This window comes from Wenyingzhuangia gracilariae (assembly GCF_056387575.1).
Map to the genome: position 1 here is coordinate 1,557,129 of NZ_CM150748.1, position 57,671 is coordinate 1,614,799.

At 32.2% G+C, this 57,671-nt stretch carries 59 protein-coding genes (2 of these 59 cut by a window edge); 31 read left to right on the forward strand and 28 right to left on the reverse strand.

Annotated elements, in window-relative coordinates:
* The 3 genes in view from ACY2IJ_RS06770 to cysM are tightly spaced (at most 8 nt apart) and all read left to right on the forward strand, a layout consistent with a single transcriptional unit that may run on beyond the window.
* Positions 1-672, forward strand: the 3' portion of a protein-coding gene (locus ACY2IJ_RS06770; RefSeq protein WP_476726391.1) for a phosphatase PAP2 family protein. The gene continues 171 nt to the left of window position 1, outside the view; the window shows 672 of its 843 coding nt (coding positions 172-843); its start codon lies off the left edge, out of view; it ends in the stop codon at positions 670-672.
* Positions 673-674: 2 nt separating this feature from the next.
* Entirely contained in the window at positions 675-1,496 is an 822-nt protein-coding gene (locus tag ACY2IJ_RS06775) for a phosphatase PAP2 family protein (protein WP_476726392.1), read from the forward strand.
* 8 nt (positions 1,497-1,504) lie between these two features.
* On the forward strand, positions 1,505-2,389 hold the full coding sequence (gene cysM / locus ACY2IJ_RS06780; protein WP_476726393.1) for a cysteine synthase CysM: 885 nt from the start codon (positions 1,505-1,507) through the stop codon (positions 2,387-2,389).
* 58 nt (positions 2,390-2,447) lie between these two features.
* Here cysM and ACY2IJ_RS06785 read toward each other — a convergent pair whose 3' ends face one another.
* Positions 2,448-4,811 carry a penicillin acylase family protein gene (locus ACY2IJ_RS06785; protein WP_476726394.1) on the reverse strand — a complete coding sequence of 788 codons (2,364 nt, stop codon included), beginning with the start codon at positions 4,809-4,811 and terminating at the stop codon, positions 2,448-2,450.
* A 103-nt stretch (positions 4,812-4,914) separates the two neighbouring features.
* Between ACY2IJ_RS06785 and ACY2IJ_RS06790 the strand changes: the two genes are divergently transcribed.
* The 5 genes from ACY2IJ_RS06790 (at position 4,915) to ACY2IJ_RS06810 (ending at position 8,530) form a co-directional block, all read left to right on the forward strand.
* A complete protein-coding gene (locus ACY2IJ_RS06790; RefSeq protein WP_476726395.1) occupies positions 4,915-6,051 on the forward strand; it encodes a DegT/DnrJ/EryC1/StrS family aminotransferase in 1,137 nt (378 codons plus the stop codon).
* Position 6,052: 1 nt separating this feature from the next.
* Entirely contained in the window at positions 6,053-7,069 is a 1,017-nt protein-coding gene (galE, locus tag ACY2IJ_RS06795; RefSeq protein ID WP_476726396.1) for a UDP-glucose 4-epimerase GalE, read from the forward strand.
* A gap of 80 nt (positions 7,070-7,149) precedes the next feature.
* Complete coding sequence (locus ACY2IJ_RS06800; protein WP_476726397.1) at positions 7,150-7,563, forward strand: MFS transporter; 414 nt, start codon at positions 7,150-7,152, stop codon at positions 7,561-7,563.
* A 6-nt stretch (positions 7,564-7,569) separates the two neighbouring features.
* A complete protein-coding gene (locus ACY2IJ_RS06805) occupies positions 7,570-8,034 on the forward strand; it encodes an AraC family transcriptional regulator (protein WP_476726398.1) in 465 nt (154 codons plus the stop codon).
* Positions 8,027-8,530: a cupin domain-containing protein gene (locus ACY2IJ_RS06810; RefSeq protein WP_476726399.1), complete on the forward strand. Its 504-nt coding sequence runs from the start codon at positions 8,027-8,029 to the stop codon at positions 8,528-8,530. The genes ACY2IJ_RS06805 and ACY2IJ_RS06810 overlap by 8 nt, the downstream gene beginning before the upstream one ends.
* Before the next feature lie 58 nt (positions 8,531-8,588).
* On the opposite strand, the gene fabD is transcribed toward ACY2IJ_RS06810, so the two are convergent.
* Positions 8,589-9,470 carry an ACP S-malonyltransferase gene (fabD, locus tag ACY2IJ_RS06815; protein WP_476726400.1) on the reverse strand — a complete coding sequence of 294 codons (882 nt, stop codon included), beginning with the start codon at positions 9,468-9,470 and terminating at the stop codon, positions 8,589-8,591.
* A gap of 108 nt (positions 9,471-9,578) precedes the next feature.
* Here fabD and ACY2IJ_RS06820 point away from each other — a divergent pair, with 108 nt between their 5' ends.
* The 12 genes from ACY2IJ_RS06820 (at position 9,579) to arsM (ending at position 22,524) form a co-directional block, all read left to right on the forward strand.
* Positions 9,579-10,271, forward strand: coding sequence for a queuosine precursor transporter (locus ACY2IJ_RS06820; RefSeq protein ID WP_476726401.1), 693 nt, complete (start codon positions 9,579-9,581; stop codon positions 10,269-10,271).
* Positions 10,272-10,322: 51 nt separating this feature from the next.
* A complete protein-coding gene (locus ACY2IJ_RS06825; protein WP_476726402.1) occupies positions 10,323-11,030 on the forward strand; it encodes a DUF547 domain-containing protein in 708 nt (235 codons plus the stop codon).
* 15 nt (positions 11,031-11,045) lie between these two features.
* A complete protein-coding gene (locus tag ACY2IJ_RS06830; RefSeq protein ID WP_476726403.1) occupies positions 11,046-11,381 on the forward strand; it encodes an arsenosugar biosynthesis-associated peroxidase-like protein in 336 nt (111 codons plus the stop codon).
* 80 nt (positions 11,382-11,461) lie between these two features.
* Positions 11,462-12,517 (forward strand): arsenosugar biosynthesis radical SAM (seleno)protein ArsS, encoded by a 1,056-nt coding sequence (gene arsS, locus ACY2IJ_RS06835; protein ID WP_476726543.1) that lies wholly within the window; start codon positions 11,462-11,464, stop codon positions 12,515-12,517.
* A 2-nt stretch (positions 12,518-12,519) separates the two neighbouring features.
* Complete coding sequence (locus tag ACY2IJ_RS06840; protein ID WP_476726404.1) at positions 12,520-13,200, forward strand: TIGR04282 family arsenosugar biosynthesis glycosyltransferase; 681 nt, start codon at positions 12,520-12,522, stop codon at positions 13,198-13,200.
* A 71-nt stretch (positions 13,201-13,271) separates the two neighbouring features.
* Positions 13,272-16,478, forward strand: a complete 3,207-nt coding sequence (locus tag ACY2IJ_RS06845) for a SusC/RagA family TonB-linked outer membrane protein (protein WP_476726405.1) — start codon at positions 13,272-13,274, stop codon at positions 16,476-16,478.
* Between the two features lie 9 nt (positions 16,479-16,487).
* Positions 16,488-17,927: a SusD/RagB family nutrient-binding outer membrane lipoprotein gene (locus ACY2IJ_RS06850; protein WP_476726406.1), complete on the forward strand. Its 1,440-nt coding sequence runs from the start codon at positions 16,488-16,490 to the stop codon at positions 17,925-17,927.
* Positions 17,928-17,934: 7 nt separating this feature from the next.
* Positions 17,935-19,272, forward strand: a complete 1,338-nt coding sequence (locus tag ACY2IJ_RS06855) for a sodium:solute symporter family transporter (RefSeq protein ID WP_476726407.1) — start codon at positions 17,935-17,937, stop codon at positions 19,270-19,272.
* A complete protein-coding gene (locus ACY2IJ_RS06860; protein ID WP_476726408.1) occupies positions 19,254-20,117 on the forward strand; it encodes a metallophosphoesterase family protein in 864 nt (287 codons plus the stop codon). The genes ACY2IJ_RS06855 and ACY2IJ_RS06860 overlap by 19 nt, the downstream gene beginning before the upstream one ends.
* Before the next feature lie 9 nt (positions 20,118-20,126).
* Entirely contained in the window at positions 20,127-20,735 is a 609-nt protein-coding gene (locus ACY2IJ_RS06865; RefSeq protein WP_476726409.1) for a TIGR04282 family arsenosugar biosynthesis glycosyltransferase, read from the forward strand.
* Position 20,736: 1 nt separating this feature from the next.
* Positions 20,737-21,552, forward strand: a complete 816-nt coding sequence (locus ACY2IJ_RS06870; RefSeq protein WP_476726410.1) for a purine-nucleoside phosphorylase — start codon at positions 20,737-20,739, stop codon at positions 21,550-21,552.
* Between the two features lie 3 nt (positions 21,553-21,555).
* Complete coding sequence (gene arsM / locus ACY2IJ_RS06875) at positions 21,556-22,524, forward strand: arsenosugar biosynthesis arsenite methyltransferase ArsM (RefSeq protein WP_476726411.1); 969 nt, start codon at positions 21,556-21,558, stop codon at positions 22,522-22,524.
* A gap of 87 nt (positions 22,525-22,611) precedes the next feature.
* Here the strand turns inward: arsM and ACY2IJ_RS06880 are convergent, their stop codons facing one another.
* Together ACY2IJ_RS06880 and ACY2IJ_RS06885 are read right to left on the reverse strand one after the other, a co-directional pair.
* Entirely contained in the window at positions 22,612-23,868 is a 1,257-nt protein-coding gene (locus ACY2IJ_RS06880; protein WP_476726412.1) for a POTRA domain-containing protein, read from the reverse strand.
* Between the two features lie 28 nt (positions 23,869-23,896).
* Positions 23,897-25,462, reverse strand: coding sequence for a DUF547 domain-containing protein (locus ACY2IJ_RS06885; RefSeq protein WP_476726413.1), 1,566 nt, complete (start codon positions 25,460-25,462; stop codon positions 23,897-23,899).
* A gap of 164 nt (positions 25,463-25,626) precedes the next feature.
* Here ACY2IJ_RS06885 and ACY2IJ_RS06890 point away from each other — a divergent pair, with 164 nt between their 5' ends.
* From ACY2IJ_RS06890 to ACY2IJ_RS06930, 9 genes are all read left to right on the forward strand, one after another.
* Positions 25,627-26,952: an NAD(P)/FAD-dependent oxidoreductase gene (locus tag ACY2IJ_RS06890; RefSeq protein WP_476726414.1), complete on the forward strand. Its 1,326-nt coding sequence runs from the start codon at positions 25,627-25,629 to the stop codon at positions 26,950-26,952.
* A 90-nt stretch (positions 26,953-27,042) separates the two neighbouring features.
* Entirely contained in the window at positions 27,043-28,659 is a 1,617-nt protein-coding gene (locus tag ACY2IJ_RS06895; protein WP_476726415.1) for a 4Fe-4S binding protein, read from the forward strand.
* Positions 28,652-29,518, forward strand: coding sequence for a toxin-antitoxin system YwqK family antitoxin (locus tag ACY2IJ_RS06900; protein WP_476726416.1), 867 nt, complete (start codon positions 28,652-28,654; stop codon positions 29,516-29,518). The genes ACY2IJ_RS06895 and ACY2IJ_RS06900 overlap by 8 nt, the downstream gene beginning before the upstream one ends.
* Entirely contained in the window at positions 29,511-30,206 is a 696-nt protein-coding gene (locus ACY2IJ_RS06905) for a glycosyltransferase family 2 protein (protein WP_476726417.1), read from the forward strand. The genes ACY2IJ_RS06900 and ACY2IJ_RS06905 overlap by 8 nt, the downstream gene beginning before the upstream one ends.
* The gene (locus ACY2IJ_RS06910) at positions 30,203-31,819 is read left to right on the forward strand and encodes a cellulose synthase family protein (protein ID WP_476726418.1); all 1,617 of its coding nucleotides are present in this window, start codon (positions 30,203-30,205) and stop codon (positions 31,817-31,819) included. The genes ACY2IJ_RS06905 and ACY2IJ_RS06910 overlap by 4 nt, the downstream gene beginning before the upstream one ends.
* Positions 31,820-31,868: 49 nt before the next feature.
* Positions 31,869-33,206 carry an MptA/MptB family glycosyltransferase gene (locus ACY2IJ_RS06915; protein WP_476726419.1) on the forward strand — a complete coding sequence of 446 codons (1,338 nt, stop codon included), beginning with the start codon at positions 31,869-31,871 and terminating at the stop codon, positions 33,204-33,206.
* Complete coding sequence (locus tag ACY2IJ_RS06920; RefSeq protein ID WP_476726420.1) at positions 33,203-33,622, forward strand: 2-thiouracil desulfurase family protein; 420 nt, start codon at positions 33,203-33,205, stop codon at positions 33,620-33,622. Before ACY2IJ_RS06915 ends, ACY2IJ_RS06920 begins: the two co-directional genes overlap by 4 nt.
* Positions 33,623-33,702: 80 nt before the next feature.
* Entirely contained in the window at positions 33,703-34,311 is a 609-nt protein-coding gene (locus ACY2IJ_RS06925; protein WP_476726421.1) for a superoxide dismutase, read from the forward strand.
* A gap of 154 nt (positions 34,312-34,465) precedes the next feature.
* A complete protein-coding gene (locus ACY2IJ_RS06930; protein ID WP_476726422.1) occupies positions 34,466-35,092 on the forward strand; it encodes a 2OG-Fe(II) oxygenase in 627 nt (208 codons plus the stop codon).
* A 64-nt stretch (positions 35,093-35,156) separates the two neighbouring features.
* On the opposite strand, the gene eno is transcribed toward ACY2IJ_RS06930, so the two are convergent.
* From eno to pdxA, 12 genes are all read right to left on the reverse strand, one after another.
* Positions 35,157-36,449, reverse strand: a complete 1,293-nt coding sequence (gene eno, locus ACY2IJ_RS06935) for a phosphopyruvate hydratase (protein ID WP_476726423.1) — start codon at positions 36,447-36,449, stop codon at positions 35,157-35,159.
* Between the two features lie 155 nt (positions 36,450-36,604).
* Positions 36,605-37,078 carry an ExbD/TolR family protein gene (locus tag ACY2IJ_RS06940; protein WP_476726424.1) on the reverse strand — a complete coding sequence of 158 codons (474 nt, stop codon included), beginning with the start codon at positions 37,076-37,078 and terminating at the stop codon, positions 36,605-36,607.
* A 7-nt stretch (positions 37,079-37,085) separates the two neighbouring features.
* Complete coding sequence (locus ACY2IJ_RS06945; protein ID WP_476726425.1) at positions 37,086-37,703, reverse strand: ExbD/TolR family protein; 618 nt, start codon at positions 37,701-37,703, stop codon at positions 37,086-37,088.
* Between the two features lie 11 nt (positions 37,704-37,714).
* Positions 37,715-38,155, reverse strand: coding sequence for a hypothetical protein (locus tag ACY2IJ_RS06950; protein ID WP_476726426.1), 441 nt, complete (start codon positions 38,153-38,155; stop codon positions 37,715-37,717).
* Positions 38,156-38,163: 8 nt separating this feature from the next.
* Complete coding sequence (locus ACY2IJ_RS06955; RefSeq protein ID WP_476726427.1) at positions 38,164-38,976, reverse strand: MotA/TolQ/ExbB proton channel family protein; 813 nt, start codon at positions 38,974-38,976, stop codon at positions 38,164-38,166.
* Positions 38,977-39,080: 104 nt separating this feature from the next.
* Positions 39,081-40,040, reverse strand: a complete 960-nt coding sequence (locus tag ACY2IJ_RS06960) for an asparaginase domain-containing protein (protein ID WP_476726428.1) — start codon at positions 40,038-40,040, stop codon at positions 39,081-39,083.
* A 73-nt stretch (positions 40,041-40,113) separates the two neighbouring features.
* Positions 40,114-41,460 carry an acetyl-CoA carboxylase biotin carboxylase subunit gene (accC, locus tag ACY2IJ_RS06965; protein ID WP_476726429.1) on the reverse strand — a complete coding sequence of 449 codons (1,347 nt, stop codon included), beginning with the start codon at positions 41,458-41,460 and terminating at the stop codon, positions 40,114-40,116.
* Positions 41,461-41,505: 45 nt separating this feature from the next.
* Complete coding sequence (gene accB, locus ACY2IJ_RS06970) at positions 41,506-41,991, reverse strand: acetyl-CoA carboxylase biotin carboxyl carrier protein (protein WP_476726430.1); 486 nt, start codon at positions 41,989-41,991, stop codon at positions 41,506-41,508.
* A gap of 44 nt (positions 41,992-42,035) precedes the next feature.
* Positions 42,036-43,031, reverse strand: a complete 996-nt coding sequence (locus ACY2IJ_RS06975; RefSeq protein ID WP_476726431.1) for a beta-ketoacyl-ACP synthase III — start codon at positions 43,029-43,031, stop codon at positions 42,036-42,038.
* Positions 43,032-43,197: 166 nt separating this feature from the next.
* Positions 43,198-43,392 (reverse strand): 50S ribosomal protein L32, encoded by a 195-nt coding sequence (rpmF, locus tag ACY2IJ_RS06980; protein WP_010135057.1) that lies wholly within the window; start codon positions 43,390-43,392, stop codon positions 43,198-43,200.
* 2 nt (positions 43,393-43,394) lie between these two features.
* Positions 43,395-43,928, reverse strand: a complete 534-nt coding sequence (locus ACY2IJ_RS06985) for a YceD family protein (protein WP_476726432.1) — start codon at positions 43,926-43,928, stop codon at positions 43,395-43,397.
* A gap of 72 nt (positions 43,929-44,000) precedes the next feature.
* Entirely contained in the window at positions 44,001-45,038 is a 1,038-nt protein-coding gene (pdxA, locus tag ACY2IJ_RS06990) for a 4-hydroxythreonine-4-phosphate dehydrogenase PdxA (protein ID WP_476726433.1), read from the reverse strand.
* A gap of 51 nt (positions 45,039-45,089) precedes the next feature.
* Here pdxA and ACY2IJ_RS06995 point away from each other — a divergent pair, with 51 nt between their 5' ends.
* Positions 45,090-45,680 (forward strand): riboflavin synthase, encoded by a 591-nt coding sequence (locus ACY2IJ_RS06995; RefSeq protein ID WP_476726434.1) that lies wholly within the window; start codon positions 45,090-45,092, stop codon positions 45,678-45,680.
* Positions 45,681-45,738: 58 nt separating this feature from the next.
* Here the strand turns inward: ACY2IJ_RS06995 and ACY2IJ_RS07000 are convergent, their stop codons facing one another.
* From ACY2IJ_RS07000 to ACY2IJ_RS07020, 5 genes are all read right to left on the reverse strand, one after another.
* The gene (locus ACY2IJ_RS07000) at positions 45,739-45,927 is read right to left on the reverse strand and encodes a PID-CTERM protein-sorting domain-containing protein (RefSeq protein WP_476726435.1); all 189 of its coding nucleotides are present in this window, start codon (positions 45,925-45,927) and stop codon (positions 45,739-45,741) included.
* Positions 45,928-46,134: 207 nt separating this feature from the next.
* Positions 46,135-46,311 carry a PID-CTERM protein-sorting domain-containing protein gene (locus ACY2IJ_RS07005; protein WP_476726436.1) on the reverse strand — a complete coding sequence of 59 codons (177 nt, stop codon included), beginning with the start codon at positions 46,309-46,311 and terminating at the stop codon, positions 46,135-46,137.
* 100 nt (positions 46,312-46,411) lie between these two features.
* Positions 46,412-47,131 carry a LytR/AlgR family response regulator transcription factor gene (locus ACY2IJ_RS07010; protein ID WP_476726437.1) on the reverse strand — a complete coding sequence of 240 codons (720 nt, stop codon included), beginning with the start codon at positions 47,129-47,131 and terminating at the stop codon, positions 46,412-46,414.
* A gap of 1 nt (position 47,132) precedes the next feature.
* Positions 47,133-47,450, reverse strand: coding sequence for an Hpt domain-containing protein (locus ACY2IJ_RS07015; protein WP_476726438.1), 318 nt, complete (start codon positions 47,448-47,450; stop codon positions 47,133-47,135).
* Between the two features lie 243 nt (positions 47,451-47,693).
* Entirely contained in the window at positions 47,694-48,068 is a 375-nt protein-coding gene (locus tag ACY2IJ_RS07020) for a Fur family transcriptional regulator (protein ID WP_476726439.1), read from the reverse strand.
* Between the two features lie 102 nt (positions 48,069-48,170).
* Here ACY2IJ_RS07020 and ACY2IJ_RS07025 point away from each other — a divergent pair, with 102 nt between their 5' ends.
* Positions 48,171-49,079 (forward strand): NAD(P)/FAD-dependent oxidoreductase, encoded by a 909-nt coding sequence (locus ACY2IJ_RS07025; RefSeq protein ID WP_476726440.1) that lies wholly within the window; start codon positions 48,171-48,173, stop codon positions 49,077-49,079.
* A gap of 166 nt (positions 49,080-49,245) precedes the next feature.
* Here ACY2IJ_RS07025 and ACY2IJ_RS07030 read toward each other — a convergent pair whose 3' ends face one another.
* The 7 genes from ACY2IJ_RS07030 to ACY2IJ_RS07060 all read right to left on the reverse strand — a co-directional run.
* Complete coding sequence (locus tag ACY2IJ_RS07030; RefSeq protein ID WP_476726441.1) at positions 49,246-49,725, reverse strand: DUF4625 domain-containing protein; 480 nt, start codon at positions 49,723-49,725, stop codon at positions 49,246-49,248.
* A 58-nt stretch (positions 49,726-49,783) separates the two neighbouring features.
* Entirely contained in the window at positions 49,784-50,614 is an 831-nt protein-coding gene (locus ACY2IJ_RS07035) for a DUF4625 domain-containing protein (RefSeq protein ID WP_476726442.1), read from the reverse strand.
* Positions 50,615-50,650: 36 nt separating this feature from the next.
* The gene (locus ACY2IJ_RS07040) at positions 50,651-53,020 is read right to left on the reverse strand and encodes a TonB-dependent receptor (protein WP_476726443.1); all 2,370 of its coding nucleotides are present in this window, start codon (positions 53,018-53,020) and stop codon (positions 50,651-50,653) included.
* 208 nt (positions 53,021-53,228) lie between these two features.
* Positions 53,229-53,540, reverse strand: a complete 312-nt coding sequence (locus ACY2IJ_RS07045; protein WP_476726444.1) for a hypothetical protein — start codon at positions 53,538-53,540, stop codon at positions 53,229-53,231.
* Positions 53,541-54,036: 496 nt separating this feature from the next.
* The gene (locus ACY2IJ_RS07050; RefSeq protein WP_476726445.1) at positions 54,037-56,880 is read right to left on the reverse strand and encodes a type I restriction endonuclease subunit R; all 2,844 of its coding nucleotides are present in this window, start codon (positions 56,878-56,880) and stop codon (positions 54,037-54,039) included.
* 148 nt (positions 56,881-57,028) lie between these two features.
* Complete coding sequence (locus ACY2IJ_RS07055; protein WP_476726446.1) at positions 57,029-57,535, reverse strand: hypothetical protein; 507 nt, start codon at positions 57,533-57,535, stop codon at positions 57,029-57,031.
* A 1-nt stretch (position 57,536) separates the two neighbouring features.
* Positions 57,537-57,671 carry the 3' end of a DUF3800 domain-containing protein gene (locus ACY2IJ_RS07060; protein WP_476726447.1) on the reverse strand. The gene runs 540 nt beyond the window's last position, so only the last 135 of its 675 coding nucleotides appear in the window; its start codon lies off the right edge, out of view; the stop codon is at positions 57,537-57,539.

Genomic DNA, 57,671 nt, shown 5'->3' on the forward strand with positions numbered 1-57,671 from the left:
AAGAAACAGCTTATACAAACCGGATTGGTTTTTGGTACCTATGCTGCTCTTACTTTTGTTGATGAAGATATCAATCCTGTTTTTAGAGATTTAAGACCTCACATTCCCAATCCTATTCGAGAATTTGGAGATTGGTTTGGAGGACCTATCAACGCAGTAGTTTTCTCTGGTGGATTGTATTCTTATGGTCATTTTACTAAAAAGGCTAAAGTAAAAAAAACAGGGATTTTGCTAATGTCCTCTATTGCAGCTGCTGGTTTTTTACAAACTACTATTAAAACAATGGTAGGTAGAGCCAGACCTTCTGCTGGTGTAGGCTCTAGAGCTTATAAACCCTTTAGTCCACTTGCAGCTTATCATTCTTTCCCATCCGGACATTCTGTAGTAGCTACTGTATTTGCACATAGTATTGCTAGACAAGTAGACAATCCTTGGGGAAAAGCAGGAATTTATGCCGTTGGTGCTATTACACCAATTTCTAGATTGTGGGACGGTGCTCATTGGTTTTCTGACGTAGCATTGGGAACTTTTATTGGTTTTATTACTGTAGACAGTTTGGATAGATATTTAACTAAAATTTATGAAGGTGAAGCCCCAGAAAAAAAGCTAAGCAATACTTGGAAACTAGATGCTGGCTTAACCAATTTTAAACTTAGCTATACCTTTAATTAATTATGAAAAAAATAATCATTCTATTTCTCTTGTGTTTTACGCAAGCATCTTTTGGTCAAGAACAAGAAACAGAAACGGTACTAACAACCGTTAAAAACGATGTAAAACATACATTAAAAGGAATTGGTCACTTTTACACCTCTCCTTTAAGATGGGATCAACAAGATCTTATTGGAGCAGGAGCTGTATTAGGTGGGTTTGCTGCTCTTACTTTTTTTGACACCTATGGAGCCAAACTAGCTAAAAGACATGAACCACACATTCCAAGTGCCATTAAAAAATTTGGTGATGGTTTTGGAGGACATGTAAATGCTTTTGCTTTTTCTGGAGGAATTTACGCTACCGGATTAATTACCAAAAACAAAAAAATTAGAAAAACAGGAGCTCTTATGTTTACATCTGTTTTAGCTGCAGGATCTTTACAAACTTTTGTAAAAGTTATTGCAGGAAGAGCTAGGCCAAGAGTAGGAAATCACAACACTTTAGATCCCTTTACCTTAGACAAACAATATCATGCATTTCCTTCGGGGCACTCAATTGTATCTATGGTTTTTGTCCACTCCATTGCCAGACAAATAGACAATACTTGGATTAAAGTAGGATTGTATTCTGCTGGAGCAATTGTGCCTATATCTAGAGTTTGGGCAGAATCTCATTGGGTTTCTGATGTTGCCTTGGGAACTGCTATAGGTATTTTAACGGTAAACTACTTAGACAATTATTTAACTGAGATTTATGAAGGTAAAAAAGAAAAAAAACTAACTCAGTTTTGGAAATTAAGACCTGGAATGGGATCTTTAAATCTTAGTTACACTTTTAATTAAAAAAAATTATGTATCACAAGCTATTAGATTATATAGGAAACACTCCATTGGTAGAAACGACCAATTTAGTTCAAAACCCTAACGTAAAATTATTATTAAAACTAGAAGGGAACAATCCTGGAGGAAGTGTAAAAGATCGTGCAGCTTATTACATGATTAAAGGAGCTTTGGAAAGAGGAGATATTAAGGATGGGGACAAATTAATAGAAGCTACTAGCGGAAACACTGGAATTGCTTTGGCTATGATTGCCCAATTATTAAATATTGATATTGAATTAGTGTTGCCCGAAAATTCTACAGCAGAACGTGTACAAACTATGCGTGCCTACGGAGCCAAAGTAACTTTAACCTCTGCCAAAACAGGAATTATTGGTTCTAGAGATTATGCTGATGAAAAAGTAGCACAAGGAGGCTATGTAATGTTAAATCAATTTGCCAATAACGACAACTGGAAAGCGCATTACAACACCACTGGTCCAGAAATTTGGAGAGACACTAACGGAAATGTTACTCATTTTGTATCTGCCATGGGAACTACGGGTACTATTATGGGAACCTCAACCTATTTAAAAGAACAAAATCCGAATGTGCAAATTGTAGGAGCGCACCCTAGCGATGGTTCTCAAATTCCTGGAATTCGTAAATGGCCCGAAGAATATTTACCTAAAATATTTGATCGTTCTAAAGTAGACACTGTGATGGAAGTTTCGGAAACCGATGCAAGAATTATGACCAAACGTTTGGCTAAAGAAGAAGGTATTTTTGCAGGAATGAGTTCTGGTGGTTCTGTAGCTACTGCTGTTAAATTAGCAGAAACATTAGAAAGCGGAATTATTGTTGCTATTATTTGCGACCGTGGAGACCGTTATTTATCTTCTGATTTATTTGATTAATCTTACATCTAAAAACAAATACCCACCTAAAAAAAGAGACCCAATTGGGTCTCTTTTTTTATTCAAAAATTAATTTCTGTTTGCTTTGTTTTATTTCCTTCTCATTCAATAACATTTTAAAATATTTACCTGCATTGTAGGTCTCTGCTTGATTGCTATAATACGGACTGTTAAAAACTCCCGATTGTCCTGTAGGTACTACTGCGTATGAATTTTCTATATCCGAAAAATCTATAATTCTACGAGATGAAGGTCCTGCATTAGATTTGTACAAACCATCTTCTGTATAATCAAACATGGTATTATTAATGGTTTCGTTTCCTCCTACAATTGGAGTTTTGGCTACGTTTAACAATTTTTTTAACAAATCTATTTTTGCCAAAGCATGTTCGTGGGTTACGGTGTGTACTTTTTTCCAATGCCACTCATCTACATTGTTCCCCAACTGAGAGGTTAGCTCTGTAACCGTTTCTTTAAAGCTTTTCATCACTATGGTTTCAAAAGTTTCTTTCTCTTGAGTAGTAATATCATCCCACCAAACAGATGTTGGATTGTAAATGTATTTATTCTGTGTTCTTTTGCTCAAATGAGAATCTACATAATCTTTAAAAAATGTAGCTCCCAACTCATCTTTAAAGGTATGTTTTAACAATTTAAAATTCAGTTTATTGTAAATAGTTGGCCCCACATTTAACAACCCGTGGTCTCCTTTCCATTTTATCAATCTATCTAAAACCAAAACTTGTTGTGAGTTTAAACTTTCTATATCAATTCCTTTTACAATGGCTTTTATATTGTTTAAAACAACAGGGCTTGTATGGCTTGTTGCTAAACTTAGCATATCATCAACTCCTAATTTTTCTTTTTTTTCCAATCCTTTGTAAATGGCCACACCCCTATCTTTTGATAAATAGTATCCTTGATACAACTCTCCTTCTACAGCTTCGGGTTGTGTGTTAGAGGTTACTAGATATCCTTTAGGTGGATTGATTGCTTTTGGATTTTTATCAAAACTTACCCATGTTTTTTCTGTATGAATACGATCCATACCATTTAACACAAAACGAGTATTTACAGGCTCTTTAAATTTATACAACTGCCCTACAGACCATAAAGCTATGTTGTTGTCTTTATCTCCATACACAAAATTCAACCCAGGTGCAGAAAAATCTCTTAGTTGATTTTCAAAATCATCTACATTTTTTGCATGATTAATTCCATAAGACGTTTGTAATACCGTATTGGGTTTTTCGTTAAACACCCATTGTACAGCTATAGGATTTACAGAATCTAAGGTTTTTAACTGACTGTTAAACACAGGTCCTAAAACAGATTTTTTAATCTGTATTTTTTTCTCTGTCCCTCCTTTAATTTTAATCACCTTGTCTACATAATCATACGTATGAATTCCGGTAGAGGTTTCGTACTTGGTGCTATCTGTAGGATGCTTTTTTAAGGTATAAAAATTCATATCATCATTCTCAAACATGGTCAAACCAAAAGCATAGTCTCTGTTATGAGATAATAATGGAAAGGGCATTAATCCTAAATGAAAACCGTAGCGTTCGTATTTAGGAGTTTTAATATGTGCTTGATACCATACACAAGGTTGTGCATACCCAATATGCGGATCGTTCTCAAACAACACTTTTCCTGTGCTTGTTTTTTGAGGAGCCAAAACCCATGCATTGCTCCCTATAAATTGAGGAAAAGGTAACTTTTTTAAAAGAGTGCTAATACTTGCCAAAGCTTGCTGAGTTCGTGCATCGTAATTTTCTTGATACAGAGTTTGTTCATCAACATCAATAGCCAAATCTTTTAAATACTCATTTCCATATGTGGTTTGAATGTGGGTTAATAAAGGATCTACTTTAAAAGCATGTGCAAAATTAAAAGCCATATAAGCTGTTACATAATACATATCTTTTGCAGTGTAATGTTCTTTATCAATTCCTAAAAGCGTAAATTCTAAAGGAGTTTTTCCATTGTCTATATAAGCATTCACTCCTTTTAAATAAGCCGCTACCAACTTTTGTACTTTCGGATTTTTATCCAGTGATTGTACTTGTTTGTTTACTGTTTCATCTATTCCTAAAGAAGAAAAAAACACATCAACCTCAACCAAGTCTTCTCCTAAAATCTCAGCAAGTCTACCTGCTGCAATTCTTCTTAACAGTTCCATTTGCCACAAACGTTCTTGTGCATGTACATAGCCCAAAGCAACTATAGCATTTTGTTCGGTTTCTGCAAAAATATGAGGCACTCCAATGGTATCAAAATACACTTCTGTATTGGTTAAACCATCAATTTTAACAGTACCCTTATATACTGGTTTTAAACTTTCTATATACAAATAAACTCCTACAACCAACAAAATAGTTACAGAAAGAAGTCCCCATAAAATTCTTTTAAAAATTTTCATTTCCTGAATGATTTTAAATGTGTTTAAATATAAATATTCTCGCTTTTTTCACTTAGGAAAAATCGCTTAATTTTTGTTAATTTGTGAATCAACCTTTTCATAAATGAAGAAACTACAAATGGTTGACTTAAACAGTCAATACCTAGATATTAAAGAACAAATTGATACTTCTATTCAAAACGTTTTAAATACTTCTAGTTTTATTAATGGCCCACAAGTAACTTCTTTTAAAAACAATTTAGCAACCTATTTAAATGTAAATCATGTAATTCCATGTGCTAACGGAACCGATGCGTTGCAAATTGCCCTAATGGCATTAAATTTAACACCAGGTGATGAAGTAATTACGGTAGATTTTACTTTTGCAGCCACTGTAGAAGTAATTCAATTACTAGGCTTAACTTCTGTTTTAATTGATGTAGAAGCCGATACTTTTAACCTAAGTATTGGTGCCTTAAAAAAAGCAATTACTCCAAAAACAAAAGCCATTATTCCTGTACATTTATTTGGTCAATGTGCTAATATGGAAGCTATTTTAAACATTGCCAAAGAACACAATTTATATGTAATAGAAGACACCGCACAAGCATTAGGTGCTGAATACACTTTTAGTGATGGAACCACAAAAAAAGCGGGAACTATGGGAACCATAGGAACTACTTCTTTTTTTCCATCTAAAAACCTAGGATGTTATGGTGATGGTGGTGCTATTTTTACCAATAATGATGAATTAGCTCATCAATTAAAAGGAATTACCAACCACGGAATGTATCAAAAATATTATTACGATGTGGTAGGTGTTAACTCCAGATTAGACAGCATACAAGCAGCTATTTTAGATACCAAACTACCTCTTTTAGACACGTACAACAAAGCCAGACAAAAAGCAGCTGCTTATTACAACAATGCTTTTAAAAATTGTGATGTAATTACCACACCTGTTACCTCTTCATTTTCATCACATGTATTTCATCAATACACCTTAAAAATTGGACAGGGGAAAAGAGATGGCTTGCACCAGCATTTAAAAAGCTTAAACATTCCCAATGCTATTTATTACCCCGTAGCATTGCATAAACAAAAGGCTTATTACAATGAAAACGTTATAGAAGATAACTTTACCAACACCAATAGATTGATTGAACAAGTAATATCTTTACCCATGCATACAGCTCTAGAAACAGAGCAATTAGAATTTATTACAAATACGATACTTAAATATTTAAATAACACATATTAACATGGCTAAGCAAATACTAGTTACTGGAGGTTTAGGATTCATTGGATCTCATACCGTAGTAGAATTACAAAATGCAGGATTTGATGTAGTAGTGATTGATGATTTATCAAACACAACCATCAAAGTTTTAGATCAGATTACAGAAATTACTGGAACAAAACCAGCTTTTGAACAAATTGATTTAAGAATTAAAGCAGATGTAAAAGCTTTTTTTGACAAATACCAAATTGATGGTATTATTCACTTTGCTGCTTTTAAAGCAGTTGGAGAAAGTATGCACAAGCCTTTAGATTATTACGAAAACAACTTAGGTTCTTTAGTGTACTTATTGCAAGAAATGAGAGACAGAAAGTTAGACAACTTTATCTTTTCTTCTTCTTGTACTGTATATGGTCAGGCTGATGAATTGCCAATTACCGAAAAAGCTCCTGTTAAAAAAGCAGAATCTGTATACGGAAACACTAAACAAATTGGTGAAGAAATTATTGAAGATGCAACCAAAGCTCACGATTTTAAAGCTATTGCATTACGTTACTTTAACCCTATTGGTGCACACCCTACAACAAAAATTGGTGAATTGCCAATTGGAGTTCCTCAAAACTTAATTCCTTTTATTACGCAAACTGCTGCTGGAATGAGAGCCGAATTGTCTGTTTTTGGTGACGATTACGATACTCCTGATGGAACTGCTGTTAGAGACTACATTCACGTGGTAGATTTAGCCAAAGCTCACATTGCTGCTTTACAGCGTTTGATTGATGGAAACAACAAAGAAAAATTTGAATATTTTAATGTAGGAACCGGAACAGGAAGTTCTGTTTTAGAAGTAATTAACGCTTTTGAAACAGCTAATAACCTAAAATTAAACTACAAAATTGTAGATCGTAGAGCTGGAGACATTACTGCTGCTTACGCAGATACAACTATTGCCAACAAAGAATTAAATTGGAAAACTGAGCTAAGCTTAGAAACTGCTTTAAAATCTGCTTGGGAATGGCAATTAAAACAAAACAAGTAATCATTAACAATGCCTTGTTTATAAAAACCCTTTCTATGAATTAGAAAGGGTTTTTTGCTATATTTAAATAAAAAAAGAAAATGGTACAGAAATTAAAAACGATTAAAACCATTCATATAGCCATTGTTTTAGGTATTTGTGTGGGTTATTATGTAATAGGAGATTTTACATCTTTAGACCAACTAACCCAAATCCCTAAAATAACCAAAGATTCTATTATATATGCTCTTATTCCTTTAGTGGCTGTTATTGTAACTTCTATTTTATTTCGCATGCAAATTCAAAAAATAGACCCAAACCTATCTTTAGAAGACAAAATGGCTCCTTACCAAACAGCTTCCATTGTTAGATTTGCCATACTAGAAGGAGTTTGTTTTCTAATTCTTATTTTGCAACGCGACTTTGTTCTTTTTGGAATTGTCTTAATTCTTTATTTGCTTTTACTAAGACCAACCGAAAGCAAAATAAAAAATGATTTAAAACATATTGAGTAAGCTAAAATGGACGTAACAATTCAAAACATTCCTTCAAAAAATATTTATTCAATAACACACGTAGGAGTAGAAAAAACAGAAAACACTTTTGACAAATTAATTAAATGGATAACAGAAAGAGACCTTTTACAAAATTCTGAAGCTAAAATTTGTAGAATTTTTTATGATAGCTTTACCAACACAGCTCCCCAAAAAATTAGAATGGATATAGGTTTGCTAACCTTTACAAACATAGAAAACAATAATGTAACTACTAAAACCACATTAGTAGAACACAAAGCAATTGTTGGTACTTTTAGCATTACTTTAAATAAATTTCAAAAAGCATGGAGTTCACTTTATCAGTGGATGAACCTGAACGGATACAAACCATCTACCATGAATCCTTATGAAATATATCACAATGATTATAGGCAACATCCTGAACAAAAATGCTTAGTTAATTTACACATCCCCATAAAACATGAATAAAGCCGATTTACTAATTAAAAAACTAAACCTAGCTCCTCATCCAGAAGGAGGATATTTTAAAGAAACTTATAGAAGTGATGGAATTATTGTAAACCATAATTTACCTATTGAATTTAAAGGAAATAGATGTTACAGTACCAGTATTTATTTTTTATTAACCTCCGAAGATTTTTCTGCCTTTCATAAAATCAACCAAGATGAAGTTTGGCATTTCCACGAAGGAGCTCCTATCAGAATTCATCAAATTTCTCCAAAAGGAGAGTACACATCTGTGGTATTAGGAAACGATGTGTTACACAATCAAAAATTTCAACATGTAGTTCCTACAAATTATTGGTTTGGTGCTACTGTAGAAAACAGCAACAGTTATACTTTGGTAGGTTGTACTGTTTCTCCTGGTTTTGATTTTAAAGATTTTACCTTGGCTAACAGAAAAGATTTACTAACAAATTTTCCGCAACATATACATATTATTACCAAGCTTACAAAAGCTTAAAAACAAAAAATCCCTTACAAATTGTAAGGGATTTTTTGTTATCTTAAATTCTGATTTTTTAGATCTCTGCACTACTTCTAGCTACAGACCTATCTATTTTTGCAAATAAACCTTGTAATACTTTACCTGGTCCAACTTCTATTACTTCTGTTGCTCCATCAGCAATCATAGCTTGTGCACATTGTGTCCATTTTACAGCTCCAGTTAATTGAGCTATTAAATTCTCTTTAATTTCATCAGCATTGGTTACTGCTTTTGCTACCACATTTTGATATACTGGGCAAGAAGGTTCGTTAAACTGAGTTGCTTTAATTGCTGCTGCCAATTCTTCTTTTGCTGGTGCCATTAATGGCGAATGAAATGCTCCTCCTACAGGCAACAACAAAGCTCTACGTGCTCCTTTTTCAGTTGCCAATTCACAAGCTGCTTTTACGGCTTCTAATTCTCCAGAAATTACCAATTGTCCAGGACAATTGTAGTTTGCAGCTACTACATCTCCATCAATAGTGGCACAAATTTCTTCTACTACAGCATCTTCTAATCCTAAAACAGCTGCCATAGTTCCTGCTTGTAACTCACACGCTTTTTGCATAGCATCTGCACGTTTAGCTACTAATTTTAATCCATCTTCAAAAGATAATGTTCCGTTAGCTACCAAAGCAGACAATTCTCCTAAAGAATGACCCGCTACCATATCAGCTTTAAAATCATCTCCTAAAACTTTTGCTAAAATTACAGAGTGTAAAAACACAGCTGGTTGAGTTACGTTGGTTTGCTTTAAATCTTCAGCAGAACCTTCAAACATAATTTTAGTAATTTCAAATCCTAAAATTTCATTTGCTTTCTCAAATAATTCTTTAGCTAATGGAGAGTTGTCATACAAATCTTTCCCCATTCCTGTAAACTGTGCTCCTTGTCCAGGAAATACATATGCTTTCATAAAAATTAGTTTTTCTAAATTTTGTGGGGCAAAAATAGCAAAAAAGGACTAAAACTGTGTTTATTCATCAAAAGAGTTCTATTTTCGAATATAGAATTACTGCTAATAATGATGACTCTAGAAAAACAAGCCTCTGCAATTTATTTTATATTAGCCACCCTTTTTATTACATCGCTAGTGGTTTCTAATTTAATTTTTCAAAAATTCTTTTATTGGGAACCCTTTGGCTGGTATCGATTTGAAATTTCTGTAGGAATTTTACCCTACCCTATAACCTTTTTAATAACTGATACCATTTCTGAAATTTATGGAAAGAAAAAGGCCAATCAAGTCGTGATTGTTGGAATATTTGCCTCTGTTTTTTCGATGGGAATTGTTCTCTTGGCTAATTACGTTCCTACACTTGCAAATTCTCCTGTGGATGATGTTACTTTTTCCAAAGTATTTGGATTGTCTCCTTTGGGAGTATTGGCATCTATGCTAGCTTACTTAACTGCACAATTTGTAGACATTCGTATTTATCATTTTTGGAAAACTTATACCAAAGGAAAACATTTATGGTTACGCAATAATTTTTCCACCTTTACTTCTCAGTTTATAGATACTTCTTTAGTTGTTGGCCTTTTATGTTTTTTTAACGTTTTGCCTTGGACATCTTTTGGTTCTTTGGTTATTAGCGGTTTTTTATTCAAGGCTATTATTGCAATTCTAGACACTCCAATACTTTATGCCATTGTGTTTTATCTAAAAAAGAAATTTCATTTAACTATAAACGATGAAATAAAATCGTTACAATTGTAATGTTTCTATTCAATTCCCAACTAAGAGGTAAAGACTATTGATCTCTACTTTATGAAACATTTATTTTTTATTGGAGCACTTTTAATAAGCCTGCATTCTTTTTCTCAAACTTCTGTTTGGAACAATTTATTACAAAAACACGTTGATGATAATGGTTGGGTAAACTATAATTCTTTTGCAAAAGACAAAACTCAATTAAAAACCTATCTAACATTTTTAAACAATACAAGTCCAAGTAGTTCTTGGTCAGCAAACAAAACCAAAGCTTTTTGGATCAATGCATATAATGCATACACTGTTAAAATAATTTTAGACAATTATCCTGTAAAATCAATTTTAAACATTAAAAAAGGAGATAAAAACGCTTGGGAAATTCCATTTGCCAAAGTTGGAGGTAAAACTTATACTTTAAACCATATAGAGCACGAAATATTAAGAAAGCAATACAAAGATCCTCGCATTCATGTAGGTGTAAATTGTGCTTCTATTTCTTGTCCGCCACTTCCAAATACAGCTTTTACAGAAAAAAACATTGATAATTTATTAACCAAAGGCATCAAAAACTTTATCAATCAAGGAGATAGAAATACAATTACAAAATCAAAATTAGAATTATCTCAAATTTTTAATTGGTTTAAAGATGACTTTAGCCAACAAGGAGATTTAATTACATTTATAAACCAATACAGTACGGTTAACGTTTCTACAAACGCAACCATTACTTACAAAGAATACAATTGGAATTTAAATAAAAAATAATCTAAAACACAGCACATGCAAAAGACATATTACGATCCAAAAGATTTAAAAGATTTTGGAAAAATTAGCGAATGGGATCAAGAATTAGGAGAGAAGTTTTTTGAATATTATGGAAAGGTATTCGAAGAAGGAGCATTAACTGCACGTGAAAAATCCCTGATTGCCTTAGCTGTTTCGCATACCGTACAATGTGCATATTGTATTGATGCTTATACGTCTGACGGTTTAAAACGTGGATTAGAAAGAGAAGAAATGATGGAAGCCGTGCATGTGGCTGCTGCTATAAAATCTGGAGCAACGTTGGTACACGGTGTGCAAATGATGAAAAAATACGACAAACTATCGTTTTAGTACAGAGTACAAAGTAATGAGTACAGAGCTAAAAGTAGCTCTTGTAAAACTCAATACTTAGTACTTACTACTTAATACTAATAATAATGAAATCACTCGCAAAAAGAAAAGATAGTTTAGCAGATCCTAAAAACCAATTGGCCTTGTTCAATAGTGGAGCTTTTGCTAACGGAGAATTGCCCACTTTTAAACAAAAAGTTTCAGAAAGCAATCAATACCCATTAAAGCCTACAAAACTTGAAATTTTTCAGGTAAACGTTGGGTATATGTGTAATCAGGTTTGTGCACATTGCCATGTAGATGCTGGTCCGGACAGAAAAGAAATTATGACTACCGAAACCATGCAATTGTGTTTAGACAAGTTAAAAGAATCTGGTGCTACTACTTTAGATTTAACAGGAGGTGCTCCAGAAATGAATCCGAACTTTAGATGGTTTGTAGAAGAAGCTAGTAAAATTGGAGTACAAGATTTTATTGTACGTTCTAATCTTACCATTTTAAGAGCCAATAAAAAATACTACGATTTACCTGACTTTTTTAAAAAACACAACATTCATGTAGTGTCATCTTTGCCTTTTTACAAACGTGGTAAAACAGACAAACAACGCGGAAATGGTGTTTTTGATGATTCTATAAAAGCATTAAAAGAATTAAATAAAGTAGGCTACGGTGTAGAAGGAAGTGGCTTGCAATTAGATTTGGTTTTTAATCCTTCTGGTGCTTTTTTACCCGGAAATCAGGCAGAGCTAGAGCAGGAATTTAAAACCGCTTTACAAGAAGATTTTGGCATTACATTTAACAACTTATTTGCCATTACCAATTTACCTGTAAGTAGATTTTTAGAGTTTTTAGTGGCTTCTGAAAATTATGAAGATTATATGGACGAATTGGTAGATGCTTACAATCCATCGGCCGTAGAAAATTTAATGTGTAAAAACACCATTTCTGTAGATTGGAATGGAAATTTATACGATTGCGATTTTAATCAACAATTAGATTTAAAAGTAGCCACCAAAGGAAAACATTTATCAGAGTTTGATGCAGAAGCATTGAGTAATAGACAAATTATAGTTTCTCAACATTGTTACGGTTGTACAGCCGGTGCTGGGAGTAGCTGTCAAGGAAGTGTAGCATAAAGATGAATCACAAAACTGCTTTTTTAATTTTTGCGCAATCAGCCACTGCAGAATCTAAACAGATTCCCAATGCAGAATTGCTGTTTGAGCAACTAAACCTAGACATTCTTAAGAAAGTGAGGCAAACCAACATGCCTTATTTTATTAGTAATGAACAAGATCAGGTAGGTAATGATTTTGGTGCAAAACTAACCAATGCATTATCTAAAATTTTTAAAAAAGGGTACGATTATGTAATTACTGTTGGGAACGATACTCCCGAAATTACTACAGGTATTTTAAAAAAATCTATTAAAAACACCGCTAAAAACAAGCTAACCTTTGGTCCATCTAAAGATGGTGGATTTTATTTAATGACATTTTCTAAAAAAGAATTTCAGTCAGAAGAATATCAAAAATTACCTTGGCAAACCTCATCCTTAGTTAAAAATACGTTACTCCTTTTAAACAATAAATCTAATCATAAATTAGTTCTTTTATCTCCTTTAAAAGATATAGACACCCTTACCGATTTAACGTCTCTTTTTTTACAACACAATCATATCTCCCTAGCTCTTAAAGAGCTTTTTAAACTTTTAATTTTTATAAAAAAAGACAAAGTCTTTTATAAAAATTTACATTTTACTTCTTTTATAAATACTTCTTTTTATAACAAAGGGTCTCCTGTTTTTCTTTCTTTATAATCTACAAAACTAACTACAATCCTTTTTATAGTTAGCTAGCATTCTTATTTTATAATTTTAACAAACTATACATGAAACTACTATTTACTAGTGTTTTGTTCATTTTGTCGTTGTCTTTATTTGCCCAAAAAACAATTACAGGAACTATTTTTAACAAGAAAGATAAAAGTACCATTGCTTTTGTAACTATTAACGATACCGAGGGAAATCAAGCCATTTCTAATGAGAATGGAGTATTTACCATTACAACAAATCAAAATACACTTACGTTTTCTTCTATTGGGTTTATTGATGAAACAATCTCTGTAAAAAACAAAACCATTTTAACTGTTTTTCTTACAGAAAACACAACGGAATTAAACGAAATTGTGATTACTGCTTTAGGAGTAAAACAAGAAAAAAAAGAATTGGGCTATAGTGTTCAAACCTTAAAACCTAAAGATATTGCACAAGTTAAAACTGTTAATTTTTTAGACAACCTTTCTGGTAAAGTTGCAGGTGTACAAGTAACAAGAGGAGCTACAGGTGTTGGCTCTTCTTCTAAAATAACCATTAGAGGGGAATCTTCTTTTTCTAATAACAATCCTTTGTTTGTTGTTGATGGAACCCCTATTAACAACAATACTATTTTTAACACCACCAACGAGGCTGCTGCTGGTTTTCAGGAAGTAGATTTTGGTAACGGAGCTATGGAAGTTAATGCAGATGATATTGCTTCTGTTACGGTTTTAAAAGGACCTAGTGCTGCCGCTTTGTATGGTACCAGGGCTGCGAATGGAGTAATTGTTATTACCACTAAAAATGGAGAAAAAAACAACGGATTGGGAATTGAGATTAACAGTAGCTCTTTTATTGATACTGCTTTTAAACTTCCTGAATTTCAAAATCAATACGGACAAGGACAGTCGGGAGTTTTTGAATTTAAAGATGGTTTAGGTGCTGGTATTAGCGATAATATTACTTATTCTTGGGGACCTAAATTAGATGCCAATATTTTAATTCCTCAATTTGATAGTCCTGTTACTCTGCCTGATGGAACTATTGTAAGAGGTGGAGATACTTCTTTGTATAGCAACTTGCCTATTACACCTACACCCTTTACATCTAACCCAAACAATTTAAAAGATTTTTACAAAACTGGTTTTACAACTATAAACAATATTGCTATTTCTAATGGTTTTGATAAAGGAAATTACAGACTATCACTTACCGATTTAAATAGCGAATCTATTATACCAGGTGTAAACCTAAAAAGAAAAACTGCTTTTGCTAAAATAAACGTTAAACCTAGTGTAAACACCATGGTAAATGCATCGGCAAGTTATACACAATCAGAAAGTGACAACAGACCTTCTAACGGATATGGAAGTGAAAACGTAAATTATTCTTTGGTTGCTTGGGGGCCCAGATCTTTAAACATTAATAGTTTAAAAAATTATTGGCAACCAGGATTAGAAGACAGACAACAGTTTTCTTACAATTATACTTTTTTTGATAATCCTTATTTTATTTTACAAGAAAACAGAAACTCATTTAACAGAGATCGTGTTTTTGGAAACATAAATATTCAACAAAACTTTAACAAACACTGGTCTTTAAAACTAAGATCGGGTATTGATTATTCTTCTGAAATCCGTCAGTTTAGACGTGCATTTAGCAACAATCGTTTTAAAAACGGAGGTTATGCAGAACACAATGTGTATTACAAAGAAATCAATTCCGATTTTTTAATCAACTATAAAAACAAATACAACCAATGGAAAATAGACGTTTCTTTGGGAGGAAATACTTTAAAACAAACAGCTAACACCAGCCAAGCACAAACCATTAGTTTGGCACAACCTGGCATTTTTAATTTAAACAATGCTGCAAGCACTATTGATGTTTTTCAGCAAACAGCAACAAAAAAAATAAACTCGCTTTATGGTATAGCAAAATTTAAATATTCAAATCTGGTTTATATAGACATTACCGGACGTAATGATTGGTCTAGTGCTTTGGCAACTCCTTTTGGAGCAGATAATACTTCTTTCTTTTACCCTTCTATATCTTCTAGTTTTATTGTTTCAAATGCATTTAAATTGCCAGAGTATATTTCATTTGCCAAACTTAGGGCTAGTGTTGCACAAGTAGGGAACGACACCAATCCCTACCAAACCTCTAGCGTATTTAACTCACAAACTACTGTAAATGGAAATCCTACATTTAGCAGTCAAGATTTTATTCCTAACGAGAATTTAAAACCTGAATCTTCTACGGCTTACGAAATTGGTGGTGTTGTAAACTTCTTTAACAATCGTTTTAATGTTGATGTTACTTATTACAACTCCACTACCAAAGATCAAATTATTTCTTTGCCTATACCTGTATCCTCAGGATACAATCAACAAGTAGTTAATGGAGGAAAAGTAAGAACGCAAGGTGTTGAAATACTTTTAAACACAACCCCATTTAAAACAAAAGACTTTACTTGGAATGTACTTTTTAACTTTAACAGTACTCATTCTAAAATATTAGATTTACCTCAACAAGACAGTTCTTTAACACTTGCTTACAGTCGTATTTACGATAGTGCTAACCAAACCGTATACTTTCAGGTAGAGAAAGGTGGACGTATTGGTGATTTTTATGGAACGGGTTATTTAAAAAATGAAAATGGTGATTTTGTTATTGGTGGAGATGGAAATTTTATAGCAGACAATACATTAAAAAAACTAGGAAACTACAATCCTGATTTTACCTTAGGATGGACCAACAATTTTAGCTACAAAAACTGGAATGCAAACTTTGTGTTTGATTGGAGTCAAGGAGGAAAAATTGTATCTAGAACACGTGCATTAGGAAATGTTGGAGGGCAATTGGCAGAAACAAGCTATAGACCTACAGAAGGAATTGTAGCCAAAGGAGTGGTAAATACTGGAACGGCTGAAAACCCAATATATGTAGCCAATACTACCGCTATTAGTGCCGAAAGTTATTACAGACAATATTACGATCGTAATCATGAAGAAAACAACATTTACGATGCTAGCTTTTTAAAATTAAGACAAGTTTCTATTGGGTATAGTTTTCCTCTAAAAAAGGGAAGTTTAGGCTTAAAAGATGGGGCTAATATTAAAGTATCCCTTATTGGTAAAAATTTATTTGCCTTTACAGAAAATCCACATTTTGATCCTGAACAAATTGCCGTACAAGGAAATGGTTTTGTAAGTGGTGTAGAAGATTTAAGCTATGCTACCACTAAAAGTTACGGAGTTAATTTGGGATTAAAATTTTAAGAAAACATCATGAAAAATTACATATATACATTCATCATTTTAGGTTTATCATTCGTAAGCTGCACCCATAATTTTGAAGAAATTAATACCAATCCAAATGCTCCAAATCGGGTAACTTCTGATTTGTTGTTAAGACAAGTGGTTTATAACTTTGCAGAAGAAATGAGCTACGAAGGTTTTGTTGCCGGAGATTTATTAGGGCAATACAGAACTGCTTTGGATTTTAATTTATTTGACAGACACGATTTAAAATCACCTCAATTAGGCGGTAATCCTTGGGCTATTTTTTACACCAATCTTAGAGACAATCAAATTCTTTTAGAACAGTCTAAAACACAAATTTCGGAAACAGTATATAAAGGACCTTCATTAATTTTAAAAGCATACATGACTGCTGGTCTCACAGACTTATTTGGAGATGTTCCTTATTTTGATGCTTTTGATGGCATTAACAAAGAAGTGACTCCAGCTTATGACAGCCAACAAGCTATTTACACAGAACCCTTAGGTATTCTAGACAATTTAGAACAAGCTAATGTGGCAATTGATGCTTATACCGGAAGTATTGCCTTAAACGGAGATCTTTTGTTTAATGGTAATTTAGACGGATGGAAAAGAATGTCTAATTCTTTACAGTTAAAATATTTACTACGAATTTCTAATAAAATAGATGTTTCAGAAAAAATGCAGGCTCTTTTTACTGAAGATTTCTTTATCAAAGAAAATCATCAAAATGCTGTTTTTAATTTTTCTGCCAATGCTCCTAATAATTTTAGACTGTCCCGTTTAAGAATTGGTGACTTTAACAATTTTGTATTATCAGAAACTTATGAGAATATTTTAACATCTTTAAACGATCCTAGGCTAAATACGTTGTTCAGACCTTTTGAAAATTCAAACTCAGAAGATTTTAAGGGATTAATTAACGGAATCAACCCCTCTGTAACTCAAGTAAACTTAGCCAACTATTCTTTGGCTAGTTCTCTTTTTAGAGAAGATTCATCAACCTTAAAGGCAAATTTCATCACTGCCTGGGAAACCTATTTTATACTGGCAGAGGCTGCTCTAAAAGGTTTGATTACAGCAGATGCCAAAAATTTATATGAGCAAGGTGTAACGCTAGCTTTTGAATATTGGAACACTTCCTTACCTACTAATTATTTAATCAACAATGCCAGTTTTAATGCCCCTGGCACTACTCCACTACAACAAATTAGTACGCAAAAATGGATTGCCAATATTATAAATGGTTATGAGGGATGGACAGAATATAGAAGAACAGGATTTCCTGAATTGCAAACTATTTCTGCTAGTTTAAATAACAATATTATTCCTGCAAGAATGCCCTACCCTACAGATGAAATTACATTGAACCAAGAGAACTACAATAAAGTAGCCTCTAAGACAAATAACAATAGTATTAACGTGCCTGTTTGGTGGAACGAATAATAAAAATATGAATACAATTACACTACAATGGAGTTTAGTCATAGGATCTAGTTTGTTGCTATTTCTGTTTTCTCCGTTTGTAAAAACCAGCAATGCTTTTTACAAAGCTACTTCCAAACTAAAATCACCAACTACTTTTGTGCTTACAGGTAGCTTGGTTATTTCTTGGATTTTTTCTAAAAGTATTACCAATGCTGCTAACCTAGGATTGGCTTATGGAATTGTAGGAGGTTTGGCCTATGCTGCCTATTATCTTTCTTTTGTTGTGGCAGGTGTTGTTATTTATTATTTAAGAACCAAAGGAGGTTTTACTAGTATCCATCATTTTATTTATAGCAAATACGGACAAAAAGCCATCAATCTATTTTCTATTTTAATTGCCTTTAGACTTTTTAACGAAGTTTGGAGCAATACCATGGTAATAGGTTCTTATTTTGGAGATGTAAATTCCAATTCTTACTACATTGCCATTGTTGTATTTACCATTCTTACCCTTGCTTATTCTTTAAAAGGAGGCTTGAGTAGTTCCATTTTTACAGACATCATTCAAATGGGTTTGTTTTCTGTATTGTTAGGAATTATTTTATGGCAATTGTTTAGCATAACCGAATTTACCACACAAACAGTTCTAAATTCTGGAAATTGGAGTTTTAGTATGGGCTTAAATTTACTTTTTGCGGCCGTATTGCAATCTTTTAGTTACCCATTTCACGATCCTGTGTTAACAGATAGAGGTTTTATTAGCAACCCAAAAATCACTTTAAAAAGTTTTATTGCTGCAGGAATTGTTGGTTTTATTTGTATTGCCCTTTTTAGTGTTGTAGGTATTTATGCCAAACATATGGGCTTGCAAGGACAAGCAGCTGTACAGGTAGGAAAAACATTAGGTGTTGGACTTTTAGTAGTCATTAATTTTATTATGATTACCTCTGCATCATCTACCTTAGATTCTACCTTTTCTTCTTTTTCTAAACTGATTGTAATTGATTTAAAAAAGAGCAAAAGCGTTTCTTTAGGTAGACTTGTTATGATTTTATTAGCTATTTTAGGAACCATTCCTATTTTTTTTAATGCCGAAGTTTTAACAGCTACAACCATATCTGGAACCATGGTAATAGGACTGACTCCTATTTTTATGTTTTGGCACTTAAAAGCTCCAAAACTTAGTTTTTTTCTAAGTCTTTCTAACGGACTTCTTTTTGGAGTTTTACTTCTTTTTAACCTATTTCCAACCTTTTTAATACTTACCCAGGGTCCTTATGCCAATTTACTTTGGATCAATTTTTGGGGAATAATTTTATGTACAATTTTATATTGGATTCCTATATGGATACACAAAAAATAACATCGGACAAACTACTTATTTTTGGAGGAGTCTATAGCAATTTACAAGCATTACAATCTTTAATAAAACAAGCAGAAAAATTAAACATTCCTGCTGAGAATTGTATTTGTACAGGAGATATTGTGGGGTATTGTGCCTCACCAGAAGAAACCATTCAGACATTTAAAAATTGGGGAGCTAAAAGTATTTTAGGAAATGTAGAAATTCAATTAATTAACGAAGCTTTGCATTGTGGCTGCGATTTTTCTAAAGGTTCTAAATGCGATATATTATCGAATATTTGGTATCCTTATGCTCAAAAAAACATTTCTAAAGATTCTTTAGATTTTTTAAAAACCTTACCAGAACATTTGCATTTTACATGGAACCATCTAAAAATAAGTACGGTTCATGGTTCCCATGCCAATACATCAGAATTTGTGTTTAAATCAACTCCTTGGCATAACAAACAACAAAGTTTTAACACCACACAAAGTGATGTGATTATTGCAGGACATTGTGGATTACCTTTTTACGATTATCAAGAAAATAAATACTGGATCAATCCTGGAGTCATAGGAATGCCTGCTAATGATGGAACACCTAAAGTTTGGTATGCTATTTTAGAACAAAAAGAACAAGAAATCACCATTAGCTACCATCAACTTGATTATGATTTTTCTAGAGCTGCAAAACTTATGCTACAACACAACTTACCCAATTCTTATACCCAAACATTAAGCACTGGTATTTGGGACAATATGGATATTTTACCAACTAAAGAAAGTAAGCTACAAGGACAAAAAATAACTTTAGATTCTCTAATTTTAAAGAACAAAACAAACCCACTTTCAATAAAAAAATAATCAATAAAAATGAGCAACCAACTCTTAATTATATTTATACGCAAACCCGAACTAGGAAAAGTAAAAACACGTTTGGCTAAAGACACTTCTGATGAAGTTGCTTTGGCTGTTTATAAAGATTTATTAGTCCACACACACAATATTACCAAAAATTTAGAGGTTGATAAATGGGTGTTTTATACAGATGAAATTGAATTTACCGACATGTGGGATGAGGGTAATTTTATGAAAATGATTCAGGCCGATGGAGATTTAGGTGAAAAAATGCAGTCTGCTGTTTTAAAAGGATTTGCCACAGGATATTTTGAAATTGTAACAATAGGTAGCGATGTAGATACCTTAACTACAGAAATTTTAGAAGAAGCTTTTGATCAAGTACAACAACAAAATGTTTTAGGACCATCAGAAGATGGAGGCTACTATTTATTAGGGTTGAATGAACCTAGAACAGATTTATTTACCAACAAAGAATGGGGAACAGATTCCGTACTTAGAGACACTTTTTTAGATTTGTCAAACGAAGAAGTAGCAATTTTAGATGAGTTAAATGATATTGATGTATTAGAAGATATAGAAGAAGGTTCTTTTTTATATCATCACGTTAAAAATTATAAATAAAATGACTTTAGAAAACATTCAAGAAAGTGTAAACTTTATACACAAACAAGGAATTACAACTCCAGAAACAGGAATTGTTTTGGGAACAGGATTGGCTAAGTTGGTAGATGAAATTGATATACAAAGAGTCATTAACTACGAAGACATTCCACATTTTGTAAGTGCTACTTTAGAATCTCATGCTGGTAAACTAATTTTTGGAACTATAGAAAACCAACAAGTTGTGGTTATGAGTGGTCGTTTTCATGCTTACGAAGGTTATAATTTTAACGAAATAACTTACGGAGTTAGAGTGATGCAAGCCTTAGGAATAGAGCAATTATTAATTACCAATGCTGCTGGAGCTATAAACTTAGGTTTTAACAAAGGAGAGTTAATGTTAATAGAAGATCATATCAATTTACAAGGCGGTTCTCCTCTAGCCTTTAAAAATGCTAAAGATTTTGGAAACATTTTTGTAGACATGTCTGCTCCTTACAACAAAACTTTAAACAACAGAATAGCCCAAATAGCTGCAAACAATAATATCAATCTTCACAAAGGAGTTTATGCATCGGTAGTAGGTCCACAATTAGAAACTCGTGCAGAATATCGCTATTTAAAAATTATTGGTGCCGATGCTGTAGGAATGAGCACGGTTCCCGAAGTAATTGTAGCCAATCAATTAGAGTTACCTTGTATTGCTATTTCTGTATTGACAGATGAATGTGATCCGGAAAATTTAAATCCTATCAACATTCCAGAAATTTTTGAAATGGCTGCCAAAGCAGAACCTCAACTAACAATTCTTATCAAAGAGCTGTTAAAAACATTATAAAACATGAGTTATTTAGAAACTACCAAAAACGTATACAAAAAAGCTGCACTTACTCCAGACGTAGGTTTGTGTTGTACCACCAACCCTATATGGGAATTACCTGGATTAACCATCCCTAAAATTATGCAAGAAATGAACTACGGTTGTGGTTCTACGGTGCATGCTCGTGATTTGTCTAAAAATCCAAAAATACTATACGTAGGTGTAGGTGGCGGAATGGAATTGTTGCAGTTCGCTTATTTTTCTCGTCAAAAAGATGGAGTTATTGGCGTAGATGTTGTTGATGAAATGTTAGAAGCCTCTGCCAAAAATTTTATAGAAGCCGAAGAGAAAAACGATTGGTTTCAAAAAGAATTTGTCGACTTAAGAAAAGGAGATGCTCTAAACTTACCTGTTGATGATAACTCTATTGATGTAGCTGCTCAAAACTGTTTGTTCAATATTTTTAAAGAGGCTGATTTAAAGAAAGCTATTGCAGAAATGTACCGAGTGCTAAAACCTCATGGTCGCTTGGTTATGAGTGATCCTACTTGTGAACAACCTATGAACGAAACCTTACGTAACGATGAACGTTTACGTGCATTGTGCTTAAGTGGTAGTTTACCAATCGCAGATTATGTTAAAATGTTAACCGATGCTGGTTTTGGAACTATTGAAATTAGAGCTAGAAAACCTTATCGAATTTTAGACCCTAAAAATTATCCAACGGATGAATTAATTTACATAGAGTCTATAGAAGTAGCAGCTATTAAAGACCCTATGCCAGAAGATGGCCCATGCATATTTACAGGAAAAGCTGCTATTTATTATGGTGATGAAGATTTTTTTGATGATGGAAAAGGACATACCTTATTAAAAAATCAACCTTTAGCCATTTGCGATAAAACCGCACAAGCTTTAAAAGACTTAGGTAGAGATGATATTTATTTTTCTGAATCCACCTATCATTATGATGGTGGTGGATGCTGTTAAACTTAACTACTTATAGTCTTATTACATTTACACTGAAAAAGTGTTATAAAACAAAGAACCTCAACAATTTGTTGAGGTTCTTTATTTTTAAAAATACTGTCCCACACCAAAAACCAATCCTTTTTGTTTTCCGTTAATTACACTTCTTCCGTAATCTATTCTTATAACAGCGTTGTATATTTTTTTATGAATAAACCTAAGTCCAACTCCAGGATGAGTTCTTGCTCCATTGCTTTCTACAATCTCTTTAATTTCTCCGCCTGCCGATCTCCAATTCCCTGCATCTATAAATACATTGGTTTGTAAAGCAAACCATTCTCTATCTATAACTGTATGCCTGTACTCTGCATTTAGAACAACTACTGCTGTTCCCCTGTCTATAATATTTCCTACTCCTCTTATATTTATATTATTATCTAACGCAAAAGGTGCAAAAGGGTTGTCATCATTACTAGCAATTCCCAATCTTAATCTAGTCGCAAAATTCCCTCTTTCTTTAATTCTTTTGTAGTAAAAGAAATCATTCCATAAAATGTAAAAGCTTTTTTGATTGGTATCAACAGGCATTACATATTGTGTATTTAATAAACTTCTAAAACCATTAACATATTGATAATTATACACTAGTGTAGTGTAATCAAAACCTGCTTTTAATAAAAATTTATTCTCGTCTAAGCTTGTAGGTATTTCTGTAGATTGAAATCCATCAAAATAACGATATTTTTCTTTAAAGAAATTGAACCCTACATCTATCCTATGAAAAGAAGTTAATCTTTTAGTTAAAACAGTTTCTATTGAGGTATTGGTATATTCATAATTTGCACTACCTCCATCAAAATATAAAGGTTCTAAGCTAGTTAGACTTTGAACGGTTAAAGAAAGTCCTGTAGTTGCACTAAACAAAAACGGGTCTGTATAGTTTACCGAAAAAGAATGAAATCCGTTATTTCTGTAGAATGTACCTATTTGTTTATTTTCTCCTAAAAAATTAAATTCTTTGACTCCTAACTGATATGAAAATTGTTGATTATTGGCTGTCCAAAAATTAATAGTTGGAATAATCGTATTGGTTTCTTCTATTTTATAAGTCACCTCATAATTTCCATCACTATTAGTAGTAACTGTATAGCTAGAGGCATTACAAACAGGCAATCTACTTAACAAAGTGGCATCGTTATTTAAAGTTATAGAATCTAGTGTTTCTCCAACTTTTAAACTGGTTAGTTTTTTTAATACCGTTGTTTTTGTTTTTTTATTTCCTTGGTAACGAATGCTTTTTACAACTTGAGCATTTAGTTGAAATAGTATAAAACCGAAGAAAAAAATAGTTAGTTTCGTTTTCATTTAGTTTCGTTTATGCTTAAAACTACTATTAATTAGCAGATAAATAACGTAGTCCTAAACTAAAAGTCTGACCTAATCCTTGAAAATTATACCCTCTTACAAATTTTCCTACAGATGCTTCTAGATTTAATTTATCTGTAACTTGATATTTCCCTCCCAAACCAATAGAAGTATAATTTTGTTCAAAATCGTTTCCAAAACTAATTAAGAAAAATTGTTGTGCGTTTACAAAAACAGTAGACTTATTTGTTGGAAAATAACTTAAAAAAGCACTTATTGGCAAACCTAAACTATTGTTTGCAAATTGCTCATTTCCTCCTTCTTCTCCAAAATTAAAGCCTAAATCTACCTCTGTAAATATTTGCCATTGATTTCCTCCAAATGTTTTATCAAAAAAGAATTTTGTTTCCCAAAATGTACTATTCTTATCTAAATAACCTGCCTTATCTTTTTCAAAAATGGGTAAATAAAGTGAACTCGTAAAAGAAAAATTAGGAACCGATGCAATAGGCTGTACTCTAATAGAAGGTGCAAATGTGGTAAAACCAGAACGTGCTGTACCTGCTCCGTTTCCATTGTCTTTAAAATTAAAAACACTTAGCGTGTTAGCATCTCCATAAGTATTTGCTCTTGCTTGGGCAATAAACCCAACGTTAATTCTTGCATTTTTACTAACCCCATAGTAAAACTCTAAGGTACTTGTAAAAAAACTTTGCCTTGGAATATCTATTGCTTCAGAAGACTCTCCTAATGTTTGTCTGGTTTGTGTGTAAACACTATTAAACCATTTTACATCAAACTGCCCTTTTGCTAATAATTTTGATGGAGTAAATGTTTGAATATTTGACAAGGCTGTTGATGTCTTTTCTTTTGTTTTTACAGCAGAGTTTTGACTATTTAATTGCCAATTATAAGCATAATAGTCAAAAGAGGTATTTATTTTTTGAGTTCTATATTTATTGATAAACGTAGCAATGTTGGTTTTCGAGGTTCCAAAATCTTCTTTATACCAAGAAAAAATTTCAGAAATTGCTGTTTTTCCATTCGTATTTCTAATAAAATCCGAATTATTTAACGCTAGTTTTGTTTGTTTTTCCAATTGTCTCTCTAAACCTTCTGGAGTGTAAGCATAGTTTACAATAGGAGGACAACTTACTGCTCCGCAAACCAATACAAAGTGGAATCTAGGTTCCTTAAAATTGGCTCTTAACAATTTGTTTTCAATATCATTTAATGTTATTTTTTTTCCTCCTAAGTGTCTTTTGTTTCCATCAAAAAAACCTGGAATTTCCATAGGAGAATTAACAGGATAATTCTCTACAATTTGTTCTATCACCCCTAAGTTATATACATTAATCCAAAAAGCTTTGTATAGATTTTTGTTGTTCTCATCTACATAAATTTGATTAGATATTTCTATAATTTCTTTTAAATCAGAATCATCATCTGCTAATTTTTGATAAGCTACTTTACCTTTTTTTATATAGGTCTTAAAAAAAGCATCTGCTTTTTTAAAAAAAGTAGACGTGTTATTTTGTGCATTTGTAAATGCAGTTGTGGCTAATAATAGCATTATAAAAATCTTGTGTTTCATGAGTTGTAAGTTTAATTAACATTTAATTTGTTGTAGCATTTTTAAATAGCTTACATCTAAACCTCTTTATTTAAATACATTATAAATAAATAGTATTTTTTAAGAAGTTTAAAAAAGTTGCGACAGAATGCTTGTAAATTGAAACTAAATCAAATTTTAGGCACATGAAAAACATCGTTATTATTGGTAATGGAATTGCAGGAGTTACTGCTGCAAGACATATCAGAAAAAAATGTGATCATCGTATTACCATTATTTCTAAAGAAACAGATTACTTTTTTTCTAGAACTGCATTAATGTATGTTTTTATGGGACACATGAAATTTGAACATACCCAACCTTACGAAAATTGGTTTTGGAAAAAAAACCGAATCGATTTGATAAAAGCATACGTAAACAAAATAAATACAAACGCTAAAGAATTGATTTTAGACAATGGAGAAACTTTAAATTATGACGATTTAATTATTGCTACTGGATCTACACCTAATAAATTTGGTTGGCCAGGTCAAGATTTAAAAGCCGTTACCGGAATGTATTCTAAACAAGATTTAGATACCATTACCAAATATTACAAAGATTGTCACAGAGCCGTAATTGTAGGTGGTGGATTGATTGGTATTGAAATGGCAGAAATGTTAGTTTCTAAAAATATTCCCGTTACATTTTTGGTTCGAGAAAAAAGTTTTTGGAACGGAGTTTTACCTGCTCAAGAATCGGCAATGATTAACAAGCACATAAAGGAACACCATATAGATTTACGTTTAGAAACCAACTTGGTAGAAATTTTAAGTGATGAAAACGGTAGAGCCAAAGCCATTACTACAGACAAAGGAGAAACCATAGCATGTAACTTGGTTGGCTTAACTGCTGGTGTAAGACCTAACGTAAACTTTTTAAAAGAATCTGGAATTGAATTGGACAAAGGTGTTTTGGTTAACAGACATTTAGAAACCAACATTCCTAACATATATGCTATTGGTGACTGTGCACAGCAACACAAAGCCATTGGAGAACGTAGACCTATTGAGGCTGTTTGGTATACAGGTAGAATGATGGGAGAAACTGTAGCTAGAACCATTTGTGGTGTGCCTACAGAGTACAAACCAGGACATTGGTTTAACTCTGCAAAATTTTTAGACATAGAATACCAAACTTACGGCTGGATTTGGGCTCAACCTAAAGAAAACGAAGCTCGTTTTTATTGGGAACACAAAGATGGCAAAATGTGTATGCATTTTAATTATGATAAAACTTCTAGAAAATTTATTGGCCTAAATACATTTGGAATTAGATTAAGACACAAGGTTTTTGACCAATGGTTAACCGATGAGCGTAGTATTGAATATGTTTTGGAACATTTAAAGGATGCCAACTTTGATCCTGAATTCTACACACAATATGAAGAAGAAATCTTATCAAAATTCAACTCAGAAAACGGAACGCAACTAAAAGCTAAAAAGAAAAGCTGGAAGCGAATTTTTGCTTAGTTACGGGTTCTTGGTTCTTAATTCCTAGCTCACAACAGCAAGACTTCAGAACCATCAACCAACAACTAATAACCATCAACCAAAACGAAAATGAAAACAATTAAAAATATAGGATATATACTTACTTTCTTAGGTTTTACCTTTTTTGTAGGAAGTCTATTTACAGGAACCTATAAAGTTACTCCAAAAACCTACAACAATTGGATTGAAAATAAAGGCATAAAGAGCCAAATGTTTATAGAAAACACTAAAAAAGCCATTGTAAACAAAGAAATGAGTGCTTGGAAAATTTCCAACCTTATTCTTAATCATTTTAAAGAATCTAATACGTATCAAAAAAGTCAGCCTGAAATAGATTGGAACAAAGTTGTACATGTAAAATGGAGTAAAACCTCTAAAGAATACATCTATCCGCTGGTCAGAAATTCTGCTACCGGTTGGTTTGTAAACCATACCTCTCTTTGGTTTTTCTTAACTTTTGGTTTGGCTATTATTGGAGGATTGCTGGTGTTTATTCCCGACTACAAATTATTAGGACCTGCAGGAATTAAAAACAATGGAATTTTTCAGCACAGTGCTACCAATAGAGGAATTATTGGTTTTATAACCGCATTCTTTTTTATTGCATTTTATATATTTCTTTACTTTTTTCCCAACTACATTATCAACCCAATTTTAGCTGTTGATGGAATTAGCAAATCGTTAAACGGAAATCCTGCCAGCCAATGGTTTTTATACGGATTTATGTACTGTTCTGTAATGACTGTTTTTGCTGTTAGAATGTTTATCAAATACCGTCATAACAAATACCAAATAATTAGAACTGCTGTTGTTTTGTTCTTTCAAATTGCATTTGCTTTTTTAATTCCAGAAATTTTAGTGGCGTTTAACAAACCTTGGTTCGATTTTAAAAATGCATGGCCATTAAACTATACTTTTTTCTTTGATTGGAACATTAACGGATTGATTGAAAGTGGAAACTTAGGGATTTTTATGTTTGTTTGGGGAATTGCATTAACACTTGTTATTGTTCCGGTAATGGTCTATTTCTACGGTAAAAGATGGTATTGCTCTTGGGTTTGTGGTTGTGGTGGTTTGGCCGAAACGTTAGGAGATCCTTACAGACAACTATCAGACAAATCTTTATTTTCTTGGAAAATAGAGCGTTGGTTGGTTCATGGTGTTTTGGTATTTGCTATTTTAATGACAGGTTTGACCTTGTATGTATACTTTGCCGAAATTCCTAGTTGGAAAGAATTAGCCTTTGGAATTTCTGCTTACGATGTACAAAATTGGTATGGATTTTTTATAGGATCTATGTTTGCGGGTGTCATAGGAACAGGATTCTATCCTATTTTAGGGAACCGTGTTTGGTGTCGTTTTGGTTGTCCGTTAGCTGCGTATTTAGGATTGATACAACGTTTTAAATCTAAATTTAGAATTACCACCAATGGAGGACAATGTATTTCTTGTGGAAACTGTTCTACTTATTGTGAGCAAGGTATTGATGTACGTTCTTACGCACAAAAGGGGCAAAACATTGTACGTGCATCTTGTGTAGGTTGTGGTGTTTGTTCTGCGGTTTGTCCTCGTGGAGTTTTAAAGTTAGAAAATGGTGATGATACCGGAAGCTCTAGAACTAAAGTAAATGATATCCTTTTAGGTAATGATATTGATTTGTTAAGCATGACCCAAAAAAATGATTAAACCTTTTTTACAAATATTTTTATTACTTCCTTTTGTTGTATTGTCGCAGCAAAAGGAAGTTTTGCATCAAGAATATTTTAATAATGAAAAACTACAACACGAATGGTATACGTTAAACAACAAACCTGCAAAGTATTGGAAAACCTTTTATTTAGATTCGGTTCATTACTATCAAAGAAATTACAACAGTTTAGGCAAACTTACTTCTGAAGGATGGTATCAAAACAATTTAAAAAATGGTTATACCAAAGAATACTTTCACACTAATGGTGTAGCTAAAGGATATTATCAGAACAATTTAAAAGAGAATACTTGGAAATATTATACCCATCAACATCTAGATTCTGTAGGAAATTATCATTTAAACAAACCTTGTAAAAAATGGAAATATTATCAAAATAAGCAATTAGTTTTCGAGAAAAATTATATCAATAATAGTCAAAATTATACTGTAAAGAAATACCATATAAACGGAAATTTAAAAGCCGAAGGAACTATCATCAATCATCAAAAAAATGGATATTGGAAATACTATTCCAAAGATCAAATTTTGTTAAAATGTGGGAATTTTAATCAGAATTTAAAAGATGGATATTGGCATTTTTACACACAAAAAGGCCTCCCGTTAAAAGAAGGAAATTTTACCAAAAACAAACAAAATAAATGGTGGATTTTTTTTAATAAAAACGGAAGTTTGTCTCATAAATGTGAACTCAAAGAAAATCGCTTAAACGGTTATTGTTTGTATTACAAAAAAGATAAAATTGTAAAAGGCAGATATTTTAAAAATGGAGTTCAAACAAAAGAATGGACTTCTTGGAGTTCTTTTAAAAAAGATTATACAAAATTAAATGAATAAAACCGTAGTTATTATTCCTGCTTATAACGAGGAAAACTCTATTGCCAAAGTTATTAACGACATTCCTAAAAATATTGTTGATGAAGTTATTGTTGTGAATAACAATTCTACAGACAATACAGCCCTAGTAGCACAAAATGCAGGTGCCACAGTATTGTTAGAACTTAATATGGGATATGGTTATGCTTGTTTAAAGGGAATGGAATATATTGATAACAAGCAATTAAACCCCGATATTGTAGTGTTTTTAGATGGTGATTATTCAGACTATCCGGAACAAATAACAGAACTTATTTTACCCATAACTACACAAAATTATGATTTTGTAATTGGGTCCAGAAACAATTCTCAAAGAGCCAAAAATTCTATGACTCCCCAACAAGTGTTTGGAAATTGGCTGGCTACCTTTTTAATGAAACTTTTTTTTAATGCCAGTTATACAGATTTAGGTCCTTTTAGAGCTATTAAATACACTGCATTGTTGCAATTAGAAATGCAAGATAAAACATATGGCTGGACCATAGAAATGCAATTAAAAGCTTTAAAAAAGAAATTGGAATACACCGAAATCCCAGTAAAATATAGAGAAAGAATTGGAGTTTCTAAAGTGTCTGGTACCATAAAAGGGACTATCTTTGCAGGAATTAAAATCCTGAGCTGGATTTTTAAATATAGCTTAAAAAAATGATTCATAACGTGTTACTTTTACTCTCTAAATCAACCAATAATATTGTTTACATCACTAGTTGTGTACTGTTGGTTATTTATATTATTTCTTTGCTAATGGTGTTTTTTTATGCATTGGCTCAACTTAACTTATTATTCAATTATCTAAAAGCCAATCGTTCTAAAAAAAACGATAACAGCCCTAAGTTTGATTTAAACAATCCTGATGAAGTTCCTTACGTAACCATTCAACTACCTGTGTTTAATGAAAAATATGTAATGAAGCGTTTGCTAAAAAACATTGCTAAAATTGAGTATCCTAGAGAAAAATTAGAAATTCAAGTTTTGGATGATTCTACCGACGAAACCGTAGAAAAAACAAGAGAAAGAGTAGAAAAATTAGCTCACACAGGTTTAAACATTACACACATAACTAGAACTAACAGACAAGGTTTTAAAGCTGGAGCTTTAAAAGAAGGATTGGCCATTGCTAAAGGTGAATTTATTGCCATTTTTGATTCTGACTTTTTACCCAAAAGCGATTGGTTGCATCAAACCATTCCTTATTTTAAAAATAAAAAAATAGGAGTTGTTCAAACCCGTTGGGGACATATTAACCGTAATTTTTCTTTATTAACCAAAATACAAGCTTTTGCTTTAGATGCCCATTTTACACTAGAACAAATGGGACGAAATGCCAAAGGACATTTTATTAATTTTAATGGAACTGCTGGTATTTGGAGAAAAGAATGTATTTACGATGCTGGAAACTGGGAAGGAGATACTTTAACTGAAGATTTAGACTTAAGTTATAGAGCTCAATTAAAAGGATGGCAATTTAAATATTTGGTAGACGTAGAAACTCCAGCCGAATTACCTGTTGTAATTAGTGCTGCTAGATCACAACAATTTAGATGGAACAAAGGAGGGGCAGAAAACTTTCAAAAAATGTTCCGAAAAATTATAAACTCTAATTTGTCTTTTAAAACCAAAGCTCATTGTGTTTTACATTTGCTAAACAGTACCATGTTTTTAAACGTGTTTATTGTGGGTGTACTAAGCGTTCCAATGCTGTATATTAAAAATTATTTTGACAACTTTAAGGGTTACTTTATTGCCATGAGCTTTTTTGCCATTAGTACACTTATCTTTTTTATTTGTTACTGGTACATGTACAAAAACGTACAACAAAAAAGTGGACTTAAAGGATTTATTCAGTACACAAGAACCTTTTTTACTTTTTTTAGTGTAGCCATGGGCTTATCTTTAAACAATACAGGAGCGGTATTAGAAGGACACAGACGTAAAAGAAGTGAGTTTGTTAGAACTCCAAAATTCAATATTAAATCTTTAGACGGTTGGAAAAAAAACAAATACATCCGTAAAAAACCTTCTAAAAACGTAGTTTATGAAGGTATTTTATGTGTATACTTTTTGTTTGGTATTGTGAGCGCTTGGCTGGTAAGATATATTGGTACAAATAATAAAAACACCAATTATACTTTTAACAAAAACAATCTATTTGCAGCTAATGAATGGTATATGCCTTATGATTCTGGAATGCTTATCTTCCATATTATGCTGTTTTTAGGTTTCGGATTTATTTTTTACAAATCGGTTTTTAAAAAAGTATAATGTACTAAAAGACCGGTTTTATCGACATATAAAGTACAAATTTTACAAAATGAAACCATTTTTAACCACATTTAAAATGACTAACAAAATAGCTTTGTTGGTCATTTTACTTTCTACCGTAAGTTATTACTTGTTTGCCTATACTACCGTTAGAACAAATTTTTCTAAAGTCTTTAGCTATTATTCACTTCTTTTTATAGGCTTTGTTCTTTTGTATCAATACAGCAACCTAAGTAACAAACACTTAATTGTTATTGGTGTGGTATTTCGTTTTATTTTTTTGATAGCCATTCCCAATCTTTCCGATGATTTTTATCGCTTTTTATGGGATGGTAGAGCACTAGCAAATGGAATAAATCCTTATTTAATTCTACCTCAAAACACACCTACACTTATTTCCGAAGGCACTACTTTGTATAAAGGAATGGGAGTTATGAATGGGAGTCACTATACCTGTTACCCTCCTTTAAATCAATTTGCATTTGCAATTCCTGCATTGTTAGACGGAAAACATTTGTTAACTAGTACTCTAATTATGAGGATTACTTTGATTTTATCTGACTTAGTAACTTTGTATTTTGGAAGCAAACTTTTAACTCTTTTTAAATTAGAATCTAAAAAAATATTCTTGTATTTTCTAAATCCATTCATCATTATAGAACTAACAGGAAACTTACATTACGAGGGAATGATGATTGCTTTTTTGAGTGCTAGTTTGTATTATTTATTCCAACAAAAAAATCAAATCTCTGCTATTTTATTTGCAGGAGCTGTTTCTATAAAATTAATTCCGTTAATTTTTTTACCTGTGTTTTATAAAAAATTAGGGGTTAAAAAACTCTTTATCTATGGATGTATTGTAGGGTTGATAAACATACTACTGTTTCTTCCGTTTGCTAGTAAAGAATTATACAGCAACTTTATGTCTAGTATAGAATTGTATTTTCAGAATTTTGAATTCAACGCTAGTATATATTACATCATTAGAGCTATTGGACATAAAATAAAGGGATACAATATGATTCAAAGTGTAGGTAAGGTAACACCATTTGTAGTAATTGCTATTACAATGGCACTTGCATTTCTAAGAAAAAACGAGAAAAAAACCACACTTGTTACAAGTATGCTATTTACAATTTGTGCTTATTATTTCTTATCCAGTATTGTACATCCTTGGTATATAGCCATCCCTTTATTTTTAAGCATATTTACACGTTTTCGTTTTCCTCTTTTGTGGTCGTATACTATTATACTAAGTTACAGTGCGTATGTGAGTAATTCTTACCAAGAAAACTTATGGTTAGTCGGTTTGGAATATAGTCTTGTAATTACATTACTCCTTTTAGAAATTTTTACCTTTAAGTATTCTTCAAAACTTAAATTATGATTGTTGTAAGTGCTTGTTTGGCAAATATTCCTTGTAGATTTGATGGTAACGCAAAACCCAACTCCTACATTATTAGTTTGGTAGAACAAGGCAAAGCCATTCCTGTATGTCCAGAAGAATTAGGAGGCTTGCCTACACCTAGATTGCCTGCAGAAATACAAGGAAATAAAATTATAAATAAGAAAGGAGAAAATGTTACTAGTTTTTACAAACAAGGAGCTAAAAAAGCATTAAAAATAGCCTTGGACCATAAGTGTACCCAAGCTATTTTAAAATCAAAATCTCCTTCTTGCGGATGTGGAAAAATATATGATGGTAGTTTTACGGGTAAATTAGTTAAAGGAGACGGTGTCTTTTGTAGTTTATTAAAACAACATCAATTTAAAATAAGTACAGAACAAACATTAAAAAGCTAAATAGAAAATACTTGAGTATTTTTCGTTGAAAAAAAATTAGTTATTTATCTTTGGTAGATAATCAATAAAAAACAATTAAAATGGCATTTGAATTACCGAATTTACCGTATGCAACGGATGCATTAGAACCAAATATTGATGCTAAAACTATGGAAATCCACCATGGAAAGCACCATGCAGCTTATACTTCTAAATTAAACGCTGCAATTGAAGGAACTGACTTAGAAGGAAAATCTATTGAAGAAATTTTAGGAAACTTAGATATGTCTAATGGAGCAGTTCGTAATAATGGAGGTGGGTTCTACAACCACAACTTATTTTGGTCTGTAATGTCTCCTAATGGAGGTGGAGAGCCTACAGGAGAATTGGCAGATGCAATTAACAAAGCATTTGGATCTTTTGAAGAGTTTAAAAACGCGTTTTCTAACGCTGCTGCAACTCAATTTGGATCTGGGTGGGCATGGTTATGTGTTGCCAAAGGTGGTGAAGTAAACGTATGTTCTACTCCAAACCAAGACAACCCATTAATGCCAGGTGTAACTTGTGGGAACCAACCTATTTTAGGATTAGATGTTTGGGAACACGCTTATTACTTAAATTACCAAAATAGAAGACCAGATTATATCAATGCATTTTTTAATGTAATTAACTGGGAAGCTGTATCTGCAAACTACGCTGCTGCAAAATAATTTAATTTGTAGTTAAGTTTTCAATAATTTAAAATCCATTTTGATTTGTTCAAAATGGATTTTTTTTATGTATATATCTAATTTTCAGAAACTTTAATATTTCATTAATCTGTATTTTTTTTATCTATATTTGCGGGCTTTTATAAAATTATGATTGAATAATACAAACAACACAGAGAAATGGCTTTCCTGGATGGATGAGCTTTCTTGCAAAGACTATGTCGTAATAGATAATTTTTTAGACGATCAAACTTATACTGAGGTTAGATCTTTTTTCTTAGACAAACTAGATTTGTTTTCTCAAGCAGGAGTTGGTGCTTTAGATCAAAATAAAATTATAACAGAAATAAGAGGTGATCATACCTTTTGGCTTGATAGACCTAGAGACAAAGAACTGAACAATTTTTGGACTCTTATAGATCAGGTTATTTTACTTTTTAACAGATATTGTTTTTTAACATTATCTGGGTATGAATTTCATTTGGCTAATTATCCACCTGGTGGACATTATAAAAAACATTTGGATCAGTTTAACAATAGAAATAACAGAACCATTACTATTATTCTATATTTAAATGACAATTGGCAAAAAGGAGATGGTGGTGAATTGGAAATTTATACAGAACAAGAATCTTTTTTAGTAGAACCTATTGGCAAACGTTGTGTTATTTTTAAAAGTGATAAAGTACCACATAGCGTATTAAAATCTAATAAAAACCGTTATAGTTTAACAGGTTGGTTGTTAAAAAAACCATACAAACTAGGACAGTTTTTGGGTTAACTACTCTACAAAAACAAAAAAGCACCTCTTAGAGGTGCTTTTTATTTTATGAAGTAATCAGAAATTATCCGTTTACTTTAAAAGCTTTAGTTTGAGGAAAATAAGCTACCTCTCCTAATTCTTCTTCAATTCTTAATAATTGGTTGTATTTTGCCATACGGTCAGAACGAGAAGCAGAACCAGTTTTGATTTGACCTGTGTTTAAAGCTACAGCTAAATCAGCAATTGTAGTATCTTCAGTTTCTCCTGAACGGTGAGACATTACAGAAGTATATCCTGCATTATGAGCCATATTTACAGCTGCAATTGTTTCAGTTAAAGTACCAATTTGGTTTACTTTAATTAAAATAGAGTTTGCAATACCTTTTTCAATACCTGTAGATAAACGCTCTACGTTAGTTACAAATAAATCATCACCAACTAACTGAACTTTATCTCCAACTAATTCTGTTAAGTATTTCCATCCTTCCCAGTCGTTTTCATCCATACCATCTTCAATAGAAATAATTGGATATTTAGCAGATAATTCAGCTAAGTATTCCGCTTGTTCTTTAGAAGAACGAACAGCTCCACCTTCACCTTCAAATTTAGCGTAGTTGTAGTTTCCGTTTTCATAGAATTCAGCAGAAGCACAGTCTAAAGCTAACATTACTTCGTCACCAGGCTTGTATCCAGCTTTTTCAATAGCTTTTAATACTGTTTCAATAGCATCTTCTGTTCCATCAAAAGTTGGAGCAAAACCACCTTCATCACCTACTGCAGTAGATAAATCACGATCGTGTAAAATTTTCTTTAAGTTGTGGAAAATTTCAGTTCCCATTTTTAAAGCTTCTGTAAAATCAGCAGCTTTAACAGGCATAATCATAAATTCTTGGAAAGCGATAGGTGCATCTGAGTGAGAACCTCCGTTTACAATATTCATCATTGGTACTGGCAAAGTGTTTGCAGAAACACCACCTACGTAACGATATAATGGCATATCTAATTCGTTAGCAGCAGCTTTAGCAACTGCTAAAGAAACACCTAAAATAGCATTAGCTCCTAACTTAGCTTTGTTTGGTGTACCATCTAATTCAATCATCGCCTTATCAATAGCATTCTGCTCAAAAACAGAAAAACCTATTAATTCTTCAGCAATTGTAGTGTTAACGTTTTTAACTGCGTTTAAAACTCCTTTCCCCATAAAGTCAGAACCACCATCTCTTAATTCTACAGCTTCGTGCTCTCCTGTAGATGCTCCAGAAGGAACAATTGCTCTACCTAAAACACCGTTTTCAGTAACAACATCTACTTCTACAGTTGGGTTACCTCTTGAGTCAAAAATTTGTCTTGCGTGAATGTTAACTATAACGCTCATATATTTGGATTTTAATTATTATTATGTTTTGGTGTGCAATATACATAAGATTGCAAATGAAAAATAGAATAAAAAAAATAAGTTTCGAAAACCTATTCGTTAATTTATTCTAGTGTTTTTATATAAAAAAAGCAGTGTTTTCACACTGCTTTTTTTTAATTAAAGTTATTAGATACATCTCCAGATCCTGAAGAATAACTAATTTTTAATGCATTGATTGTTCGCAATTCATGTTTGATATCTGATATGGTACCAACATTTGTTTTAACATCTGCTTTGATTGATGTTACCATTGCTTTTTGTTCTTCAGCATCGTGTTTATCTCTTTCAGAGTAAATAAAGTTTGTGACATCATTTACTGTAGAAATTTTATCATTCAACTGAATTTTATCTCCTTTACCTTCAGATGCATTTTTAGCTTTTCCTACATAAATTGTACTTACTAAGCTTTTGTGCTCTAATTTTTTTACCTCTGTTGCACTAGGCAATTTTGGTGGTTTAATTAGTAACGTTGTTTCACGCATAGTTGTTGCAACCATGAAGAAAAACAATAGCATAAATACAATATCTGGTAATGCTGCAGTGTTTACTGCAGGCACATCTTTTTTCTTTTTTCCAAACTTTGACATCTGCTTATTATTTTATTGGTTCTGCATCTGATAATATCTCAGGATATGCTTTCTTTATTTTATCCAATGCAGCTTTAACATCTGCATTTTCTTTATCAGCCTTTTGGATGTTCAATAAGTCTGTATAAGAAAGTCCTTGATATTTACCTGTTATATACTTTTTTGCGTATCTGTTTCTCAACTCTGTATATGCAGCTAACAATTCATTTTGAACTGATATATACATACCATAAGAAGTAGTTTGAGCTGTCTGTACAGAAATAATTGCTTTTCCTGGATGGTCTGAAGATGATTCATCTTTTTTCCCTTCACAGTAATCACAAGTTTTTCCTTCGTATGTACCTCCTCCGTTATCAATAAAATCAATTGCTAACTGACGTACATCTTTAATTGTAACTTCCTCGTCATCAACCAATAATTTATCAAAACGGTTAATGTTTACTTCTAAAATATTCTTCTCCTTAACGGGTGGAGCTTCTGTATTTTCAGGTTGTAATTCTGGTAACTTTCTAAAAACACCTGAATCGGTATCCATAGTGGTTGTTACCAAGAAAAAGATAAGCAGCAAGAAAGCTATATCAGCCATAGAACCTGCATTGATTTCTGGTATATCTCTTTTTGCCATATCTGGTTAATTTATTTAATTGCTGTTTTAACGGCTCCTGCCCCTACAGCTCCAATTGCAATTACTCCTAAGTATACACTATAGTTAATAATTGTACTGATTAATTTTGAAGTTGCTCCAGCTTCTCCACCTTCTAAAACCTGTCCTTGTACATCTAAAACAGCAGCATCTGATGCTGTTACATATGCAACTGCGTAAACAGCTCCTAAAATGGCTACGTTGATAGCAATTTTCTTTAAATCTTCTGGGTTCTTAAATATATTAACAATTGCAAATACAACAGTAATTCCTAAAGCAACATATAGCAACCATGCTGAAAATTCTACGATAGGGCTTACGCTGTCATATATATCGTCACCTTCAGCCATTAGAACACCAGCATATAAACCAGCACCAACAACTGCAATAACAAATATTACAACGGTTAATATTTTTGATATTTTACTACTCATAATGAATATTATTTTTTGTATTTAACTAATAAGTCAATCAAAGAAATAGAAGCATCTTCCATTTTGTTTACGATACTATCTACTTTTGCAATGATAATATTGTAGAAAACTTGTAAGATAATTGCTACAACCAATCCAAATACTGTAGTTAATAAGGCTACTTTAATACCTCCTGCTACTACCGCTGGGTTAATATCTCCAGCAACTTGAATTGCATCAAAGGCATCAATCATACCAATTACAGTTCCCATAAATCCTAACATCGGTGCTAAGGCAATAAATAAAGATAACCAAGAAATGTTTTTCTCTAATAATCCCATTTGTACACCTCCGTAACCAACAACAGCTTTTTCAGCAGCATCAATTCCTTCAGTAGATCTATCTAAACCTTGGTAAAAAATAGAAGCAATAGGTCCTTTTGTATTTCTACAAATATCTTTTGCAGCTTCTACTCCTCCTGATGCTAACGCTTCATCTACTTTAGCAACTAATTTCTTAGTGTTTGTAGTAGCTAAGTTTAAATAAATAATTCTTTCGATTGCGATAGCCAATCCTAAAATTAAAGCAACTAATACAATTCCCATGAATCCTGCACCTCCTTCAATAAAACGTTGTTTTAAAATTTGGTGAAAAGTTGCCTCTTCTTCTGGAGTTGCTTCCACTGGAGCAGATGCTTCTTCAACTGGCTCCTCTTTTGCAACATTCTCAGTTGCTGCTACACTTGTAGAATCTACAGTAGCTCCTTCTTCTTGTGCAAACGCATTAGAAGTTCCTAAAAACATTAATCCTGCAACAGCTAGGATACTAAAAACTTTTTTCATTTCTATTTAATTAATACTATTAATGATAATTGATAAACGATGAGCAAGTAACAAAAAAATGTTTACTTTAAAAAATATTATATTGTTAAATCTTCTTAACATTTTTAGGTCTCTCCTCTCAACGATTCTTCAAAAAATCTTTGATATTGTTGAATATTTAATTTTTTATCATGTAAATATAACATTTTAGCAACTGTAGATTCAAGTGTCATAGTTCCTGCGCTTATAAAACCAAGTTCATTAGCCTGATTGCTAGAAGCATACCTACCCACAGACACTCCTCCTTTAAGACATTGTGAGACCAAAACTATTTTTAAACCTTTCTGTATATTATCTTTAAAAAGTCTTTTTAATGAGGTACTAAATTCTGGCATATTACCCGATCCAAACACTTCTAGAACCATTCCTTTTAAAGAATTTGTTTGTAATAATGTCCTTAAAACTTCTTCATTTCCATAAGGTGTTAATCTAATTACAGCAATATTTACTTCTGATATTAAGTTTATTTTAAATTCTTTTTGTGATGAAATAGGCCTTATAATTTCGTTTTTTTGTGAATAATAAGCTTCTAAACCTTTGGAATCTATTTTTGTTGTACATACAGCTCGGTGCCATTTTTGATGGAAATAAATTCCCACTTCAGAAGGAAACTTGTTTTGAATGAAACCTTTTATACTCTCTCTTAGATGTTCAACACTATCAGAGTTTTTATTTAACAACGGAAACTGACCTCCTGTAAAAATTATAGGCTTTTTTAAACCTTCTATACAAAAACTTAACAATGAACTAATATAAGCCATCGTATCTGTTCCCATTAAAATTAAAAAGTAGTCGTAATTATGGTATTCTTTACCTAGTAAACTCATTAATTCTTTAAAATATACAAAGCCAAAATCCGAAGAGTCTATGGCTTTGGACAATGATTGGATTTCCACATATTTTTTTAATTTTTCTTTACATAAAAAATCTTCAATAGGTTTTACTCCTCCAGGGATTAATGACTTTGTTGTTTTATCCATAGTCATTCCAATTGTTCCTCCGGTGTAGATTAACAGTATACTCATAATTATAAAAATAACAATAAATAAAAAAGAGAGCTAAATTAGCTCTCTTTTTTATTTATTGTTGTTATACAACTTAAACTGGTTTTTCTATTACAAAATCTTCCATAAATTTTGTTGTATAGTTTCCTGATACATAATCTGGATGATCCATTAATTGTCTATGGAAAGGAATCGTTGTTTTAATTCCTTCAATAATAAACTCATCTAATGCTCGTTTCATTTTACTAATTGCTTCTTCTCTTGTTTGAGCTGTTGTAATCAACTTAGCAATCATAGAATCGTAATTAGGTGGTATAGTATAACCTGCATATACGTGTGTATCTAGACGAACTCCGTGACCACCTGGTGCATGGAAAGATACTATTTTACCTGGTGCTGGTCTAAATCCGTTAAAAGGATCTTCTGCGTTAATTCTACATTCTATAGAATGCAGTTTAGGCAAATAGTTTTTACCAGAAATAGGCACTCCCGCTGCTACAGATATTTGTTCACGAATTAAATCATAATCTACAACTTCTTCTGTAATTGGGTGTTCTACCTGAATACGAGTATTCATTTCCATAAAGTAGAAGTTTCTGTGCTTATCTACCAAAAATTCTACCGTACCTGCTCCTTCATATTTAATATACTCTGCAGCTTTTACAGCAGCTTCTCCCATTCTTGTTCTTAACTCATCAGTCATAAACGGAGAAGGTGTTTCTTCTGTTAATTTTTGATGACGTCTTTGTACAGAACAATCTCTTTCAGACAAGTGACAAGCTTTACCATAAGCATCACCTACTACTTGTATTTCAATATGACGTGGTTCTTCAATTAATTTTTCCATGTACATATCATCGTTCCCAAAAGCAGCTTTAGATTCTTGACGAGCAGAGTCCCAAGCATCTTTTAAATCTTCTGCTTTCCATACAGCACGCATTCCTTTACCTCCACCTCCTGCAGAAGCTTTAAGCATTACTGGGTATCCTGTTTCTTCAGCCAACTTTTCACATTCAGCAAAATCAGGAATTACTCCTTCACTACCCGGCACACATGGTACTCCTGCTGCAATCATGGTAGACTTTGCATTGGCTTTGTCTCCCATTTGATTGATCATCTCTGCAGTTGCTCCAATGAACTTAATTTCGTGATCTTCACATAGTTTAGAAAACTTAGCGTTTTCTGATAAAAATCCATATCCTGGGTGTATTGCATCTGCGTTTGTAATTTCTGCAGCAGCAATAATATTAGACATCTTTAAGTAAGATTCTGAACTTGGAGCTGGACCAATACAAACAGCTTCATCTGCAAAACGCACATGTAAACTATCCTGATCTGCAGTTGAATAAACTGCTACAGTTTTAATTCCCATTTCTTTACATGTTCTAATCACACGTAAAGCAATTTCACCTCGATTGGCAATTAATATTTTTTTAAACATTGTATTTCTTTTAGAAAATTAGTACTTAAATCTTATGCTCCTTTCTTAAGATGGATCTACTAAGAATAACGGTTGTCCAAATTCTACTGGAGTACTATCTTCTACTAAAATTTTCACTATTTTTCCTGAAACTTCTGATTCAATTTCGTTAAATAACTTCATTGCTTCAATTACACAAACAACTGAATCTGGTTGTACAGTATCACCTACTTCTACAAACAATGGTTTGTCTGGAGATGGTTTTCTGTAAAATGTTCCAATCATTGGAGAAGTAACAGTTACATATTTTGAATCTTCGTCTGCAGATGTTGTTGAAGCTGGGGCTGTTTCAACTGCAGTTGCTGTAGCTACAGGTGCCTGTGCTACTGGTGCTGCCATTGGTAATGGAGCTGCTTGTTGTAAAATTGTAGTTTCAGTTTTACCCTCACCTGTTTTAATGGTGATTTTAACATCTTCCATTTCTAATTTTACTTCGTTTGCTCCTGATTTTGCAACGAATTTTATTAAATTCTGAATGTCCTTTAATTCCATAATAGTTATATTAAGTAAGTGTTCTTTAAAGTTATATTTTTTGCTTATGAGTTATAAGCCCATTTTAAATAAGTAGCTCCCCAAGTAAAACCTCCTCCAAAAGCAGCAAACACAATATTGTCTCCTTTTTTTAGTTGTTTTTCATAGTCTGCTAGTAACAAAGGTAAAGTTCCTGATGTTGTATTTCCATAATATTGAATATTCATCATTACTTTCTCCTTATCTAATTCTATTCTATTTGCTGTAGCTTCAATAATTCTTGTATTGGCTTGGTGAGCTGCCAACCAGTCTACATCTTCTTTAGATAAATTATTTCTTTCTAAAATTTTAACCGCTGCATCGGCCATATTAGATACTGCATATTTAAATACAGTTCTTCCTTCTTGTCTAATGTAATGTTGTTTATTGTCTACGGTTTCATGAGTTGCGGGATTCAAAGAACCTCCTGCTTCCATCTTTAGAAATTCTCGACCAACACCATCACTTCTTAAATACTCGTCTTGCAATCCTAAACCTTCTTCATTAGGTTCAAACAAAGCAGCTCCTGCTCCATCTCCAAAGATAATACAAGTTGCTCTATCTTCGTAATCAATAATAGAAGACATTTTATCAGCCCCTATAATTAATACTTTTTTATATCTTCCTGATTCTATATAAGCTGCTGCCGTAGACATTGCGTATAAAAAACTAGAACAAGCAGCTTGCAAATCATAACCAAATGCATTTATAGCTCCTATTTGTGTGGCTACGTATACTGCTGTTGATGCTACATTCATATCTGGTGTAGCAGTTCCAACCAATACCAAGTCTATTTCTTCAGGGTTTAATCCTTTTTTTTGAATTAAATCTTCGGCAGCTTTAATAGCTAAGTAAGATGTTGGTTTGTCTTTATCTTTAAGAATTCTACGTTCTTTAATACCTGTTCTTGTTGTGATCCACTCATCATTTGTTTCCACAATAGACTCTAACTCCTTGTTAGTTAACACGTAATCCGGAACATATTTTCCAACAGCTGTAATAGCAGCATTTATTTTTGCCATAAATTGATTGTTAAGAAATCTTTAAACAATATTGAACGCCAAAGTAATAAAATTTATTCCTAAAAGTTAAGCAAAAAAGCTCCTTTTTTTAATCAATTTCACTAATTTGAACAAAGAAACCCTCATAAAATGAGGGTTTTAATTCAGTATATAACTTAAAAGTAAATTATGCTTCAGCTTCAGTAGCATCAATTACAACTTGTCCTCTGTAGTATAATTTTCCTTCGTTCCAGTGTGCTCTATGGTATAAGTGTGCTTCTCCAGTAGTTGGATCTACAGCAACTTGAGGAGCTACAGCTTTGTAATGAGTTCTTCTTTTATCTCTTCTTGTTTTTGAGATTTTTCTCTTTGGATGTGCCATTGCTATAAATTTTTATTTTTATCTAATAATTGTTTTAATTGATCCCAACGTGGATCTACCTGTTCTTTTTTACTTTCTTTCTTTTGAAACTGCTTTTCTAAATCTTCTACAGTTTTTATGTTTTCTCTTGACACTCCTGGTTTTACCCTTTTTTGAGGTACAGACAATATAATTAATTCGTAAATATATTGTTGTATCTCTATTTGATATGCTTGATGAGGAATGATTAACAATTCTTCGTTGTCGTTGTTAAACTCTTCTCCGAATTTTACAATCAAAGAAAAGTTTCCTTCCACTTCTAAATCAAAGTTTTCACCAGTAACATCGCAAGGTACATAAACACTACCTTTTGCTACAAAATCCAACTCTAGTAAAGTTTCCTTTTTTGTTAATTCTACACCAACATTAAAGTTTACTTTTTCAAACTCATCATACTCAAAAGCATCAAAGAACTTTTTATCAATTTGATAATCAAACTGGTGCTTACCTTCTTTTAAACCCACAAACGGGATCTTAAATTCTTTTAGGTCTTTCATACAAAAACATCAATTTGAGCGTGCAAAGATATAAAAACATTTTATTGATTCAAAAAGTAATCTATTAATTTATTACTTTTTAATTTTTAATGGGTTAGCTGTCAACTCTTGGAATTCAAATCTTTTTTTAGCAATTGAAATCCCTTGATTTAAAGCTTGTTTAAATGATGAGTTGTTTGCGACTCCTTTTCCTGCCAAATCAAAAGCGGTTCCATGGTCTGGAGAAACTCTAATTTTTTCTAAACCTGCTGTAAAATTAACTCCTTTTCCAAAAGACACTGCTTTAAAACCAACCAATCCTTGATCGTGATACATAGAAACAACGGCATCAAAATTTAAATACGATTGATTTCCAAAAAAACCATCTGCTGCATAAGGACCATATACCAACTGTCCTTTTTCTTGATATTCTTCTAATATAGGTTTGATTAGTTCATCATCTTCTTTACCTATCACTCCATGATCTCCACAATGCGGATTGAGCCCCAATACAGCTATTTTTGGCTTGCTTATTCCAAAGTCTTTTACCAAAGCATTGTACATAATGTCTATTTTCTTACATATTAGACTTTTGTTTAATGTTTCGGCTATTTGCGCTACAGGAATATGTCCTGTTACCAATCCCATTTTTACATCATTAGACATCAAAATCATTAAGCTATCTCCAGCTATTTTGGATTCTAAATATTCTGTATGTCCTGGAAAACTAAATTTATCTGATTGAATATTATCTTTGCTAATTGGTGCTGTTAACAATACATCTATCTCATTATTATTAAGGGCTTCTGTTGCTGCCTCCAAAGACTCAAATGCTTTTTGTCCCGATACTTCTGTAGGAGTTCCTGGTTGTATTTGCACCACATCTGACCAAACATTTACCACATTTAATTTTCCTTCTTCTATTTTGGTAACATCTTTTATACCGTGGGTTGGATAATTATACTTTAACTCCTTTTTATAGAAAGCAATAGATTTGTCTGAAGCAAAAACAACTGGAGTACACAACTCATACATTCTTTTATCTTCAAACGTTTTTAGAATCAATTCAATTCCTATTCCATTTAAATCTCCCACAGAGATTCCAACTCTTATTGTACGATTATCAGTCATTATATTATTACTTTTGGGCTACGAAATTAGTCATTTAAAACCACATAGATAATGTTTACAGGAATAATTGAAACAACGGGAATTGTTAAAAAACTACAACCACAAGACTCCAATTTGCACATTACCATATCATCTTCCATTACTAACGAATTAAAGATTGACCAAAGTGTTGCTCACAATGGTGTGTGTTTAACTGTTGTTGCTATTGACAAAGATGAATACACCGTTACCGCTATTAAAGAAACACTTGATAAAACCAACTTAACCACCTTAGAAATTGACGAGGAAGTAAATCTTGAAAGAGCTATGAAATTGGGAGACAGACTAGATGGACATATTGTACAAGGACATGTAGATCAGGTTGCTACCTGCACCAATATTGAAAACAAAAACGGAAGTTGGTTTTTTACCTTTGAATATGATAAGTCCTTAGGAAATTTAACTATAGAAAAAGGATCTATTACAATTGATGGAACCAGCTTGACTGTTGTAAATTCTAAAGAACATAGCTTTAGTGTAGCTATTATTCCTTACACTTATGAACTCACTAGATTTAAGCACTACAAAATTAACACAATTGTAAATCTTGAATTTGATGTGGTAGGAAAATATGTGAAGAAAATTTCTAAATACAGTGTATAAAAACACTTACTAAAAAATAAAAAAAGACACTTGCAAATTTCATAGCAAGTGTCTTTTTTTATTTCTTTCTAATTTTTGAAACACCCAATCCTGCCCCTAATGCTAAAAGAATACCTATTCCCATATCTATAGGTGCTTTCTTTTCCTTTCCAGGAGGCGATGGAGGTCTTGGAGATGCAATAGCTTTGGTTGATGAAAACAACACTACAAACCCAATAGTAAATATTTTATATAAAATCTTATTCATAATTTTTATGCTGTCGAAAATAAAATTAACACATGTTAAACTCATTTCGGGGTCAAAAATAACACCCTTAGTTTGTTATACAAAATAATTTGCCACAAATTAACACGAATATAGACAAATGTTAATAATATTAATTATATGCAATTTTATGCATTTTTAATTTTATCCTTTGCTTTTTTTCGATGAAAAACAGTACTGACAGGTTTTTTATGAATGTTTTAACTTTTTAACACCATAAACAGCCCCTACAAAGAGTAAACAAATCAATCCGGTATTAATAGGTGCTTTTTTTTCTTTTCCGGGTGGAGATGGTGGTCTTGGTGCTGCAACAGATTTATTTTGAACACCCATTACCAAAAAGATGACAACTAACAACTTTTTCATAGCATTTTTTGTTTTAGTTACTAAAATCACAAGGTTAAAAACTCCACAACAAGTTCTTAACTTATGAAAGTTACAAAAAAACAAGCTGAATTCCAAGGAACTACAACAAGTTCAATCGTCTAATTAGTTCAGGTTTGTTAGATCTACTTACAGGAATTACTTCTTTTTTAACCAAAACACTATTGTCTTCTATATCTACAATCATTTTGGTATTAATAATATAAGATCTATGTACTTTAAAAAACAAATTATTAGGCAACTTGTCTTCTATTTTTTTCAAAGTAGAATGTACAATGTAATTCTTGTTTTCGGTTTTTATTTGTATGTAATCCCCTTTTGCTTCAATTAAATGAATACTCGGAATGTCAATTTTCACCAACCTTCTATCAATATTTACATACAAATCATTTTCTGTAGCCTCGGCAGTGGTGGCATCAGTTGTAGAACTTTTAGTATCTATAGCCCCAACATTTGTGTTTTCGGCTTTTTGAATTGCTTTTAAAAATCTTGGCAATACAATTGGCTTTACTACATAATCTACAATACAATCATATTCAAAAGCATCTATTGCAAATTTAGGATCTGACGTTGTTAATATAATTCTTGGTGGATTTTTTATCGTTTGAATAAAATCAAACCCAGTTAAACCAGGCATATGGATGTCTAAAAATATTAAATCTACCTTATTTTGATTTAAATATTTAATTGCCTGAATTGCATCTGGAAATTCTCCAACTATATTTAAAGTATCTACATGGCTACATAGTTTACGTATTACCAATCTTGCCGTAGCTTCATCATCTATAATAATGCAATCCATATTATATTGTTTGTATATACAGGGTTATTTGAGCCAAAATAGCTTCAAAATCTTCTTGTAATTCTTGGGTTCCTTCTTTTAAATTTCTTTCATAATTCACAGCAACTTCATAAGCATTTGTTAAACCAAAAATACTAATTTTATGTTTTAATTTGTGTACAATCTCTACCATTGCATTAAAATCGTTAGAATTTACACTGTTAAAATACACTTCTTTTTCTTGTGGAAATTCCTCTTTAACTATATCTATTATTTGTTTTTCAAAAGCTTCATCTCCTCCAGAGAGTTCTTTTATATAATTTAAATTTGGAGTTTCCATTTACTACTAATTAGGGTATTTTTATAAAATTTAGTCCTAAAACTTGTTTAGATTTTGTTTTCTATTTTATGATTTATCTATATTCCTAGAATAAAATCTAATTTATAAAAACTTTTGTTTATTTAACAACAATACAGCCTACAGATTCTTTCATAATTTTTTACAAAAGTAAACATTCGTAAACGTTTTTACTTTTTTAATTAAAAAAAAGAACTAGATAGCTAGATCTTTTAAATTTATGTCTTAAACACAATCTTTACAAACTCCTGTTAATACACAATTTACACTCTCTACCTGGTACCCTTTGGTTATAGAAAAATGAACTGGAATGGGCATACACTCAATAGTATCGCATCGTTTACACCTAAAGTGAAAGTGATGTAAAGACTCTTTCTTATCATCGCACTTTACACACACTGCAAAATATTGTTTTCCATCGTCTGCAACAATTCTATGCAATACTCCGTCATCACAAAAACGATTTAAGACTCTATATATAGTAGCTCTGTTAATTTCAATTTCTATTTGTTTTTCTATTGCATCTTGACTCATTGCTTTTGAAGATGAGTTTAACACAGAAAGTATGGCTTCTTTAGCAGGAGTATTTCTTCTTTTCATTTGGCTTCTTAAATTATTGCGACATAATTGCAATAATACAAAAAATCATTATATTTGCCACCTATATTAATGCGACATAATCGCAATTAAAAATATTAAAAAATGAATACTACTAAAAACCACGATGTAATTATTATTGGCGGAAGCTATGCTGGACTTTCTGCTGCTATGACTATTGGTAGATCTTTAAGAAAAGTTTTAATTATAGATAGTGGCAACCCTTGCAACAAGCAAACACCATATTCTCATAATGTTATTACGTTAGATGGCGAACAACCGAGCAAAATTACTTTAAAAGCCAAACAAGAAGTTTTAAAATACAGTACGGTTCACTTTGTAGAAGATTTTGCCATATATGGAGAAAAAAAAGAAAATGAATTTATCATCAATACCAAATTGGGCAAAGAGTTTACTGCTAAAAAAATAGTTTTTGCCACCGGTATTAAAGACACAATGCCCAACATTAAAGGTTTTGCTGATTGCTGGGGAATTTCTGCAATTCACTGTCCTTATTGCCATGGCTATGAAGTTAAAGGTCAAAAAACAGGAATTATTGCCAATGGTACTCAAGCCATTCACTTAGCATCCCTAGTACACAACCTAACCGACAATGTTATTGTATTAACAAATGGAACAGCCAATTTTGATACTGAACAAACATTAAAGTTGCAAAACAATGCTATTAAGATTATTGAAAAAGAAATTTTAGAAATTGAACACGAAAATGGATTTCTTAACAATATAATTTTTAAAGATGGAAGTACAGAAAGTTTTAAGGCAGCCTATGCAGCGCTTCCTTTTACACAACACTCAAACATTCCAGAAACTTTGGGCTGCGAACTAACGGAAGCTGGTCATATTAAAGTAGACGATTTTCAAAAAACAACAATAGAGGGTGTGTTTGCTTGTGGCGACAATTCTATTATGCTACGTTCTATAACCAACGCACTAAGTAGCGGAACTATGGTTGGAGCTATGGTTAACAAAGAATTGGTAGACGAAAAATTCTAAAATTAACAGAGGTAATAACAACCTCTAAAAACAATTATATTATAAAAAAATTACCTCACTAGATGGTTGATGAGATACAAACAAAAGCTTATAATCTGTATTTGTAATCTTTCTCGCCCCTTAAGAACCACTTGATTTAGTTAGAGGTAATTTTTTTATTTTAATGTTACTGTACAATTTTTATATCTATAGAAGTTCTAGACTGCCAACCTGTTACATCTGTAACCGAGTAAGAACAGTGGTAATCTCCCGTATCTACATTATTAGGAATAGTAACACTAATGTTAATTTCATACTCTTTTAATCCTTGTGGAATGGTATAGTTTTCTACATGTAAATAAGGATCTACAGGTGATTTGATAGCTCCTAAATCACATTCTGTAATTTGATCATCGTGTGTGTGGTGGTCAAAATTGTGATGGATATCTAAACTATACGCAGCTAGTTCTTTGTTGTCTGTAACCATCGCTTTAAAACTATACGTTTCTCCTCTTTTTAGCTCTGCACAACCTTGTGGAAAGCCATTGGTATAATTTACACTAATGGTTGGTTTTTCTTGGTCTTTGTCTAAACTGTCATCGCTTGAACAGGCTACAAAAAGTGCTGCTACAAGAAAATAACATACATAATTCTTAATAACTTTCATACCTTTTATGATTTAAACCCCTAAAGACTATATAGCCTTTAAGGGTTTTATTTATATTTTATGCTTTTGTAAGAGTTGTCTCTTTGGTAACATCTATATGCGTTTCATGTTTTTGAGTATTACCATCTTCATCTTCAACCGTAAAAGTAATATGGTACTCTCCTGCTGGAGCTGTAGCTGGAACATCTATGTGTTCGTGGAATTCTACTGCGGTTTTTTCATGGTATTTGTCTAAAAACTCTTTTTCAAAATCCCACTCCTCTTCTCCTTCACCAACAGCCAATCCATGCGCATGTACATCAACAGAAACATTGTGGATACCGTTAACAGCATTTATCATAAACTCTGCATGAAAGTCATTTCCTCTTACAACAGTAGCATCTATAGAAGGTTCGTTAATGGTAATAGGATCCATAATCTCAATATGCCCATCTAACTCTGTACTATTTCCGTTCTCATCAGTAACTACTAATCCTACGTGATATTCACCAGCAGGAATGTTACTTGGGATGTCAATATGTTCGTGAAATGTTGGGTTTAGAACTAAATACTTTTCATCTGTAAATACTTTTTCAAAATCCCACTCTACTTCATCGTCACCTGGTTCTACCTCATGCGTATGTACAGAAAGTGAAATACTTGCTATTTTTACATCTGAAGTAATTGTTGCTTCTAAATGCATATCAGATCCTTTGTAAGCATAAGCTTCTTCTTCATGGTCATGTTCTCCACCATCACCATGATGACCTTCTCCATACTCAAAACTAGAAATAACGGGACCTCCTAATTCAATACTATCGTCATCATTGTTACAAGACTGAAAAGTCAATGCTAAAAAAGCAATGATTGCTAAAAATTTAAAATTTGTTTTGATACTCTTTGTTTTCATTTGATTTAATTTTAATGATTGTTATTAATTAATTATTTAAAAAGGTATTGTTAGTGACAAGGATATATTTCTACCAGCTTCTGGCACATCTATCAACCTATAAAAACTGGTATGGTTAAAATATTTGGTATTGAATACATTGTTTAATTTTACCCGTACATCCATCGGATTTTCATTTTTAAACACATCCATTTTAGATGTAAAAGACATGTTTATTACCTGAAAACCATTTGTTATTTCTTCTGGTGGCACAATTTCTTCTTGTGATGCTGTTATTCTATAATCTGCCATAAATTGAGGTTTTTTAAAAAACAAAAAGTCTTTAAACTGATAGTTTGCAGAAAACAATGCGGATAAGGGTGGTGAAAATGGTAATGTAAAATCTTTTTTAGCTCCGCTAGTTTGTCTAGAATACACGTATTCTACAGAAGTAGTTAACTGTAAATTTTTATAGAGGGTTACACTGGCTCTAGCCTCTCCTCCTATTCTAAAAACTTTTGCCTGTGTATATTCATAAATCTGTAACGTTTCAAAATAAGTAGGTGTTGGATTTAAATAAATATAATTATCAAACAAATTAATAAAAGGACTAACTCCAATGTTAAATAATTTGGTAGTATGATCTACTTCTACATCTAATTGATAAGACACTTCTGGGTCTAAATCTAAGTTTCCTCTTTCGTAACGATACATGTGATAATTAACTCCGTCTGATGCCAACTCACTGGCCAAAGGCATTCTAAAACTTCTACCAACATTTAGTTTATAACTCGTTTGGTTTTGAATGTAACTAAGCCCTACAGAAGCACTCAAATTGTCAAAATTTAAACTTTTGTTTTGAGCTCTTTGCAAATACACTTCAGAAGTAGAATTGTCTTTATTTCTTACTGTAGAAGGATACCAATCGTAATAAGATTTGGTATCTACTTTTCCAAAATCATAACGCATTCCTGCTAAAAAATGCAAGTCTGAATTAATTTCAAATTGGTCATAAGCAAATACACCCGCAGTAAAACGATTGTATTCTGGAATTAAAAACCCCCACCCTCCAATATTATTATCTTGATATTCCATGTTTACCCCCAACACCACATCGTGCTTTTTATTAGGTGTAAACGCATCTTTTATATTTAAAGAGTACGTGTTCTTTTTAAACACACGTTCTTTTGAACCTAATGGTTTTGGCATAAAACCATGAGCGGTTGGCTCTGTATGTTCTTCTCTGTGATTGTTCTGAAAACCGACATCAAAAAACAAGATGTGATTTCCAAAATCTAAAGACGTATTGTTCGTTATTTTAAAATGATTTACTTTATGAAAAGGCAAATCAATATCTCTATTAGAACTATCATAATCTATGTCAGAAGATCTTGCCTCTAGCCCATGTGCATTGGCAAAAAATCCGTTTTTGGCATTTACATTGCTAAACACCGTTTCTGATTTTATGCCATCAGAAACAAATCCAACACCTATACTTGCATCGGCTTCTTTACCTGCTGTATTTCTTAGGTTGTTATCATGCAACTCAAAAATGTAGTTTTCGTAATTAATTTTATCTGTGGGCACCTTGTAATCACCATAATCTCTGTAAGTGAACCTTCCACGGTAAAACCATTTTTCTTTTCTTGACTCTATTCCTGTAGATATCCCCAACAAATCATTATTACTTTCTCCCAGCACATTCACTTCTCCGTTAAAAGAATGCTGCAACGGTATTTTATTTGGCTGAATGTCTACCACTCCCGCAATAGCATCAGAACCATACAATAAAGATGCAGGTCCTTTTATAATTTGGATGTTGTCTATACCTTGCTGATCTATTTCTAATCCGTGGTCATTTCCCCATTGTTGTGCTTCGTGTTTTATTCCGTTCTGAACCACTGCAACTCTATTAAAACCTAAACCTCTAATTACAGGTTTAGATTGGCCAGAACCAATATTAATGGTACTAACTCCTGGCAGCTTGCTTAACGTTTGCATTAAACTATTCTCTCTATTTTTATCTAAAAAATCTTTAGATACAGTTTGAGAAACCATTGGTGTTTCTAAAGCTTTTCTCTGTTTTGATTTTGTAGAAATATTAACTTCCTTTAAATCTGTAGAAGCTTGTTTTAAATAAATTTTAACAGCGTTTTTATCGTCATCTACATGAACAACAACTGTTTTACAAGCATAACCTAAACAACACACTTCAAAAGAACAGGAATCTGTGTGTACATGATCTATAACAAACTCACCATTAGTGGATGATATTGACCATAGATTTTTACCTATAATATTAGCTCCTGGTATAGGATCTAGTGTGTTAGCACTTACCACAACTCCTTTTATTTGAGATGTATTTTGTGCAAATGCAATTGAATATAGGCTACAAAGCAGCCATATACTCAGTGTTTTATAAAACATAATTGGGTATTCTAGAATTCTTAAACAAATTCCCTACATAAGGGAAAATTCAAAAAACCTATACAGCTATGTACAAAGACTCTATTTTTTGATGAGCTAACCATTGTAGCATTTCTTGTGTTTGAAAAAAACTCCTTTTTAGAAGTTTTACAACAACTAAAAATCGTTAAATCAATCAAGCTATAGACCGTGTAATGTATAGGGAAACTTATAACCAGAAAGGCGGAGGCCTAGAAAAAAGCTGACCTGTTGTTAAGCTATGCAAGACCACAAAAGTATAGTGATCGTTAGTTTCTTTTTCATCAAAAAAATCAAGCTGTACTGCAAAGCAATTATTTACCTCCGATACGAGTGCTGGAATTATGTTATGAGTTACTGCATAATCACAAACCTCGCAATGTTCGGTATGATCTTCATCATTATCTGTATGAGTCCATGCATGAAGCCCAGCTATTTTTATGATAAAAAATAGAGCTAGCAACCAAAAAGCAATGTTATGTTTTGTTGTACGGACTTTCATAAACAGATGAAATGATTTACTTCTAAAAATGATGTTAAATTTTATTTTAATTATTGGCTACCATCTCTTTTGTTGAACCAATACGCTCACTAAACCACCATTTTATCAATTCGTTTGCAAAGCTATTGTATTTTTTTAATAATCGCAACATTGTTGCGTTTAGTTTTTTTTATAGCCATTATACACAACATATGTATTTAGGTAATTCCATCTGTTTTTATTAAAACCAACCGACACATTGAATTAAAAATCAATAAATTACACTTTACATCAACACTAAAAAGCAACTAAAATTTGTGTTTTTTTGCAAAACAGATGTACCCTTCTAAAAAAAAGAAAACCGTTGTTTAAACCAAAGGCATTAAAAAACCCCTATTCTTTATAAAGAATAGGGGTTTTATGTGTTTGCTATTGTACTGTCTGCTTATTTACTCATAGATTATTAGCAAACTAGAAATACTTATTTACTGCATGATTTTCATCAGAACTAAGTTGTTTACGCAAATCCATTGACAAAGGTTTCTACGTAGTTTTTAATTTTATGGACCACTCTAGAAACCTTAGGTTTACGTTCTTTTAATTTAGGACGTTCTAGCATGGTGTTGATCACCTCATCGGGCAAAGGTATTTTTTGAGTAAATAGGTAATTTTGAATGGTGCTATCTAGTTTTTTTAAATCTAGCCCTTCTTCTTTACTTATGTGTACTACCGCTTTTTTACGTTCTACTTCTAAATAGGTTTCAAACTCATCGGCTACCTTGTTAGCATCTTTAATATTGGGTAAATGTTGCTCTATAAATTTTTCAATCAATTCTTTTTTACTTCGTAAGTCAACTTCATTACTCAACATTTTTTGAATGTTCTTTTTCTTTTCTTCTACCTCTTCTTGAGGCATTCCTGTTTGTTTGTCTTCATTTAACTGAGCCAACAAACCTATAATGTATGCTACATTAATTTCATCTCTTCTAATTAGTTCTACCTCAAAATCAATATCATTTAAAATAGATGTTTTTCCTTCTCCATTGGGTCCTATAGAAGTTTTAATGTCTAGATATTTGCTTTTATAATCTTCAAAATTTTGTTCTGAAATAGGCATGTCATCAAAATTAAAATCTGAAAACGTTTTTAGCACATTTTTAATACGCATTAAACTACGAAATGCCTTTACAAAAGCCAATTGTTCATGCTCAGTAAGCAAATCATCTACACTTTGTGCGGTGGGAGCTATTTGCATTAATTCTTGTAACGCTTTTTCAAAATCGTGTAGATAGTGGTCATAGGGAGCTAATACAATTTCATCAATAGCATCTTTGTTAGAAAACAAGGTAATGGCCTCATCTGTTTTTTGTTTTAAATTTCTAAAACAAACTACTTGCCCTTGCGATTTTACTTCGTCTAAAATTCTATTGGTTCTAGAAAAAGCTTGAATCAATCCGTGGTATTGTAAGTTTTTATCTACATAAATGGTGTTTAACGTTTTGCTATCAAACCCTGTTAAAAACATATTGACCACCAACAGAATATCTACCTTTCTTTCTTTTACTTTTTTACCTACATCTTTGTAGTATTTGTAAAAATCGTTGGTAGTGTGGTTGGTTTTAAAGGTTTTGTTAAAATCGCCAATAAATTCTTCTAACTTATCTCTAGAATGAACAGATTTGTATTCGCTTGCCTCTTCATTCGCAACACGGGCTTCATCTTCATAATATCCATCGGCAACATCATCGTTTTCTTCATTGGCACCGTAAGAATAAATGGTTGCTATTTTTAAATTGTGCAATCCTTTTTGTTTTTTGGCTTTAAACAACTCATAATATTTAATTAAAAGTTCTTTGCTAGCCACACACATCATGGCATTAAATTTTTTGTTGTGTGTTTTTTTATCGTGATTGGCAATAATGTAATCTACCACTTTTTCTAAACCTTCTTGAGCTTCTAACACTTCTTGAGTGTCTATATTTTCTACAGCATCTTCTTCTATGTTTTCTTTACTTTTGAACCTACTTACATAGTCTATAGAAAATTTTAATACGTTTTGATCTCTTATGGCATCGGTAATTACATATTTGTGTAAACAATCTGTAAACAAATCTTTGGTAGTACGTTTTCCTAAATGATTAGACGATGCGTTTTCTGCTAAAATAGGAGTCCCTGTAAAGCCAAACATTTGTGCGTTGGTAAAAAACTCTTTAATACGGTTGTGCGTATCGCCAAATTGCGTTCTGTGGCATTCGTCAAAAATAAAAACAATTTTTTTATGTTTTTGCCCTTGCATTTGTGCTTGGTACTTGGCAGAATAAATGGCATTGTTTAATTTTTGTAGTGTGGTAACAATCAGCTTGGTATCATCTTTAAATTGATGGATTAACGATTTTGTATTGTTGGTAGCATCTACAGAATCTTCTTTAAAGCTATTAAATTCTTTAATGGTTTGGTAATCTAAATCTTTACGGTCTACCACAAACACTACTTTGTCTACCTCTGGCAAATTGGTTAGTATTTGGCTGGTTTTAAAAGAGGTTAACGTTTTACCAGACCCTGTGGTGTGCCAAATGTATCCGTATTTACTAGTGGTTTTTACACGTTCTACAATGGCTTCGGTAGCGTAGTATTGATACGGTCTTAGCACCATTAACACACCATTGGTATTTATGACAATGTACTTGGTAATCATTTTAGACAAGTGGCATGGTTCTAAAAACACTTCTGCAAAGTTTGACAATTGCGAAATGATTTTGTTGCTTTTGTCTGCCCAAAAAAAGGTTTGTTTAAACGATCTTAGTTTGATGGGATTGTTAGCGTAATACTTGGTGTTTACTCCGTTACTAATCACAAACAATTGTATAAACTGAAACAAGCCTTTGCCCGCTGCAAACGTATGTGCCTGGTAACGATGGGTTTGATTGAATGCTTCTTTTAGCTCTAAACCTCGTTTTTTTAGTTCTATTTGTACCAAAGGCAAACCATTGATTAAAAGGGTTACATCGTAACGATTTTCGTACTTTCCTTTGATGGTAATTTGGTTGGTTACTTGGTATTGATTTTGACACCAATGCAATTGATTGATGAGCTCCACATAGCCCACATCTCCATTATCTTTAGTGTAGGTTAACTTGTCTCTTAACGTATGGGCTTTTTGTACAATATTCCCTTTGGTTAGCTGATTTAACAACTGTGTAAACTCTTTATCTGAAAACTTAGTTTGGTTGTGTTTTTCTAGTTGTTTTTTTAGGTTGATGATTAAATCTGTTTCATCTTTTATAACAACTCGCTCGTACCCTAAACCAACCAATTGGTGGATTAAGTTTTCTTCTAAAATGGATTCTGGTTGTGTGGTCATTCTTTCTTTTTCTTTTAAAAACTTGTTAAATTTTTTGTTTAATTTGTTTTTAACTTAAATCTTACATTATATTTGCATCGAGTTCATCCTGCCGTTTGGAGGAAGGAAATCGAAAAACGCAAGCCTAGAAGCTCTGCGTTTTTTGCTTTTATAAGAGTTCTTCTAATTTTCTTTTGTATTTTTTTTTGAACTTATTTCTTTTAGCATCCCTACCTTTTAAAAAGTATGCTGTTAATAAATAATACTCCTTTCCATTTCTTAACGGCTCTAACACAACCACATATTTTTCATCTTCATCATAAATATAAGTTCTATTACCATTAGGTTCTTTGACTGAAAAAATTAAAACATTATTTTTTTTCTTTTTATCTATTTGATATTTTATCCAATGCAAACGTTGAGACCTATCCATATCAAATTCTCTCTTTCTACTAGTCTTATCTGTTATTACAGTTGTTAAATGCTTATAAAGAGTATCCATTTTTATTACACCATCTTTTGGTGTAGGAGTAATGTCTTTTTTATTAAACCTAAAGTTTTTATTATAGGTAATATCTCTATCAAAAACACCTAATAACGATCTATTTCTATCTCTTTCTGATAAAGCAGATAATTCTAACAGCTCGTTATATTCCTTTAATAAATTTGTGGGCATATTATTTAAGATTTATAAAAAACAAATTTATTTTAGTTTCACTAAAACTAGAAGAGCCATCTAATTTTAAGTTAGAGTATTGTTTTATTTTATCAATAATCTGCCTTTTTGCAACCACTTTTTTTTCATTGTTATT

What these genes read in the sequence shown, in the direction of transcription:
- ACY2IJ_RS06995 (WP_476726434.1), top strand. Translation starts at nt 45,090, where the DNA reads ATGTTTACAGGAATAATTGAAACAACGGGAATTGTTAAAAAACTACAA.
- ACY2IJ_RS06870 (WP_476726410.1), top strand. Translation starts at nt 20,737, where the DNA reads ATGACTTTAGAAAACATTCAAGAAAGTGTAAACTTTATACACAAACAA.
- ACY2IJ_RS06905 (WP_476726417.1), top strand. Translation starts at nt 29,511, where the DNA reads ATGAATAAAACCGTAGTTATTATTCCTGCTTATAACGAGGAAAACTCT.
- ACY2IJ_RS06850 (WP_476726406.1), top strand. Translation starts at nt 16,488, where the DNA reads ATGAAAAATTACATATATACATTCATCATTTTAGGTTTATCATTCGTA.
- accC (WP_476726429.1), bottom strand. Translation starts at nt 41,460, where the DNA reads ATGTTTAAAAAAATATTAATTGCCAATCGAGGTGAAATTGCTTTACGT.
- ACY2IJ_RS07045 (WP_476726444.1), bottom strand. Translation starts at nt 53,540, where the DNA reads ATGAAAGTCCGTACAACAAAACATAACATTGCTTTTTGGTTGCTAGCT.
- galE (WP_476726396.1), top strand. Translation starts at nt 6,053, where the DNA reads ATGGCTAAGCAAATACTAGTTACTGGAGGTTTAGGATTCATTGGATCT.
- ACY2IJ_RS06890 (WP_476726414.1), top strand. Translation starts at nt 25,627, where the DNA reads ATGAAAAACATCGTTATTATTGGTAATGGAATTGCAGGAGTTACTGCT.
- ACY2IJ_RS06785 (WP_476726394.1), bottom strand. Translation starts at nt 4,811, where the DNA reads ATGAAAATTTTTAAAAGAATTTTATGGGGACTTCTTTCTGTAACTATT.
- rpmF (WP_010135057.1), bottom strand. Translation starts at nt 43,392, where the DNA reads ATGGCACATCCAAAGAGAAAAATCTCAAAAACAAGAAGAGATAAAAGA.
- ACY2IJ_RS06880 (WP_476726412.1), bottom strand. Translation starts at nt 23,868, where the DNA reads ATGAAAACGAAACTAACTATTTTTTTCTTCGGTTTTATACTATTTCAA.
- ACY2IJ_RS06940 (WP_476726424.1), bottom strand. Translation starts at nt 37,078, where the DNA reads ATGTCAAAGTTTGGAAAAAAGAAAAAAGATGTGCCTGCAGTAAACACT.
- ACY2IJ_RS07005 (WP_476726436.1), bottom strand. Translation starts at nt 46,311, where the DNA reads ATGAAAAAGTTGTTAGTTGTCATCTTTTTGGTAATGGGTGTTCAAAAT.
- ACY2IJ_RS06825 (WP_476726402.1), top strand. Translation starts at nt 10,323, where the DNA reads ATGAAACATTTATTTTTTATTGGAGCACTTTTAATAAGCCTGCATTCT.
- ACY2IJ_RS06975 (WP_476726431.1), bottom strand. Translation starts at nt 43,031, where the DNA reads ATGGCAAAAATAAATGCTGCTATTACAGCTGTTGGAAAATATGTTCCG.
- ACY2IJ_RS06900 (WP_476726416.1), top strand. Translation starts at nt 28,652, where the DNA reads ATGATTAAACCTTTTTTACAAATATTTTTATTACTTCCTTTTGTTGTA.
- ACY2IJ_RS07030 (WP_476726441.1), bottom strand. Translation starts at nt 49,725, where the DNA reads ATGAAAGTTATTAAGAATTATGTATGTTATTTTCTTGTAGCAGCACTT.
- ACY2IJ_RS06910 (WP_476726418.1), top strand. Translation starts at nt 30,203, where the DNA reads ATGATTCATAACGTGTTACTTTTACTCTCTAAATCAACCAATAATATT.
- ACY2IJ_RS07025 (WP_476726440.1), top strand. Translation starts at nt 48,171, where the DNA reads ATGAATACTACTAAAAACCACGATGTAATTATTATTGGCGGAAGCTAT.
- ACY2IJ_RS07000 (WP_476726435.1), bottom strand. Translation starts at nt 45,927, where the DNA reads ATGAATAAGATTTTATATAAAATATTTACTATTGGGTTTGTAGTGTTG.
- ACY2IJ_RS06955 (WP_476726427.1), bottom strand. Translation starts at nt 38,976, where the DNA reads ATGAAAAAAGTTTTTAGTATCCTAGCTGTTGCAGGATTAATGTTTTTA.
- ACY2IJ_RS06845 (WP_476726405.1), top strand. Translation starts at nt 13,272, where the DNA reads ATGAAACTACTATTTACTAGTGTTTTGTTCATTTTGTCGTTGTCTTTA.
- ACY2IJ_RS06800 (WP_476726397.1), top strand. Translation starts at nt 7,150, where the DNA reads ATGGTACAGAAATTAAAAACGATTAAAACCATTCATATAGCCATTGTT.
- arsM (WP_476726411.1), top strand. Translation starts at nt 21,556, where the DNA reads ATGAGTTATTTAGAAACTACCAAAAACGTATACAAAAAAGCTGCACTT.
- ACY2IJ_RS07050 (WP_476726445.1), bottom strand. Translation starts at nt 56,880, where the DNA reads ATGACCACACAACCAGAATCCATTTTAGAAGAAAACTTAATCCACCAA.
- ACY2IJ_RS07015 (WP_476726438.1), bottom strand. Translation starts at nt 47,450, where the DNA reads ATGGAAACTCCAAATTTAAATTATATAAAAGAACTCTCTGGAGGAGAT.
- ACY2IJ_RS06925 (WP_476726421.1), top strand. Translation starts at nt 33,703, where the DNA reads ATGGCATTTGAATTACCGAATTTACCGTATGCAACGGATGCATTAGAA.
- ACY2IJ_RS07020 (WP_476726439.1), bottom strand. Translation starts at nt 48,068, where the DNA reads ATGAAAAGAAGAAATACTCCTGCTAAAGAAGCCATACTTTCTGTGTTA.
- ACY2IJ_RS06885 (WP_476726413.1), bottom strand. Translation starts at nt 25,462, where the DNA reads ATGAAACACAAGATTTTTATAATGCTATTATTAGCCACAACTGCATTT.
- ACY2IJ_RS06840 (WP_476726404.1), top strand. Translation starts at nt 12,520, where the DNA reads ATGAATCACAAAACTGCTTTTTTAATTTTTGCGCAATCAGCCACTGCA.
- ACY2IJ_RS06810 (WP_476726399.1), top strand. Translation starts at nt 8,027, where the DNA reads ATGAATAAAGCCGATTTACTAATTAAAAAACTAAACCTAGCTCCTCAT.
- ACY2IJ_RS06960 (WP_476726428.1), bottom strand. Translation starts at nt 40,040, where the DNA reads ATGAGTATACTGTTAATCTACACCGGAGGAACAATTGGAATGACTATG.
- ACY2IJ_RS07010 (WP_476726437.1), bottom strand. Translation starts at nt 47,131, where the DNA reads ATGGATTGCATTATTATAGATGATGAAGCTACGGCAAGATTGGTAATA.
- ACY2IJ_RS07035 (WP_476726442.1), bottom strand. Translation starts at nt 50,614, where the DNA reads ATGAAAACAAAGAGTATCAAAACAAATTTTAAATTTTTAGCAATCATT.
- ACY2IJ_RS06820 (WP_476726401.1), top strand. Translation starts at nt 9,579, where the DNA reads ATGATGACTCTAGAAAAACAAGCCTCTGCAATTTATTTTATATTAGCC.
- ACY2IJ_RS06895 (WP_476726415.1), top strand. Translation starts at nt 27,043, where the DNA reads ATGAAAACAATTAAAAATATAGGATATATACTTACTTTCTTAGGTTTT.
- ACY2IJ_RS07055 (WP_476726446.1), bottom strand. Translation starts at nt 57,535, where the DNA reads ATGCCCACAAATTTATTAAAGGAATATAACGAGCTGTTAGAATTATCT.
- ACY2IJ_RS06950 (WP_476726426.1), bottom strand. Translation starts at nt 38,155, where the DNA reads ATGAGTAGTAAAATATCAAAAATATTAACCGTTGTAATATTTGTTATT.
- ACY2IJ_RS06920 (WP_476726420.1), top strand. Translation starts at nt 33,203, where the DNA reads ATGATTGTTGTAAGTGCTTGTTTGGCAAATATTCCTTGTAGATTTGAT.
- cysM (WP_476726393.1), top strand. Translation starts at nt 1,505, where the DNA reads ATGTATCACAAGCTATTAGATTATATAGGAAACACTCCATTGGTAGAA.
- ACY2IJ_RS06985 (WP_476726432.1), bottom strand. Translation starts at nt 43,928, where the DNA reads ATGAAAGACCTAAAAGAATTTAAGATCCCGTTTGTGGGTTTAAAAGAA.
- ACY2IJ_RS06865 (WP_476726409.1), top strand. Translation starts at nt 20,127, where the DNA reads ATGAGCAACCAACTCTTAATTATATTTATACGCAAACCCGAACTAGGA.
- ACY2IJ_RS06915 (WP_476726419.1), top strand. Translation starts at nt 31,869, where the DNA reads ATGAAACCATTTTTAACCACATTTAAAATGACTAACAAAATAGCTTTG.
- ACY2IJ_RS06830 (WP_476726403.1), top strand. Translation starts at nt 11,046, where the DNA reads ATGCAAAAGACATATTACGATCCAAAAGATTTAAAAGATTTTGGAAAA.
- ACY2IJ_RS06855 (WP_476726407.1), top strand. Translation starts at nt 17,935, where the DNA reads ATGAATACAATTACACTACAATGGAGTTTAGTCATAGGATCTAGTTTG.
- eno (WP_476726423.1), bottom strand. Translation starts at nt 36,449, where the DNA reads ATGAGCGTTATAGTTAACATTCACGCAAGACAAATTTTTGACTCAAGA.
- ACY2IJ_RS06945 (WP_476726425.1), bottom strand. Translation starts at nt 37,703, where the DNA reads ATGGCAAAAAGAGATATACCAGAAATCAATGCAGGTTCTATGGCTGAT.
- ACY2IJ_RS06790 (WP_476726395.1), top strand. Translation starts at nt 4,915, where the DNA reads ATGAAGAAACTACAAATGGTTGACTTAAACAGTCAATACCTAGATATT.
- ACY2IJ_RS06860 (WP_476726408.1), top strand. Translation starts at nt 19,254, where the DNA reads ATGGATACACAAAAAATAACATCGGACAAACTACTTATTTTTGGAGGA.
- ACY2IJ_RS06775 (WP_476726392.1), top strand. Translation starts at nt 675, where the DNA reads ATGAAAAAAATAATCATTCTATTTCTCTTGTGTTTTACGCAAGCATCT.
- ACY2IJ_RS06805 (WP_476726398.1), top strand. Translation starts at nt 7,570, where the DNA reads ATGGACGTAACAATTCAAAACATTCCTTCAAAAAATATTTATTCAATA.
- fabD (WP_476726400.1), bottom strand. Translation starts at nt 9,470, where the DNA reads ATGAAAGCATATGTATTTCCTGGACAAGGAGCACAGTTTACAGGAATG.
- pdxA (WP_476726433.1), bottom strand. Translation starts at nt 45,038, where the DNA reads ATGACTGATAATCGTACAATAAGAGTTGGAATCTCTGTGGGAGATTTA.
- ACY2IJ_RS07040 (WP_476726443.1), bottom strand. Translation starts at nt 53,020, where the DNA reads ATGTTTTATAAAACACTGAGTATATGGCTGCTTTGTAGCCTATATTCA.
- accB (WP_476726430.1), bottom strand. Translation starts at nt 41,991, where the DNA reads ATGGAATTAAAGGACATTCAGAATTTAATAAAATTCGTTGCAAAATCA.